This window comes from Paenibacillus urinalis, from assembly GCF_028747985.1.
Classification (GTDB): domain Bacteria; phylum Bacillota; class Bacilli; order Paenibacillales; family Paenibacillaceae; genus Paenibacillus; species Paenibacillus urinalis.
Genome location: NZ_CP118108.1, coordinates 3,917,101 through 3,974,771, shown reverse-complemented (window position 1 = coordinate 3,974,771; position 57,671 = coordinate 3,917,101). Strand labels below are relative to the sequence as shown.

The following is a 57,671-nucleotide window of genomic DNA, read 5'->3' as shown; positions in this document are numbered from 1 at the left end:
AGTTACCGATTTCGCCGGACGTTTTGTTAAGGATTGCGATCTGGATATTGTGAAGCATCTGTCCGAGCAGGGACTGCTGTACAGCAAGGAAAAAATCGAGCACAGCTATCCATTCTGCTGGCGCTGTAAATCTCCTCTTCTGTACTATGCTATGGACAGCTGGTTTATTGAAACGACGGCAGTGAAGGATCAACTGATCGCCAACAACAATACGGTGGACTGGTATCCAGGACACGTACGTGAAGGACGTTTTGGTAAGTTCCTTGAGGATTTGGTGGATTGGAACATCAGTCGTAACCGTTACTGGGGTACTCCGCTGAACGTGTGGGTATGTCAGGATTGCGGAGGGCAGTTCGCTCCTCACAGCCACGAAGAGCTGCGCAAACATGCGACCTCTGAGGTAAGTCCGGAGCTTGAGCTCCATAAGCCTTACGTTGATGAAGTGAAGGTACATTGTACACACTGTGAGAATGGAGTTATGGAACGGACCTCAGAAGTGATCGATGTGTGGTTTGACAGCGGGTCGATGCCGTACGCACAGCATCATTATCCGTTTGAGAACAAAGAGACGTTCGAACAGCAATATCCTGCGGACATGATCTGTGAAGGAATTGATCAGACCCGCGGCTGGTTCTACAGCCTGCTGGCTGTTTCTACCTTGTTCACAGGTAAAGCACCTTATAAGGCTGTTATGGCAACAGGTCATATTTTGGATGAGAACGGACAGAAGATGTCCAAATCCAAAGGAAATGTAATTGATCCTTGGGAAATCATTGAGGAGTATGGTACGGATGCATTCCGCTGGGCGCTCCTTGCAGACAGTGCTCCATGGAACAGCAAGCGTTTCTCCAAGGGCATCGTCGGAGAAGCCAAATCCAAAGTAATTGACACGATTGTTAATACCCATGCCTTCCTTGCGCTCTATGCTGACATCGATGGATATGATCCAGAGAAGCATCCATTCGAAGGATCTGAGAATAAGCTGGATCGCTGGGTGCTGTCACGTCTGAATTCCCTCATTGCAAAAGTAAGCAAGGGACTTCAGGTGAATGACTTCCTGAATGCGGCTAAAGCGATTGAAGTATTTGTCGACGAATTGAGTAACTGGTATATCCGCCGTTCCCGTGATCGGTTCTGGGGCAGCGGTCTGACTGAGGATAAGCTTGCAGCGTATGGAACACTGACAGAGGTACTCTTAACGTTGTCTAAGCTGATGGCGCCATTTACACCGATGCTGTCCGAAGATGTCTACGGTAACCTTGGAGGAAAGGGAAGCGTGCATCTGACCGATTATCCGGTAGCGAATGAAGCTCTGATTGATGAGAAGCTGGAGCAGGATATGGAAACGGCACGTAACATTGTTGAGCTTGCTCGGAATGTTCGTAACGAGACAGGGATTAAGACCCGTCAGCCGTTGTCGGCCCTCATTGTATCGCTCAGTCATGAGTTTGATCTCCCTGGCTATGAAGAAATCATCAAGGATGAGATTAACGTGAAGAGTATTGAGGTGGAGACGAGCGACAGTGGATTTGTTGACTTTACACTTAAGCTTAATCTGAAAGTAGCAGGTAAGAAATACGGCAAGAATGTAGGCTTCCTGCAAAATCATTTTAAAGCGATGAGTGCAGAAGATACTCGTTCAGTTGTTGAAGCTGGCCAGTTCAATATCGTTTCACCGGACGGAGCAGAGCTGGAAGTGACAAGCGAAGAGCTGTTGATTGAGAAAAAAGCAAAAGAAGGCTTTGCGGCAGCTTCCGGCTATGGACTGACCGTTGCATTGAATACGGAGATTACGCCTGAGCTTGAACAGGAAGGTCTAGTTCGTGAGGTGGTCCGTGCGGTACAGGATACGCGTAAGAAGCTTGATCTTCCGATTGAGAAGCGTGTGAACCTGACTCTGGATGTGGATCATGAGCTGAGAGCTGCAATTGAAGCTTTTGAATCCGTCCTTCGCGAGAACGTATTGGTTACAGATTTGACGTTTGGTGCATCGGATGATATGGAACGGGTTGAAGCCGGTTCGAGAACGATTGGCGTTAAGATTCACTAGAAAAAATAAGGAAGCTTTTCCGGCTAAAATGCCGGCAAAGCGGACATAATAGCAAAGAATTGCATGTGAAAGCGAGCCGCTAATGCCGAAGGATAACTCCCTCGTCTTACGGCTCGTTTCATATTTACTGAAATAATTGAAGGAATGAGGCCTTTTTCGTTATGAACAATATTCGGCGAAGATCACGCATTCGTCAGCATTATTCCGCAGAAGTGAAGCAAATGGACGAACAGATGGATGAGATGCATAGTGTTCTTCAGAAGCTCGCTCTTGATCTGGAGAAATCAAGGATTGCAGATTATACGAGACTGCTGCACAAGCCTCTGCGACTGATCTGGCTTAATTTGTTATCCGGAACAGCAAGAGGGGTCGGGATTGCGATCGGATTCACCTTTTTTGCTGCGACAATTGTGTATGTTCTTCAGCTGCTTGGCGCGCTGAATTTACCGATTGTCGGGGATTACATTGCCGATATTGTACGCATCGTACAGAGACAATTGGAGCTGGATACATATTAGAGCGCTTAAGCATTAGATGGAATTCGCTTTAGGAAGACGAACTATAGTTCATCTTCAATAACATCCGGCTCCAAAATGCTCATGCCCTCGTGATTCTCCAAATATCTTCTGTACTGCTTGTTGCGTACAACGGATACGTTTTGGCCGTATATGTCTGTCGCGAGAAAGCTCTCATACGCTTCAACACAGCCATCAATCTCCTCGGCAGCCTCCATGTACATGGCATCATAATCATCGTTATTGTTGCCTTCCTGAAGAGCGGGCGTGTTGGAATTCCCGTAATTTTCGAGAATCTGCCAGGTATCTTCACCATCGAATCCATTCTGGGTATCCTTTTCATCCAGGCTTGTTCTGCCGAATGGAGGACTTAGGAATTCCTCCTCAATCGGACGGTCCTCCGATACCGAGGTTTCAGGAGCATGCTCTCTGCAATAAATGGTATACGGTACTGCATTAAGGCGTTCATAAGGAATAGGCTTGCTGCATACGGCGCAAATACCGTAATCGCCCTCTTCCATATGATTCAGCGCGCTTTTGATTCGTTCAAGCATAAATTCATCGTGCTCGTTTAGCGAAATATCTTTTTCACGTTCATACATTTCTGTTGCAACATCACCTGGGTGATTATCAAAAGTCGTTAACTCTCCGGCTTCATAACGTGTTGATCCACTAAGCCCGTAATGATCGGATTCCTTCTCGCGCTGCTCGATATCGTGTTGCTGCTCAAGAAGCTGCTTCTTCAAGCTGTTCCATTCCTGCTTCGTCAGATGCGTCATGGCGGTCTACTCCTTTAGTTGAACTTATCCTTCATCGGTTTGTCTGTATAGAGTGTGCTGATTTGTTCAATTTTAGAGAAGGAGGATTTTGCAAAAATGATTCACCATGGCCGTCCATTCCCAGGAGCCAGCTTAAAATAGACGCTGTTCGTGACCTTGTGCTACAATATACGAGGCATTACCCATGGAATGGTAAAAGAGAAGGATCGGAGTGACAAAAAAAGGTGATATATTATGTCATTGCACTAATTGTTTTTCTAGTGGACCAGGGTACAAAATGGCTTGTTGCAACTCGGATGACCATTGGGGAGGAAATATCCGTAATTGGCGATTTCTTCTTGATCACTTCCCATCGGAATCGTGGAGCGGCCTTCGGCATTTTGCAGGGTCAGACGTGGTTCTTTATTGTGGTAACAACGATTGTAGCTGTAGCCTTGATCTGGTATATCTACAAGGTGAAATCACAGCCGGATAAAATATTACCTGTAGCTCTTGCTATGGTGCTTGGCGGTGCACTGGGCAACTTTATCGATCGACTGCTGATGGGCGAGGTTGTCGATTTCTTTAAATTTAATTTTGGAAGCTACACCTTTCCGATCTTTAACATCGCCGATTCTGCGATTGTCGTCGGTGTAGGCTTGATTATATTGGACACACTGCTTGAAACAAGACGTGAGAAGCAGGCGGCACAGAGCCAAGAGGAAGGGAAGGAATAAATCTATGACAGATCGGTCCGATCAGGAATCAGGCCAGGACATCCAAGAATGGACCGTTGAGGCGGATTTCGCTAAGGAACGAATTGATAAATATATTGCTGACAGTATGGAGGGCGTATCGCGTTCCCAGGTTCAAATCTGGATTGGTGATGGTCAGGTGACCGTTAACGGCAGCCAAGTAAAGTCGAACTATAAACTGGCAGCAGGAGACAAGATTGAGCTTGTTGTCCCCGAGGTTGCCGCGGTTGAAATACTGCCCGAGAATATCCCGCTTGAAGTGGTTTATGAAGATTCGAGTGTCATTGTGGTAAATAAGCAGAGAGGTCTCGTTGTACATCCCGCACCAGGCCATGCCTCGGGTACGCTAGTAAATGCGCTGATGTATCATTGCCATGACCTGTCTGGCATCAACGGAGAACTGCGTCCTGGCATCGTGCACAGAATTGATAAGGATACGTCAGGACTTCTGATGGCTGCGAAGAATGATAAAGCCCATGCATCGCTTGCGGCGCAGCTTAAAGACCATAGTGTCAATAGACGTTATATTGCATTGGTCCATGGACATGTTCAGCATGATCAGGGGACCATTGATGCGCCTATTGGCCGTGATGCACACGATCGGAAGATGTTTACCGTAACGGAGCGTAACAGCAAGCATGCAGTGACTCATTTTTCCGTGATGGAGCGGCTTGGGGACTACACCTTGTTAGAGCTCAAGCTGGAGACGGGCAGAACCCATCAAATTCGGGTGCACATGAAGTTTATTGGTCATTCGCTAGTCGGAGATCCGATGTATGGACGAAGCAAGGGTGTGAAGATGAACGGACAAGCACTGCATGCAGCAACGCTGGGCTTCGTTCATCCGGATTCAGGCGAAACACTGGAATTTAACGCCCCTCTGCCTCAAGATATGGAAGATGTACTCGCTTCACTCCGAAGCAGATAAGCTGTTCATTTATATGTTCGAGTCTTATATAGAAACTGAAAGGGCCGCAGTGATGTGCGGCTCTTTCTTTATGATTTTTTGAGAAGAGAAACTTACAGAATGCCTGAATATTTCATGGTGATTGAATGCAAACTGGTGGAAAACCTCAATCCAATGGGTAATAAGTGTGACAGGCATTTTCCGAAATGCAAACTGGTTACAAGGGAGGATGGACACTCATGAGCATTGACAAATACCAAGAAACGTATATTCAGAATTGCTTTGCTGATCGTATCGGCGGTCCGAACTATGGTAAATCGCCAAACAACAATAAATTGGATAAAATCAAACGCGCAATTACAGCGGCGAATAAAAATTTTCCCGACATTGAACTGATAAACCTGGGAGCTTACGAGCCAAATGAAATGATGGATACCGGAATCGCTGCGACACTAGCTGCAGAGGCTGCGAAGCCGGAAAATCGCGGGTATGCAAATAATGGAGTTCCAGAATTTAAAGAAGCGGCTGCAGCATATCTTGCAGAGGTATTCAGTGTAGAAGATATCGATCCTGTGACTGAGGTCGTTTATTCCTCCGGCTCCAAGTCCGCTCTGGCCATCATCCCTTCTGCATTTATCAATCCAGGTGATGTTGCCGTTCTGACTGTACCGGGTTACCCTGTTATGGGTACGCATACGAAGTATCTGGGCGGAGAAGTTTACAATGTTCAATTGACCAAAGAGAACCATTTCCTGCCTGACCTCACTTCGATTCCAGAAGAGATTGCTCTTCGTGCGAAGCTGATTTATTTGAATTATCCGAACAATCCAACAGGTGCTAGCGCAACAGCTGAATTCTTCACTGAAGTGATCGAATGGGCTAAGAAGTACAATGTGATGGTAGTGCATGATGCCACTTATGCAGCTCTTACGTATGATGGCGTCAAGCCATTCAGCTTCTTGTCTGTGCCAGGTGCCAAAGATGTGGGCGTAGAGCTCCATTCCCTCTCCAAATCGTTCAATATGACAGGCTGGAGCATGGGGTTCGCTGCGGGGAATCCGCTTGTTATAAAGGCGTTCAGCGAAATAAAAGACAATCATGATTCAGGGCAATCTACGGCTATTCAAAAAGCAGCTGCCTATGGACTTGCACATCCAGAAATTACGTTAAAAATGACAGAGAAGTACTCCCGTCGTCATGATTTGCTGGTCCAGGCATTGAATGAGCTGGGCTTCCGAGTAGAGAAGCCAAAAGGCTCCGTCTACTTGTACGTTGAAGCTCCATCTGGAATTGCGGGGGGGCGACGTTTTGAATCCGGTGAAGATTTCTCTCAGTTTCTCATTCGTGAGAAGCTGATCTCTTCTGTACCGTGGGACGATGCCGGTCATTTTGTCCGTTTCTCTGTTACATTTGAAGCAAACGGTGAAGAAGAGGAGCAGCGTGTAATCGGTGAAATAAAACGCCGGCTAAGTGATGTTCAGTTCGAATTCTAATCCTAATCTTAATCCAAATATATCCAAGTGGTATCTTTCATAGTTTTGTCACGGATTGATTAATAAAAGTCCTCCGAATTGAGGTAGACTAGATCTATAAGAAATCCATGAAGGAGGCATAATTTTATGGAATTTATCGCAATGATCGCAGTTATTATGGTCTTGGGCGGAATCGGTATTACAGCTATGTTCCGCAGACTTGCCAAGGATGACCATTAATTATTAAATACGTACGGTAAGAGACCCTTTGCTGAGGGTCTCTTTTTTTGTGTGCATTGCCAAAGTTCTTTAAACTCGGATCGCTTCTAAGGTCACACTATGCCGATCCCAAGCTTCAAAAAAGAACAGTGGATAAATATACGGAGTTATTGTATAATTATTAAAAATAATGAATGTTTAATGTATATTCCTCTGATAATTTTGTATAAATCTCATCGCTGTGTAACGTTTATTACTTCACTTGGTGCTTCTTTTTGGTTAAGGTGTTGACAGAGGATAAGCTTTCTGTCATAATTCATGTCGATGAAAAATTGCCTAGGAATGTGAGTAATCCAGAGAGGTTACACGCCTGCGCAATAACATGAATAGCACCTTTAAATCAGTCCCGTGAGACTGGCAAGGTAACGTGATTGGACCCGGATCTGTAGCTGCGGCTGCTGCTTCCGTATGTCCTTTAGAGCTTAGTGACCCGGCGTGCGTAGCCGCGGTTTTGAGACTCCTTGCCCAAGTTTTATCGGCAGGGAGTTTTTTTTATCTCGTCACGGGACCATAAGAAAGCAAGGAAACCCAGGAGGAGGTTAAACACATGAGCGGTGAAGCACACGTCATCATGGATGAGATTGCAATTCGCAGAGCACTCACTCGGATTGCACATGAGATTTTGGAGAAGAACAAAGGAATCGAAGGCTGTATTCTTGTCGGCATCCGCACACGCGGTGTATATCTCGCAGAACGCATTGCAGCAAAGATTGAGGAAATTGAAGGGAAAAAGGTTCCCTGCATTGACCTCGATGTCACCCCTTATCGGGATGACCGGAATGTGGAGGCAGATGTAAGACGAAGCATGAAGCAGCAGCTGGACATTGACATTCACAATAAAAAAGTAATTCTGTTCGACGATGTCCTCTACACAGGCAGAACCATTCGTGCTGCAATGGATGCTTTGATGGATATCGGCCGTCCCCAAATGATACAGCTTGCCGTACTTGCAGACCGCGGTCATCGCGAGCTGCCGGTTAGACCTGATTTTATCGGGAAGAATGTCCCTTCCTCAAGATCGGAATCGATCGAGGTTGCTCTGATCGAAGTTGATGGTAAAGACGAAGTCACCATTAATCAGAACCGGGGGAATGAAGCATGATACTAACCGCGAAAAGTATTAGAGAGCGCAGCCTGCTGGGACTGAAGGATCTGGCAGCAAGTGAGATCGAGTCGATTCTGGATCGGGCGGCACACTGGGATAAACAAGAGGAGAAGCTAGTGCCGGTTCTTGCGTCCAGATTCGTTGCAAACATGTTTTTTGAGAACAGCACGCGAACGAGATTTTCTTTTGAGATGGCAGAGAAACGACTGTGTGCTGAGGTATTGAATTTCGCTGCGGCGGCTTCCAGTGTAGCCAAGGGAGAATCAATCTACGATACGGTACGCACACTTGAATCAATGGGAATTGATGCTGGAGTGATTCGATTGAAGCCGGAAGGTGTACTTGCACAGCTTGCTGAGAAAGTGAAGGTACCTCTGGTTAACGCAGGAGACGGAAACAACGAGCATCCAACCCAGGCGCTGCTGGATCTGTACACGATGCGTCAAACCTTCGGCAGTCTCAAGGGACTGAATGTCTCCATCATCGGCGATATCAAGCACAGCCGGGTAGCGCGCTCCAATCTGTGGGCATTGCAAAAACTCGGAGCGAACGTAAAGTTCTGTGCTCCAGACATGATGAAGGCTCCTGAGCTTGAAGCACACGCGCCTTATATCAGCATTAATGAAGCTCTCAAGGCGGATGTAGTCATGATGCTGAGAGTCCAGCTGGAAAGACATGATAAAGGCATTGATATGAAGGCAGAGGAGTATCGTGAGCAGTTCGGACTTACAGAAGAGCGTGCCGCGAAGCTGAATCCAAGCACAATTATTATGCACCCTGCTCCGGTAAACCGGAATGTTGAAATTGATGACGCGGTCGTAGAGAGTCCGGCTTCCCGGATCTTCCCGCAAATGTCGAACGGAGTTCCAATCCGGATGGCGGTTATGGAACGCGCATTGCTTCTATAAATAGGCATGAAGTAGAAGACAAGACAGAGAAAAATATCAGCTACCAACATTAAACAGGTACAAACATCTTGAATAACGTAGATGGGTGACCGGAGCGGAGGATATAAATGAAAGCTTATTTTATAAAGAATGCAAACGTGCTGAATCAAGAAGGGGAACTTGAACGGAAAAGCATTATGATAGCGGATGGCAAAATTCTTGACATCATGGATGAAAATGCAGGCTACTTCGCTTCAGAAGATACAGATGTAGAAGTGATTGATGCGGCAGGCAAGCTGGTTGTCCCAGGGCTGATCGACATGCATGTACATCTTAGGGAGCCGGGATTTGAGCATAAAGAGACGATCGAAACCGGCAGCCGTTCTGCTGTAAAAGGCGGGTTTACCACCATCGCCTGCATGCCGAATACGAGACCTGTCACAGATGATCCGGAAACGGTGCAGATGGTGCTGAAAAAAGCACAGGAAGCAAATCTGGCAAAAGTACTGCCCTATGCAGCTATTACGATCAATGAACTGGGCCGTGAGCTGACCAACTTTGAAGCACTTAAATCAGCAGGTGCGATCGGCTACACAGATGACGGTGTTGGTGTGCAGAGCGCGCAGATGATGAAGGATGCGATGGCCTTAGCGGCTTCGCTGGATATGCCGGTTATTGCTCACTGTGAAGATAACTCTCTGGTAGAAGGCGCATGTGTAGCCGAAGGAGAGTTCGCAAGGAAGCATGGGCTCAAAGGGATTCCAAACGAGTCTGAGGCAATCCATGTAGGACGCGACATTCTGCTGGCAGAAGCCACAGGCGTGCACTACCATGTCTGCCACGTAAGTACAGAGCAATCCGTAAGACTGATCCGCCAAGCGAAAGAAATCGGAATTAAAGTAACGGCTGAGGTATGTCCGCACCATCTGATACTGGCAGATGAAGACATTCCGGGTCTGGATGCGAATTGGAAGATGAATCCTCCCCTTCGTTCCCGCCGTGATGTAGAAGCCTGCATCAAGGGGCTTGAGGACGGAACGCTCGATATGATCGTCACAGACCATGCACCTCACAGCGCGGAGGAGAAAGCCAAAGGGATGGAGCTCGCTCCGTTCGGAATTGTCGGGTTTGAGACCGCATTTCCGCTGCTCTATACCAAGTTCGTGGAGACAGGAAAATGGACGCTCAAGTTTCTTGTTGACAAAATGACAGCTGAGCCTGCTCGGGTATTCAGACTGGATACAGGTCGTCTTGAGAAGGATGCCATCGCGGATGTCACCATCATTGATCTTGAAGGACTTCGCGCGGTTGATCCGAACGAGTTTGCGACCAAAGGACGCAATACTCCATTCACAGGCTGGGAGCTCAAAGGCTGGCCGGTTATGACTTTTGTAGACGGCAAGAAGGTATATTCTGATCCAACATTAAGCTAAACAAGTAATCAATATGGTTTACGCACTATTATCTTATCAATTCATTATGTAAGCACATTTTAAATATGAAACAGATACAACGAAGGAGTGAGTTGGATGCAGGCACAAGCAAGATTATTACTAGAAGACGGCACATTGTTCACAGGCAGAGCATTCGGGGCTGAAGGTGAGCAAACAGGTGAGGTCGTTTTTAATACAGGAATTACGGGCTACCAAGAGGTGCTCTCTGATCCTTCTTACTGCGGACAAATTGTAACAATGACCTATCCGCTGATCGGAAACTACGGAATTACCCGGGATGACTTTGAATCCATCCGTCCATACGTGCATGGTTTCGTAACTCGCCGTTACGAACCGGTGCCAAGCAACTGGCGCGCTGAATACAGCATTGACATGCTGCTCAAAGAACATGGGATTATCGGTATCAGTGATATCGACACACGGATGCTGACACGCCGCATTCGTCACCAAGGAACGATGAAGGGGATTCTAACAACAGGCTCCAAGCCGGTTGAAGAGCTTCTGGAAATGATGGGTGATACGACGATTGATGAGCTTCGCAACCAGGTGCCAATGACTTCTACGAAACATGTATATAACAGCCCTGGCATCGGTGAAAAAATCGTACTTGTTGACTACGGTGCGAAAACAGGGATTTTGCGTGAGCTGAACAAGCGCGGCTGTGACATTGTGGTCGTACCTCATGACACGACGGCAGAAGAGATCCGTAGATTGAATCCGGACGGAATTCAGCTCTCTAACGGCCCTGGGGATCCAAAAGACGTGCCTCATGCAGTCAAGATGGTATCTGAGCTTCTGGGTGAATATCCGATCTTCGGGATCTGTCTGGGACATCAGCTGTTCGCTCTGGCAGCAGGTGCAAATACGGAAAAACTGAAATTCGGACACCGCGGCGGTAACCATCCGGTGAAGGAGCTTGAAACAGGACGCTGCTATATTACTTCCCAGAATCACGGCTATACGGTTAACGAAGAATCCATTAAAGGAACAGATCTGGAAGTTACACACATCAACAACAATGACAAAACGATTGAAGGGTTGAAGCATACCAAATACCCTGCTTTCTCAGTGCAGTATCATCCAGAAGCAGCACCAGGTCCACAGGATAATTCCTATCTGTTCGACCGCTTCCTTGATATGATTCGTGAACATAAACAAAACAACCCGCAGAAGCCGCGCCAAGCCGTTCTTGCCGCAGCAGGGAAAGGAGCACGCTAACATGCCTATTAATAAAGACCTCAAGAAAATTCTTGTCATCGGGTCCGGCCCGATTGTCATCGGTCAGGCTGCAGAGTTTGACTATGCCGGGACCCAAGCGTGCCAAGCGCTCAAAGAAGAAGGCGTGGAAGTTGTTCTTATAAACAGCAACCCAGCTACGATTATGACAGACACCAATATGGCAGACAAAGTATATATCGAACCCATCACGCTCGACTTTGTCACCCAAATCATTCGTCAGGAGCGTCCGGATGGACTTCTTCCAACGCTTGGCGGCCAAACGGGCCTTAACATGGCCGTGGAGCTGGCTCGTGCCGGCGTACTGGAAAGTGAAAATGTAAAATTGCTCGGAACTCAGCTTACTTCGATTGAGAAAGCGGAAGATCGTGATCTGTTCCGTGAACTGATGCGTGAGCTGGAACAGCCGGTACCAGAAAGCACGATTGTAACAACAGTAGAAGAAGCAGTAAAATTCGCTAATGAGATTGGATACCCAATCATTGTTCGACCTGCTTATACGCTGGGTGGAACGGGAGGCGGTATCTGTGCAGATGAAGAAGAGCTTCTTGAGACTGTAGCTTCGGGTCTTCGTTACAGCCCGATTACACAGTGCCTCGTTGAGAAGAGTATCGCGGGAATGAAGGAAGTCGAATATGAAGTCATGCGGGATGCTAACGATAACTGTATCGTTGTCTGCAACATGGAGAACTTTGACCCGGTAGGCGTGCATACAGGCGATAGTATCGTTGTGGCTCCAAGCCAAACGCTGTCCGACCGTGAATATCAAATGCTTCGCTCGGCATCGCTTAAAATTATCCGCGCCTTGAACATTGAGGGTGGATGTAACGTGCAATTTGCGCTGGATCCGCAAAGCTTCCAATACTATGTTATCGAGGTTAATCCGCGTGTCAGCCGCTCTTCTGCTCTGGCTTCCAAAGCAACGGGATATCCGATTGCTAAGATGGCGGCCAAGATCGCACTCGGCTATACACTGGATGAGATCATTAACCCGGTAACAGGTCAAACCTATGCATTCTTTGAGCCAACGCTTGATTATATCGTAAGTAAAATTCCACGCTGGCCATTTGATAAATTTACATCCGCTAACCGTAAGCTGGGTACTCAGATGAAAGCAACCGGCGAGGTTATGGCGATCGGGCGTACTTTTGAAGAGTCCATTCATAAGGCTGTCCGCTCTCTCGAGATTGGTGTGAACCGCATCTATCTAAAAGAAGCGGCAACACTCGAAGATGAGGTACTTAGAAACCGCCTTGCTAAACCGGACGATGAGCGAATGTTCTTAGTCGCTGAAGCATTCCGTCGTGGATACACGCTCCAAGAAATTCAGGATATTACGAAGATTGACTGGTGGTTCCTGGATAAGATTGAAGCCATCGTCAAATTCGAAGACCAGATTCGGTCAGAGAAAGAACTGACTGCGGAAACATTGTATCAAGCGAAACGCATGGGCTTTACAGACCGTTCTATTGCCGAGCTTCGTGCTGAAGGTCAACCAGGGACAGCTCATACGAAGGAAAGTGAAGTCCGTGAATTGCGTGAGGCTCAAAACCTGCGTCCTGTCTACAAAATGGTAGATACCTGCGCAGCAGAGTTCGAAGCAACCACACCATACTACTACTCAAGCTATGAAACCGAGAATGAGGTTCTTCCTTCCGACAAGGAGAAGATTGTGGTACTCGGTTCGGGTCCGATTCGGATCGGCCAAGGTATCGAATTCGACTATTCAACAGTACACGCGGTATGGGCGATTCAAAAGGCGGGATACGAAGCGGTTATTATCAATAATAACCCTGAAACAGTATCCACGGATTTCAATACGTCTGACCGACTCTACTTTGAACCATTGTTCTTCGAAGATGTAATGAACGTAATTGAGCAGGAGAACCCGATCGGCGTCATCGTGCAGTTCGGTGGACAAACCGCGATCAACCTGGCTGCACCGCTTGCCGCAGCAGGAGTGAAGATACTGGGTACAGATCTTGCGAGCATTGACGAAGCCGAAGACCGCAAGAAATTTGAAGCACTGCTGTCCCGATTGTCAATTGCACAGCCGCAAGGCAGCACAGTTACTTCTGTTGATGAGGCCGTTGGCACTGCACAAGGTTTGGGCTATCCGGTACTGGTGCGTCCTTCCTACGTACTTGGCGGACGCGCGATGGAGATTGTATACTCCGACAGCGAGCTGCTCAGCTACATGGAGCAGGCAGTGAAGATTAATCCTGAGCACCCGGTGCTGATTGACCGCTATATGCTGGGTAAAGAGGTTGAAGTCGATGCGATCTGTGACGGTGAAACGGTTCTGATCCCGGGAATTATGGAGCATGTTGAACGGGCAGGTGTTCACTCCGGTGACTCCATTGCAGTATATCCTCCGCAGCACCTGGAAGCACATTTGAAAGAAAAAATTGTAGATATCACGATTAAAATTGCGAAGGAACTCAAGACGATCGGGCTCGTGAACATTCAGTTCGTTATCTATCAAGATGATGTGTATGTTATCGAGGTTAACCCTAGATCTTCAAGAACCGTTCCATTCCTGAGCAAAGTAACCGGCATTCCAATGGCGAATCTGGCGACCCAGGCGATTCTTGGCAACAAGCTTGCGGATCAAGGCTATGTGGATGGTCTATGGCCGGAGAGTGATCATGTATCGGTGAAAGTGCCGGTCTTCTCCTTTGCGAAGCTGCGCCGTGTAGAACCTACGCTGGGACCTGAAATGAAATCTACGGGTGAAGTTATGGGTCGTGATGTGCTATACGCGAAGGCGCTGTACAAAGGACTGATCGGAGCCGGCATGAAGATTCCTTCTTCCGGCGCGATTATCGCCACTGTAGCAGATAAAGACAAGGACGAGGCTGTATCTCTGCTCGGCGGCTTCTACAAGCTTGGCTACAAGATCATTGCAACGGGCGGTACTGCGGATGCACTCGCTAAGGCGGGAATTCCGGTTCAAACCGTCAACAAGCTCAGCGAAGGAACACCGAACATTCTGGATATGATTCGTACAGGTGAAGCGAACTTCGTATTCAATACGCTGACAAAAGGTAAAACACCGCAGCGTGACGGGTTCCGTATTCGCCGGGAAGCTGTTGAGAACGGGGTTGTATGTATGACGTCTCTGGATACGGTACGCGCACTTCTGCAAATGCTGGAGACCATTAACTTCTCCTCCGAATCCATGCCAGCGTTCAGCCGCTGATTCGCATAGACAATATCTTAGAGGACATCGATAAAGCTCTGAATCAGCGGGCTTTATCCGATGTCCTTTATAACGAATAAAAGAAATGGATGGAGGAGAGCGGCAGATGCAATTATCTTCTGAATATAAAGAAATGGCTGGACGCCTGATGGTAGCGTTGGACTATCCTGATGCAGACGGTGCGAGACAGCTGATTGACCGTCTTGAGGGAATACCTTGCTACATGAAAGTCGGAATGCAGCTGTTCTATTCGGCAGGTCCGTCCTTTGTGAAAGAGCTTAAGGAGAAAGGGTATTCTGTATTTCTGGATGTGAAAATGCATGATATCCCCAATACAGTGAAGGGTGGCTCACATAGCGTTACCCGGCTGGGTGTGGATATGTTCAACGTTCATGCCGCTGGGGGCAGAGAGATGATGTCCGCTGCACTGGCGGGAGCCAAACAGGCAGCGGAAGAGGAGGGACTTAGAGTTCCGACGATTATCGCAGTAACTCAGCTGACAAGTACGAATCAGGCGACGATGAACGATGAAATTGGCATTCCAGGCGATGTAGAGACGGCTGTTGTACGCTATGCCTCGCTCGCCAAGGAAGCGGGACTTCAAGGTGTAGTTGCATCACCGCTAGAGGTAGCTGCAATCAGAGAAGCATGTGGAGATCAATTTTATACGGTTACACCGGGGATTCGCCCTGCGGGAAGCGCGGTAGGCGACCAGTCCCGAATTCTTACACCTGGACAAGCCATCGCTGGAGGCAGCAGCTACATCGTTGTGGGCCGGCCTATAACTGCCAGTGAGAACCCAAGAGCGGCAGCAGAGCAAATTATTGAGGAGATGATGAATCAATGACAACATTAACGCAAATTCCAGAACAGCTGGCATCCAAATTGCTACAGATTAAGGCAGTGGCACTGCGTCCGAATCAGCCTTTTACCTGGACCTCCGGCATTAAATCTCCGATCTATTGTGACAATCGGCTCACGATGTCCTATCCCGAAATTCGAGATCTAATCGCTGAATCGTTCGCAGCAGTTATCCGCGAGCAGTATCCGGAAACAGAAGTCATCGCTGGAACTGCAACCGCCGGTATCCCTCACGCTGCATTCGTTGCGCAGAAGCTGGGACTTCCGATGATTTACATTCGTGACAAGGCCAAAGGGCACGGGAAAGAAAACCTGATCGAGGGACTTGTTCGCGAAGGTCAAAAAGTCATCGTCATTGAAGATTTGATCTCCACAGGAGGAAGCTCTTTGAAGGCTGCAAAGGCGGTACAGGAAGCTGGAGCAGAGGCACTTGCCGTACTGGCAATCTTCAGCTATCAGCTGGATCGGGCATCGAAGGCTTTTGAAGAAGCGGGAATTCCACTGCAAAGCTTGTCCAATTATACAGCGCTGACTGAGGTGGCTCTGCGTGAAGGAGCTATTGCCGAAACGGACCTGGAATTGCTTCGCTCCTGGCGTGAAGATCCAAATTCATTTGGATTGTAATATAAAAGTTTCTATAGATAGGCGGCCCTGCGGAGGGCCGTTTTTTTGTTGTTGTGAGCAAATGAAAATTATCTTTAAAAGGTTGTAACTTATTCCTGTTTTATGTCGTTTATAATGCAGATAGAAATATTTGTAATTATATTCTAGTTATTTCCTTGTGATGTTTGGGGGCTGGTTGTTATACGAATACCATTTCGCAGCAGAAAAACGCAGGATGAGGACAAGAGTTCTTCTATATTTGCTCAGGAGAAGGATGATGCACTGCCGCCAGAGAGAGCACCTGTACTTGAGATCATCAGCAAGGAAGAGGAGAGCGAGGTTATCGGGCGCTCGGATTCGGATTCATCCCGATTGGAGGCCGGTGAGACTGTTCTTAAGGTGTGCAATGTTCATCGCAGCTTTGAGACGGGAGGCAAGGCCATTCATGTACTGAAAGGTATCGATCTGGAGGTCCATGCGGAGCAGCTTGTTATGCTGAAAGGAAGGTCAGGCTCGGGAAAGACGACTTTGCTAAATATGCTGGGAGGTCTTGATCAGCCAACCAGTGGTGAGATTTATTTTGATGGCAGGGCTCTGCATGATACAGGAGACGGGAGTCGAACCAAGCTCAGACGGCAGGATATTGGTTTTATTTTTCAGGCGTATGCTCTGATGCCCTTACTGTCTGCATGGGAGAATGTAGAGCTGTCCCTTCGGATGGCAAATGTTCCAAGGAGTGAATGGAAGGAGAGGGTGGCTTATTGCCTTGAGATGGTGGGCCTTACCAAACGGGCGAAGCACCGGCCCTTTGAGCTGTCAGGCGGAGAGCAGCAGAGAGTCGCAATAGCCAAGGCCATAGCACATCGTCCGAAGCTTCTGCTCGCGGATGAACCAACGGCAGAGCTTGACTCCAAGATGGGAGCACAAGTGATGGCGGTTTTTCGAAATATGATTGCAACAGAGCAAGTAACGATCTGCATGACGACACATGATCCTACGATTTTGGAGGTTGCAGACCATGTTCATGAGATGGTGGACGGTAAATTTATTACATAACGAATCCTATACCAGCTGGAAGAGACGCCTTCGGAGCATTGCACTAGTTGGTGCAGCAGGTCTTATGCTCAGCGGCTGTTCCTTACTGCCGGCAGAACCAGAAGAGGAGGTACTACCCCCAATCACACCGCCGACCATATCCAAGAAGCCGGAATATGAAGTTCGTACAGAAACGATTGAAACCAAGGTTTCGGGTTCCGGCAAGCTGATGAGTCAGAGAGAGGAGAAGGTTTATTTTACACTTGATGGCATGCACGTCAAGGAATTGTTCGTCAAACCGGGAGATAAGGTGAAGGCTGGACAGCAAATTGCTGTGCTGGATGTGGAGGAGCTGGAGAAGCAAATTCGCCAGAAGAAGCTGCAGATTCGAAAAGCGGAAGTGCAGATGAAGGAGACACTCCGCAAAAAAGACGAGATGGACCCAGTCGAATATGAAGAAGCTGTAATTACGTTTGAAGAGCAAAGACAAGAGTTAGCGGATCTGGAGGAGCAGGTAGGCAAATCAACGCTGTCAGCCCCTTTTGCAGGCACCGTGCTGAGTGTTCAGGTGGAAAAAGGAGCTGCTGTGAAGGCATACGATCCGATTGCGACCATTGCTGACACATCTAATCTCGTCGTTGCCGCTACTTTTGCCAAGAAGGATCTGGAAGTGATTGCACAAGGAATGAAGGCTGATGTGGATATTAACGCGGCTGGAACGCATACAGGTACCATTCAGGTAATGCCTATGGAATTAGCCGAAGAAACGGGCTCTGGAGGAGATGGCGGAGCAGGGACACCTCCTGCTCAGGAATCACTGGACCAATATGTCATTGTTGAGCTGGATGATTGGCCGGAAGGGCTGAATCGCGGTACTCCTCTTACCGTATCAATTGTAACTCAGCGCAAAGAGAATGCCGTGTTAATACCGATCTCTACACTTCGATCCATTGGATCCAGAACGTATGTACAAGTTGTAGAGGCGGATGGTAGCAAGAGGGAGGTTGACGTTGAGGTAGGTCAGCAGACATCGACGGATGTTGAAATCCTCAAAGGTCTGACGCCCGGACAGAAGGTGGTCGGAAGGTAATGAAAGGAATGCCCTTGTTGCGCCTCTTGGCTCGAAAAATGTGGAATACCCGATGGCTCACGCTAAGTACCTTGCTTGGTCTTATTGTGGCTGTAGGTTTCACCGTCAGCATCCCTATGTATGCAGATGGAGCGTTAAAGCGTGTCGTTGCTCAGTCTTTGGAGGAAGAGAGCAGCGGTATGCCTGCAGGTTCTCTGCTCATGAGCTATCAGGCGGCAGGAGGAACGAAGACAGACCTTGCCTCGCTGAACGAAGTTGATCGATATATTAGGGAAGATGTTTCGAGCAGCATCGGCTTCGATCACAATACTTATCTTAACGTCCGTACGATCCGCAGCACGGAAGTTAGTCCTGAAGATCCTACCAAAGTTGACGCCAGCAGAATCAGGACCATGACCGCTGGCGCAATGACTGATCTAGAAGATCATGTAACAGTGACTCAAGGTGTTATACCAGGGAATCAGGTGCGGGATAACGTGATTGAGGCAGCGATGCTCGAGGAAGGTATGTATCGAAACGATCTGCATGTCGGTGACATCCTGGAATATCCCGTATACAGCGGGCTGGATCTGACGCTGAGGGTCAAGATTACAGGTGTCTTTACTCCAGATGATCTGACTGATCCTTATTGGTTCCAAGGATTTGAAGGAATGATGAATGGACTGTATGTCGATCCAGAAGTGATGAATACTTATTTGCTGGGAGAAAAAGGCGTTCCGCTTCAGACTTCGAGATGGTATTACGCCTTTGACTTGGGTGAGATTCAAACGAGCCAGCTGCCAGGGCTGGGAAGAACACTCGAACGATTGGACATCGAGCTGTATCAACGATTAAAGGATACTAAGGTCGACATCTCTTTCGGTGATTTGCTTGCTAACTTTAGAGCCCAGAGCCTGCAGCTGCAGACCATGCTCTTCACACTTGCGGTTCCGATGATTGCCATGGTCTTCTATTTTATCGTCATGAACGCAAGACAATCGCTTCAGAAGCAGGAGAGTGATATTGCTGTTCTGCGGAGCCGGGGAGCATCAGCCAGACAGATTATTTTGTTGTATTTGCTGGAGGGTTTGATTCTCGGCGCAGCAGCAATGATGGCAGGTCCGTTTCTTGGCTGGTTTATGGCGAAGAGCATAGGCTCTGCTAGCGGATTCCTGGAATTCGTCGATCGCAAAGCGATACCTGTAGGAGTAACGCAGGATGCACTCTGGCTGGGGCTTGTTGCGGTAATTGCGTCTATGATCGCTTCCGTTATTCCGGCAATTAATTATGCAAGAGCGACAATTGTGGATGCCAAGCGCCGGCAGGCGAGAAGTGATCGTAAGCCGATATGGCAGCGGTGGTATCTCGATATTTTATTGCTCGGTATTTCTGGCTACGGCTACTATCTGTTCTACGAACGCCAGATGCTGACCTTTCAAACAGGAATGACAACCGATCAATTGCAGGTGCAGCCTTTTTTATTTTTTGTACCCGCCATCGCGATATTTGCTATGGGTCTGTTCTTTCTGAGGTTATTCCCGTTGATTCTCAAACTGATCCAGTTGATCGGCCGCAAAATTTTTCCGGTTCCGCTCTATCTGACGTTGACTCAGCTCTCTCGGTCTTCATCTTCTTACTACCCGCTTATGATCCTGCTGGTTTTGACTCTGGGACTGGGCGTGTACAATGCATCTGCTGCAAGAACCATTGATCTGAATTCCACAGAACGTACGCTGTATGAATATGGTACGGATGTTGTTATGCAGACCGTATGGGAGGGTTCACCTGAATTGACTCCAGTCAGCGGTGGAAACGCGGGCGGAGGTGGTAATCCGAATGAGCCCGGAGGCAGCGCTGGGGGCGGAGGAAATAACAATGGTGGAAATACAGGCGGTAATCCCGGAGGAAATCCAGGAGGCGGGGGCAATCCTGGCGGTGGAGGAAATCCAGGCATGGGCGGAGGCGGTACAGCGCCCGGAAGAATGATTTACTCTGAACCGCCGTTTGAAGTATTCAGGCAGCTGCCTGGCGTAGAACACGCTGCCAGGGTCCTGCAAACCAAAGGCAATGTCATTGTCTCAGGTAAATCAGCAGGTCAGGGAATGATTGTAGGCATTGATAATGTAGATTTTGCCGAGGTGGCCTGGTTCCGTAATGATCTATTTCCAGCTCATCCGAATCGTTATCTTGATCTGCTCGGTCATTATGAAGGGGCCGTCATAATTCCTTCTAATCTTGCGGAGAAATATCAGCTGGAAAGTGGAGACATCATATCCATTGCTCTGCAGGAGCAGATGATCGAATTTGTTGTATTTGGTATTCTGCCATACTGGCCGGCACAATACCCTGATCAGACACCGTTCTTCATCACCAATCTGGATTATATTTACGACCAGGTGCCGATGATTCCGTACGAGGTGTGGCTCAAGATGGAGCCTGATGCCTTAGTTGCTCCTCTGATGACGGAATTAGCCAATGCAGGGATTGAATTGTCCTCTGTCAAGGATGTCCGTACCGAGCTTGTAGCAGAGAGCAAGCATCCATCGCGAGGCGGAGTCTTTGGCATATTAAGCCTTGGATTTCTTGTTTCCATTATTATTTCATTAATTGGTTATGTACTGTATTGGTTCTTTAATCTGTCAGGCAGAGTCGTTCAGTTCGGTGTGCTGAGGGCGATGGGACTCTCCAGAGGTCAGCTGAGCGGGATGCTGCTGCTTGAACAGGTATTTACGGCGGGGTTATCCATCGCACTAGGGATCGGTATAGGTCAGCTGGCGAGCAGATTGTTTCTTCCATTCCTGCAAACGACGGATAATGTAGAGACTCAGGTGCCTCCGTTCCGGATCGTGTTCGAAGCCAGTGATACGAATCAGCTGTATATCGTAACCGGAGTCATGCTCTTCATTGGAGCAGTGATGCTGTTATGGCAAATTCGCAGACTCAGAGTACATCAGGCTGTGAAGATGGGAGAGGAGCGCTGATATGATTCACTGCGAAGGCTTGGTCAAGATTTATAAAACCAGCGAGGTTGAAGTCGTAGCTCTTCAAGGTCTGAACCTGACTGTCGAAGAGGGTGAGATGATGGCAATTATCGGCAACAGCGGCAGCGGTAAGTCAACACTGCTCAACATCCTTGGGGGTCTAGACCGCCCCTCTGCTGGAACAGCTGTCGTAGGGGATTGGGATCTGCTCAAGATGACGGAAGCACAGCTTGTGGAATACAAGAGACACACCGTCGGCTTTATTTGGCAGAACAACGGCCGGAATTTGCTTCCCTACATGACAGCTCTCGAAAATGTGGAAACACCGATGATGCTTGGCGGGAAATATGATCGGAGCTATGCAAAACAGCTGCTTGAATGGGTAGGGCTTGAGCACCGAATGCACAGCAGACTGCACCAATTATCAGGGGGAGAGCAGCAGCGGGTCGCCATTGCGATTTCTCTGGCCAATCGGCCTCGTTTGCTGCTTGCTGATGAACCTACAGGTTCTGTTGACAGCGAGACAAGTGACCGGATCATGGATATTTTTCGGAAGCTGAATCGGGAACTGGCCGTCAGTGTTGTCATCGTCACCCACGATATGGCACTAGCGAATAAGGTAGACCGAATTGTTGCTATTCGTGACGGGCTTACCAGCACTGAATTTGTTAAACGCAACGCCAATTTGGACACAGAGGTTGTCCCAGGCAGGAGCGAGGTGCATGAAGCATTTGTCATTATTGATCGAGCTGGCCGTCTTCAGGTGCCGAGAGAGTATTTAGAAGCGCTGTCTATTGATAATCGGGCTACTCTTGAGTTTGATGGTGAGCGTATCGTCATTACGCAGCCGAAGTAACCATAGAAAGGGAGAATGGGAATGATAAAGAAATCTGTATTTCGTCGACCGGTCATCGCGATGCTGACATGTATGACTTTGCTGACTCCACTTCTTGCAGCATGTACTTCTAATGAACCATCTGATGATCAAGAGGAAAGAGTGCTTCGAATTGGTACCTTGTATGGAAGTAATGATGATACCTATTTTAGACAGCAGTATACGGATATTTTTGAGGTGCTGAATGACAATATAACGATTGAAATTGTACCTGCAGTGGACCAGGATCAGTATCAATATTTCGACTACACCAAGAATGAACAGCCAGAGCAGCCAGATACCCTCGAAGCGGTCAAGAAGCTGATGACGGGTGACAATCCGGTGGATGTTATTGTCGGAGACACCTCTGTATTTAAGTCGCTTATTCAGGAAAATATGCTGACACAGCTTGATCCTCTAATTGCCGAGGATGAGTTTGATACGACGGATATTGTCCCGACCGTGCTGGACGGGATCAAGGATATGGGAGATAACAATCTGTATGCCCTGACACCTACTTTCTCATCATCTGCATTGTTTTATAACAAAGCGATTTTTCAAAAGGCAGGGGTGGAACCGCCAGCAGATGGAGCGACATGGGAAGATATATTTGATCTTGCAAGACGGGTAACGAGCGGTGAAGGTGAGGATCGCGTGTATGGCTTTTCCTTCAATCAATACGGCGGCGATACTTATTACAATGTTCAAACATATGCATCACCATTGCAGCTGCGAATCTTTGATGACAAAGCCGAAACGATGACCGTCAATAACGAATCCTGGGAGAGAGTATGGGATACCGTAGCTACGCTGACTCGGGACAAAATTGTGCCTGGTCAGGAGGTTTATGAATATCAGACAGATCAGACCGAATTTAATCCTTTCCAAGGCAATATGTTTATGGAAGGAAAGCTCGCTATGGTTGTTTCGGACTACAGCTATGTCACCAGGCTGATTAATGATAACAAGTATGCTGAGACGGATGATAAGTTTGACCCGATTGATTGGGATGTTGTTACCCCTCCTGTACATCAGGAGAAGCCGGGCATTGGCGGGAATGTATATCTAAGCAGCCTGATGGCTATTAATAGTAACGCTCAAAATCCAGACGATGCCTGGGAATTCATCAAGTTCCTGAACGGTGAAGAATGGGCCAAAGTCAAGGCAAGAAGCAGCTATGAGATGGTGTCACGTAAGAGCTACATCCAGCCAAAGGAAGGATTGGATTATAATATTGCTGCTTTCTACACATTAAAGCCGATCCCGCCGACAAGCACGGATATGAACACACTGTACCAGAAGATGCCGAATTTATGGCAGGTGGACTCCGTAGGCCAGAAATACTTCAATGAAGTTGTAGAGAATAAGAAGACACCGAAGGAAGCGCTGGAAGCCTGGGAGCAGGATGGAAATGAAATGCTGCAGAAGCTGAAGACAGATCCGAAGGCGAGCTTCGAGGATAAATTAGCCGCAAACTAAATAAGCTTAATTCAATAGCCGCTTGATTAAATTTCATCTCGCGGCTATTTTTTGTGCTTTTGGGTATCCTAATAGTAGAAAGGAAACAGCATCCATTATGGAGTCAAAGGAAGATGAACAAGAGTGAAATGGGTATATTATTCAAGATTATACGGTAGTAAGTTTCAGGCAGGTTGCTTCGCGAAGCGGATGGAGCAGGACGGATGGATCTATGGGCATGATGAACCGCAGCAGGTAGAGGTATACAAATCACGCAAGGGGCGCTATGGTGTCCGTTTCATTCCATAAGGAGCAGTCTTCGTTTCTCCAAAAAAAGTGCCTTGACAATTCTATTACACATCATGTATATTATTAGATGTCGCTGTTTTAAGTTTTATTGACGCGGGGTGGAGCAGCTCGGTAGCTCGTTGGGCTCATAACCCGAAGGTCGCAGGTTCAAATCCTGCCCCCGCAATAGTTACATACAGCGCACTAATATGTGTAATAGAATATTGATTCAGGGCCCTTAGCTCAGTTGGTTAGAGCGGTCGGCTCATAACCGATTGGTCGGGGGTTCGAGTCCCTCAGGGCCCATACCTGAACAGCCTTTGCGTAATACGCAAAGGCTTTTTTATTTGTAGTTTCCTGAACTATTTTTATAATGATATGAAACTGATTCTCTTCTCTTACAATATTGTAAGTAACGTGGGATTCAACTGCATAGCAGAGAGCAGAGAATCAAGTGCGTTTATGCATAGCGAGTCCTAATGTTGGTTTAAAATAGGGCAAGTTTTGTTTAAATGATCCATATATCGTTTATATAAATTAGACTTTTCAATATATTGTAGAAGAAATGAGTTTTATGCATTCTTAATAAATTCATATACTGGACTATATCAAGGTACGATAACCGTACCTTTTGTATAAGAAGTGAGGTATCTGCAGCGACTATAAATCTGCAACCATGACGTTGAACTGGATGGTCAGCAATCAATCATGATATACTTGTAGGAATATTACGGAGGGGAGGTGGACACATTGGGAAGGCGTTACTGTATTTTGAACCGCAGACGGAATTAAACGAACGGAAAATATTCAAGCGGGCTGATCATGATGGCATGAACAAGGTTCTTCTCATGAACACCGCCCCTCATCGGCCGAAGTTGTTATGTATACTTTATTCGAATTATAAATTTTAATACAGTAATTCATTAGAGATGCTGTAAATATTCCTGGAGGTGAATCCCTCTTAAGAGGGAAATTATTGGACATTATCACGATTACCAATTTAATATTACTTGTCATACTACTTGCGCTTACCGCGTTTTTCGTTGCTGCGGAGTTTGCTGTAGTTAAGATCCGGATGTCACGTATCGATCAGCTTATCGCTGAAGGAAACAAGAAAGCAGTGGTTGCCAAAAAAGTAGCTTCAGATCTCGATTATTACCTGTCTGCTTGTCAGCTCGGTATTACGGTTACTGCACTTGGTCTGGGGGCGCTGGGTAAACCGGCTGTTGAGAGTCTGCTGTATCCAGTGTTTAACTACTTTGAATTGTCCGAAGCTGTTTCATCTGTGGCTTCTTATGCGATTGCGTTTATCTTAGTTACCTTCTTGCATGTGGTCGTAGGTGAAATGGCACCGAAAACATTGGCGATCCAATTTGCGGAGAAGATGACTCTGCTGCTCGCAGCACCTCTCTATTGGTTCGGTAAGATCATGTCTCCATTCATTTGGGCACTAAACGGTTCTTCCCGGGTTATGCTGCGTGCGTTCGGTGTTAAGCCGGCAGGACACGAACAGGCGTATTCCGAGGATGAGATCAAGATCATTATGAATCAGAGCTACGAAGGCGGCGAGATCAATCAGACAAAGCTTTCTTATATGGAAAATGTTTTTTCCTTTGATGAGCGGGACGCAAAAGATATCATGGTTCCGCGTGTGGATCTGGTAACGCTCGATATAGACATGGTTTATGCGGATATTGTTCCTATTTTTGACGAGTATAATTATTCACGTTATCCGGTTGTTGAAGCTGGAGATAAGGATAAAATTATCGGTGTGGTTAACGTGAAGAAGATGCTTCCTCATATTGTGGACGGAAGTGAGCATCGCCTTGAAGAATTTGTACGTGAGCTGCCGTATGTCTCGGAAATTACACCGATTCAGGAAGCGATGATCAAGATGCAGCAGCAGAGGGTGCATATGGCAGTCGTTATTGATGAATACGGTGGTACGTCCGGGATTATAACGATGGAGGATATCCTAGAGGAGATCGTTGGTGAGATTCGCGATGAATTTGACAGCGATGAGAAGGCTGATATTCAGCAGCTCGGGGACAACGAGTATCTAATCAGCGGGCGAGTCTTATTGGATGAGCTGGAGAAGCAGTTTGGCTTCATATTTGACGGTGCGGATGAGGTAGATACAATCGCCGGCTGGATTCAGTCCAAACGAGGGGCATCTCTCGAGGAAGGCGATATCGTTGAACAGGATGAGCAGATGTGGAAGGTCAAGGAAATGGATAATTTTCAAATCAAGCAAGTCGTGTTACGTAAAATTCAACAATAATATTGTTCTTTGTGGATCTTAAATATATAAAATACTATAGGACTCTGGAGGTGAATCCCTCTTAAAGAGGGAAATCATTGGACGGAATAATTGCATTAAATTTGTTTTTAGTAGCTGTATTCATTGGACTGACAGCATTCTTCGTCGGAGCTGAATTTGCGATTCTCAAGGTGAGGATGTCACGGATCGACCAATTGATTGCGGAAGGCAACAAGAAGGCTGTTCTGGCCAAAAAGGTCGCACATGAACTGGATTATTATCTGTCGGCGTGTCAGCTGGGAATCACGATTACGGCACTCGTGCTGGGAGCATTGGGTGAACCAACTGTTGAGAAAATGCTTCATCCGGTATTTGACAGCTGGAATCTGCCGGCTGCCCTATCGACGGTATTGTCCTATGTCATTGCCTTGTCGGTTGTTTCCTTCCTGCACGTTGTTATTGGTGAGCTTGCTCCCAAGACACTGGCTATTCAGTTCTCAGAGAGAATGACTCTGCTGCTGGCAGGTCCGCTGTATTGGTTCGGTAAGATTATGTATCCTGTAATCACTGCACTGAACAATTCAGCTCGCCTGTTGTTGAAGATTTTTGGTGTGAAGCCTGCCGGTCATGATACCGTGTATTCAGAGGAAGAGCTGAAGCTGATTGTTAACAACAGCTATGAAAGTGGAGAAATTAATCAGACAGAGCTTGATTATTTGAAGAACATTTTTGATTTTGATGAGCGCATCTTGAAGGAGATTATGATTCCGAAAGGGAAAATAGCTACTTTTAGCAGTGATATGTCTCTTGAGAGCATGCTTGAAGTCATTCATCAATATGAGTACACCCGTTACCCTGTTATTCATAAAGGGAATAAAGAGCAATATCTCGGCTTTATTAACACGAAAGAAATGCTGACAAGCATTGCTGCCGGCAGAGAATGGGATCTGAGCGGGTTTATTCATCCGATGCCAAGTCTTAAGGAGACCTCCCCTATTAAGGATGTTCTTACTAAAATGCAGCAGAATCGGGTTCATATTGCACTTGTAACTGATGCTAGCGGCCAAGTTACAGGGCTCGTTACGATGGAAGACATATTGGAAGAGATCGTAGGAGATATTCATGACGAATATGATGATATTGCAGTGAACAGTGTACCTGCTCTTTAAAGGACGATCCGTTACGTGAAAGTTTATATAAATCTCATATCGTTGGACAAAGACCCTTGCATATTCGTATGTAAGGGTCTCTTTGCGGTACGAACAAGTCTAGTGCATCTTAATCAAAGAACTGAATTCTTAAGGTGGAGCAGCCAAATTTTACAGTTGATAAAAGAACATATGTTCCTATATAATATATACAAACAAATGTTCTTATTGGGGTGAGCTTATGCCGCGTAAATATATTGGCAAGGTTGTAGAAATTGTTTATCTGGATCGAGCAGGGCAGGTTAGTCAACGTAATATTGAAATTCATCGAATAGTAAATGGCAGAATCTATTCTACATGTCTTCATACAGGGGCTCCGAGAACCTTTAACGAGGAGAATGTGCTGGCTTGGCGACCTGTTAGAGCAATAATAACAGCTTAGGGAGTGATGAGGATGATGCCTGATTTTGAACGCAAACTGCTGAGGATTCTATACAATTTTTGTGGGCAGCGGAGACGCATGCCTCAAATGATGGAACTGGAAGTCAAGACCGGGAGAACAGAAAGTGGTATTCGGAAAGCTCTAAGAGAGTTAGAAAGACAAGGATTTATCAAGTGGCAGGACCAATCGTCGACAGAACACATTGTGATTCTAGAGGGCTGGGAGCCAGAGGAGCAAACGTCAGTGCGTTCGATGCCAGCTTTATCAGATGGGATGGATTATTGGACGAAATACTAGCTGCTGCTTATTTCATAAAGTGACGGATAATCCAGGAGATCAGCGTAAGGATAAGACTGATCACGATACAAGTAACAATGGGGAAATAGAATTTAAAGTTCCCTCGATCTACATAAATATCTCCTGGCAATTTACCAAGTTGTATAAATCTTCCGAGTACCATCCAGATCAATCCGACAATAATCAGTGCAACCCCAGCAAATATGAGAAGCTTAGGCATATTGTTCATGATTAGCTCACCCCCGTTAAATAATAAAATAGCCAGAGCCATGTGCCAAGCCCCAGCTAATTCATATCTATGATTTACATCTAATTATAAATTTATGAACAGTACATTGTAAGATCACTTTAAAGGGAACAGTATGTTATGGTAAATAGAGCAACTTAAGATAAAGCTAATTTTCTGGAGCGGTTAATACTAATGATCCGGGTAATTTGCTCTACTTCCTCATAAGGAATCCAAACCGGACCAAAGGTGGTTCTTAATACAAGCTTTGATGAATGATCTGTAGGAACAGGATACCCGGTTAAGGTCTCTCCATCTTTGCTTCTTACCATGATCTGCTGATTACGTTTCATCGCAATAATCGCTTCTTTATTCATAAGCCTATTCTCCCTATGCCAGTAATTGATGTAAAGAATAAGAATCAGGTCTAATTACATTGCAAACTGGTTGTTTTATCACATGCTTTTCACTTTCATGTCTACGAATAGTCTATCAGAACTAGTTCTAAATTTCTACAATAATCCAGAAATAAATATCTTAAAGTTAAATAAACCAATTCGGGTGAAGCTTAAACATTCGTTGGATCACATGAGGAAATGAGTGAGCAAGTTTAATGTAGCAGATAATATGGGTATAACTATCATAGGAGGAATGCACAATGAATATTCATGGATGGTATATCGTTATATTTGCTGTAATTATTGCTGCGGGTGTTGGCGGCGTTGCTTGGTGGATGAGAATGGCGAGCAGAAAGAAAGGGTACAAGGAAGAATAGGAAGAATAATCCGAAGATATAAGCTAAATATAGGTAGCTCGTCTGCTTTCTATTTCAGGATGCGTGATTAACTTCTCAGAGGGAGCAGAAATATGATGAATGTATTAAAATTCGGGATCGTAATGATATGCTTATTATTTCCTGTTGCTTGCGACACGGACTCTGCTGAGCGGGAAGAATTATCCGCAGATATAGCACGAACGGAGAACAACGATCCTTTTGTTACATGGTCCGGTGGAATTCCATATAAGGTGATTACCGAGGAAGCTCTTCCTGATAAGTTAGCAAGCAAAGAGCTGGGTGAAGTAACGATGGAAGTAACTTCATCGGAATTAACAGAGGATATTCAGCTAATAGGTCAAGATGGCTTAAGCAATTATTTGAAAGCGGGATCGCTGATATTTCAGTTAAAAGATGCGAACACGAATGAGGTTATTCTTGTCGAACATGAAGGCAAGATGTACAAAGCCGTGCGATTAGATCAAGAAGAATAAACCGTTCTTCAGGGCGATGCAAATGTTAAGGAGTCCATCTCAGAGAGGTGGACTTTATTGCGCTGTTAAGCTTGATTAGAAATTGATCTATAAAAGTACACGCAGAGCTTGTCAAATCGTGGCTGTTCATATATAATAAGAGATACCGGATTTTTGAGCATATTTGCTGGGAAAATTCGAAAGTGGTTGTGGATTGTTCATTAACTTTACCAGTGAGTTTGGTTAAACAGTCTATACACATACGCCGGGGTGGCGGAATTGGCAGACGCACAGGACTTAAAATCCTGCGATGGGTGACCATCGTACGGGTTCGACCCCCGTCCTCGGCATACATTTATATGAAATAGGCTGGCTCCTAACAGGAGTCCAGCTTATTTTTTTAGATACCTATATGTTGTATAAAGGGATTGGAAACGAGGAGAGCCGATATATGTTTAATAATGACTGGGACGCACTGCTGCAGGACGAGATGAATAAAGATTATATGCAGGAGCTTCGATTGAAGCTGGCTGCTGAATATAAGACGCAAACGATATATCCTCCGAAGGACGACATATTCAATGCGTTGAAATTAACCTCGTATGCGAATACAAAGGTCGTGATCATTGGTCAAGATCCATATCATGGAGCAGGTCAGGCAGAAGGGCTAAGTTTTTCTGTCAAAAAAGGGGTTAGAATCCCTCCATCTTTGCGAAATATATATAAAGAATTACATAGTGATCTAGGAGTATCCATTCCTGCACATGGGTCTCTTCAGGATTGGGCGGAAGAAGGAGTTTTGTTATTAAATAACGTATTAACTGTGAGAGAGGGAGAACCTGCTTCACATCGCCATATCGGATGGGAGCGGTTTACTGACGCGGTAATCGAGAAATTAAATGTTCGGGAGCAGCCTATGGTGTTTATGCTCTGGGGAAGTCACGCACAGAAGAAGGGGGCGTTCATAGATCGTTCCCGTCATCTGGTTATAGAATCGGCTCATCCAAGTCCGCTTGCAGCTCGGAATGGTTTTTTTGGAAGCCATCCGTTTTCTCGAGCGAACGCCTTCTTGGAAGCAGAAGGAATCAAACAAGTAAACTGGACAATCTCGGACAATTAACAAGAAGACACGGAGGTGAACGGGAGAATGAAACATTGGGTAGGCCAAAGAGTGCTGGTGGAACGAGCAGGTGGTCGTAAAGATCCCGTTCAAGGGATATTGCTGAAGTGGGATGCAGATGCCGAAATCATCGTCGTTGGAGCGAAGAGAGTCAAGATTCCGTTTAGTCAAATTATACGAATTCATCCCTTGGCGGAGGATGCCTATGGAAAAGGCAAGAAAAGAGCAAGGTCCTCAATTCATACGGTCGGATATGTGATGCGCCAATCGATTCAATTTGATAACGCAATTTACTTCAAATCTGCGGTAACGGTATGGAAAGGGGCTAAGCTTATTAAGTACCGGACGACGATCAGCTCACATGACAACCATAATGTGGTGCTGGAGGACGGGACCGTTCTTGATAAGGAATTGTATACGTTTGTTGTGAGATCAAGACGCGGATAGGATCTCATTATTATGTTTAATTGAAATTTTATGTTTGTATCATGCTGCGTTAATAATTATGCGGTAATCTGTACTCGTAACCCTTCAAGAGATGATTGGTATATATGTAAACTCACCGGCTGCAAACGGTGGGTTTTTTGCTGTACATAAAAATTAGGATTTGCCCCATTTTTCTCCCACACTTAGGCTTGTATAACTTTAATTTTGGAAGGGGATTATACAAGCGACAGGCCAAAACAATAATCAGTGGGGTGAATGAAGATGAAAAAGCAATGGGCAGCCACTTTAGCAGCTGCAAGTATTTCTATGGTAATTGCTGTTCCGGCAATGGCTGAAACGAACACAAACCATATGAACGATAATCCGGTTAAGAATTCGGTTAATCGTTTGGAAAAAAACTTGGGCATTGATGGAAAAGACAACGGCACTACGGACATGAATCGTACGCGCACGATGAACAACATGAACAATAACATGTACGATGGCAGAGGTACTGGTACCGGTACTTACAATACCAATGCTTATAACAATGGTACTTATGGTACCAATAACGTTCGCGCCAATGCTACGACAGATCGTGGAAATGGCTGGGGATGGCTTGGCTTGTTAGGACTGTTTGGTCTTGCTGGACTTCGCAAAGAGAAGCATGAGGGAACACCTCATCACGCGAAATAATTGCTTTGCACTAACTAGGATTATTGGAGATGAATTACAAAAAAAGTTTGGAAAATCAGGATACCCGCCCTGTCATCTAATCTAGGTATTCATATACTATCTCATACCTTAGAGCTAAGGAGGAGAGCAGCATGAGTGAAGTATCTAGATCTGGATATTGTGGAGGATACAATGGTTGGTCTTCCATCGGCGCAATCCTTGTTCTTTTCATTCTACTTGTCATCATCTCCAAAACCATCCTCTACTAATCATCAGAAATAAAGGATCCCAGGGTATCTGCGGGTCCTTTATTTTTTTGTTATAATCTCTTCAAGTATCTCAATATCGAAAATGGGAGAAAGAAATGCATGGATATCAACTTACATTCCGCAGCAGATATGTTGCTCGAGCTTGATGTAGAACCATTTTGGTTAGGATTTCGAAAGGTCGCCTACGCAATATATAACTCAAGCGAAGTCCTTCTATTCCATCATCCCAAGTTTCAATCACATACATTTCATCAATTGAAATGGGACAAGCGATTCGTCGGCAATACGTTAATTATGTATGAGGACTATCCAACAGCAATCGTCAGCATCGAAGGAATTGAGTATATGGCAGAGCTCAAGTCACTTCTTGTGCATGAGTTGTTTCATGGATTCCAGTATCTTTGCGAGGAGAAAAGGTTCCCAGATGAGCTATTGGGTTTAACGTACCCTCTAGTTGAGGAGAACGTGGAGCTAAGAAGTTGGGAAAGGCAGTGTCTTTCTCATGCGCTGGAGGCAAGTGATACACAAATAAGGGATGCCCATTTATCCCATTTTTTTCAGATTCGAAGTAGGAGAAAAGAGCTGCTGGGTACATATTTTACATATGAGACAAGGGTGGAGACGATAGAGGGGCCTGCTTATTATGTGGAACTGAAGGCGTATGCCGAAGAGTCAGCACAATCATTGCGAGCTATACTGAATCCGTTTAGACAAGAATTGATAAATTCTAATGCCGCTGTACTTCATTTAAGAAAAAGCTGCTACTACTCGGGCTTGTGGATGTGCTTACTACTCGATGAGTTCTCGGAACGATGGCAGGAGGATTTTTCACATTCGGAGGATGATTTGTACGAATTTCTAAGATCTCATGTCCATCCGGTAGAGAAAAGTGAAATAAAGGAAGTTAAAGTAAGTGAAGAGACGGAGGCAACTATAGAAAATGTTAAAGCACACAGAAAGGCTGCCTTCGAGCTGTTTGAAGAGAATATAGGATTCCATGTAATTATTGAAGGAGATCTAGCCGTGAGGAGCATTGATCCGCAAAATATAGATGCACTGCCTGGCAGGCTTCTTCATCATAATTATATTAAAGTTGCATTTGGCACCGACGAATTTTTGATACAGCAGCCTATTGTTTCTTATTACGAGACCGATCTCTGGCAGGCATCAAAACTCTATGTGATTGTAGAAGCAAGACCTGTAATCTGCGAGGATAAAGTAATACTGGATGGAATCGGTGAGATCAAGGGAGTACATAAATGTAAAGAAGAGGGCAATATTTTTCAATTGCACGTGTAAACGAAATTGATGACACGAGTCAAGGGTTCTATAGTTCGTATGAGAAAAAAGAAGAAAACCCTTGATATTCAAGGGTTTTCAGTGATGATCTGTAGTGGGCTCGAACCACTGACCCCTACCCTGTCAAGATAGTGCTCTCCCAGCTGAGCTAACAGATCATGGAATATCTATAAAAAAGGAATAAATTTATATTATCAGGCTTAATAAGCAATGTCAATCCCTGTCCTATGTTTAATTTTCCCTGAAATGAGCAACCTGAATAGGATGAAAATTACAACAAGAGGATGGGGTTCCATGAACAGAAGAGTGACTCGTAGTATAGCCATACTTACGATCTGCGGATTTATATTAACCAACATAACAGGATGCACCTTAACTCCTTCACAAGAAACAATTAACCTGCAGCTGATCGAGCCAGCTGAATCCGATCTGCCCGTAATAGATGAGGTATATCGAAGATCTGTAGGGGATGAGGTTTATTCCAAGCCATCAAATGAAGAAACATTTTTACCGTAGGATAGGTACACATGCTTGCTTTAATTATCCATATCGAATACAGACTATACGATCACTGCTGCTGTAGTGTATAATGGTTTGGATTTTTGCATTTTTGGATAGTAAGAGGGGGAGACGTATGCCAGCCGAGATTATTAATGTTACAACACAAGAACAGCTTGAAGCTGGGCTGAACATTCGCAAAACGGTGTTCGTAGAGGAACAGAACGTTCCAGTAGAAGAGGAAATAGACCAATATGATGTTCTGAGTCCGGATGCACACCATATTTTAATTCAGGATGGACAAGAGATGGTGGCTACCGGCCGCTTGATTTATTATAAAAAAGATACTGCCAAGCTGCAAAGAATTGCTGTCCTGAAGCCTTATCGGGTTAACGGATATGGTCGTGTGCTGATTATGGCGCTTGAAGAAAGAGCAAAAGACCTGGGATTAGCCTACTCATTATTAGATGCACAATGTCAGGCAGAAGGCTTCTATAAGAAACTCGGATATGAAGTAATCTCGGACGAGCCTTTCTATGATGCAGGTATACTGCACGTACGGATGCAGAAAAAGCTCTAAGTGAAAATGTTATCTTTCATAAGAAGTCAACTTATTGGGCACAATCATAGTGTCGGAGATCAGGTCATCCTGAGTCCGAACAGGTTACAAACTATGGCTGCAAAAAAGGAGTGTATGTTCTTATGGAAAATAACACACGCGAGCAATTTGTTGCCGTTCAGAAAAACGGAGACGGGGATTTAACCGCATTTAAGACATCAACGGGCCGAGTGCTTGATTATAATCAAGCGTTGAATGAGATTCAAACCGGCTCCATCGCAGGAGTTAATGTATTCAAAGCAAAAGATGGCTCCCTTCGTATTCGCGGAGATGCCGATGGAGATCCGACGAATAATTTGGATCAACTGCCTATCTTTCAATAAAAATCCTGATCGTTTGTTATATCTGAATTGTCAAAGGGAAGCCCAATTGCTGGGCTTCCCTTTTTGTTTGCTTTTTAAAATTGACTATGTTTATTCGCGAACATAGTCTGGCCCTTACCACTCCAGCGGAATTTTTTGGATCCCGAACGACTTTTGCGAAGCAACCGGAGAGAGGGAGCCAAAAAATGGAGCGCCTGAGAGGGAGCCAAAAAATGGCGCCAAAATGGGCGTCAAATCACTCTCTTATGCACCTTCTCCGCAAATCCCCATACAATGCATTACCAGGCACGAAGCTGCAGATGAACATGCCTTAAACACCTACGAAAGAAGGGAAAGCACCCATGGCAAAGGGGAAGGGCAGTAAAGGCGGGTCAAGCAAGGAAAAGGTGCGGACAAGTATGAAGCTGGTGACGTCCGAGGTGTGTGAAGTCTGTAAAACACCGTGTGAACGCGGAATGGCATACGCTGAGCGCATGCGGGAACCGGGAGCTGTAGGGAAGGGCGTCCCTTGTATCTTGACCAAGCCTAAAGTTTAGGCCCAAATGCCATGCACCGGGCCCTTTCAAGGAACGGTGCATGGTAAACCGAGCATAGAAGAAGTCGACAAATACATATTTCGTAATTTTTTCTGAAAAATTTTCCAAACGTACCGCAACTTGTTCTCAAGGATGAAGTATAAATAGACATACTATATTCTCATTGCTGGAGGGGAACAAGAGCTTATGAAGTGGAAAAGAACGCTTGCCCTTGCGATTGTGTTCTCGCTCTTGGGCAGCGGATCCATGTTGTTTGCTGACTCAGTTACCGAACGAATTCGTGTCATTATTAATGGGCAAGAGGTAAGCGGTGGTGGTTATTTTATAAATGGAACGACATATGCTCCTGTCCGCGAGATTAGTGGGCTTGCTTCATGGGACTCAGGAAATGGCAAGGTTACAATCACCAAGCCAAACGTGCACATCACTTTGTTCAAAGGTGAGACGGTGTTCGGGAATGTCAATGTAGGTAAATTAAAGTTTAACGTGTTAAGTCAGGTTGATAGTCTGGATGGTAAAATTTCCGAGGTTAAAGTTGCCATTACCGCCCCCTCCGGAAATGTGAAGAATATACAATCCGAGAAGCTGGGCAGCGGCTCAAAGGATAATTTTTGGTTCAGAACGAATGATTTTACTTATGATTTTAAAAAAAGCGGGAATTATAAAGTAGGGTTCTATATGAAACCGTCAGGCAGTAATTCGTTCTTCCTTGTTTCGGAAAAAGTGATTACAGCATTGGATTAGAGTTTCATTGATTTTGTCCCGTAATAGTGTTACGATACGTCCGTATGATTACAAGTGCGACCGTAGTATGATGTTACAAATGCCTATCGTATGATTACAATATAAATATAAAAGTGAGGTATTCTCATGAGCGATCACAATCATGTTCACGATGAACATTGCAACCATGACCACGATCATGAACACGAAATGGCTGTTCTTACCCTGACAGACGAGAATGGTGCAGAGGTCGAAATGATCCTGGCGCAAACTTTTGATGTAGACGGCAAAGAGTATGCGGTACTGCTCGAGCGGGATAACCCTGAAGCGGACGGATTGATTCTTCGTCTTGAAGAAGAGAACGAAGAAGTTGCACTGTATCAAATCGAAGATGAAGAAGAGTGGAACCGCGTTGAAGCAGCTTTCAACGAAATGGTCGAGAACGAGTAATCGACGCCATCTTCTCAACAGACGAAAAGACCAGACAAGTTGTCTGGTCTTTTCTGTTGCGCTAAAGCGGCATGTATTAAAAAATAGGCTCTGCTTCGACGATCACTTTGACATTCTGAATCGTCCGGTCCTCGGGTCCCTTAACAGGTAGACCGACCTCGACATGCTCAACGATGTAGTCGATATTATCCTGAGAAATGACCTCACCCGGAAGCAGAATCGGTATACCTGGTGGATACACATAAATAAATTCGGCAATAATGCGACCCTCCGATTCCTTGAATGGAATCACCTCGGTGTCACCATAGAAAGCCTCGCGCGGTGTCAGCATCAGCTGCGGAATTTCCGGAATCTTGACGACAAGCTCATTAGCTTGATTCACATTATAATAGGTGTTCGACAGCTCCTGAAGTGCACTAAGCAGTGTATTGACAGTGTCATCATTATCGCCTGGTGTGATCAGGCAGAGAATGTTGTACATATCACTCATTTCCACTTCAATGTTGAAATGCTTGCGAAGCCAGTTCTCTGTATCATAGCCGGTGAGCCCCAGATGGCGAACATGAATGGTAACCTTGGTTGGGTCGTAGCTATAGGTTGCTTCTCCGCCCAGTATTTCTTCGCCGAAGCAGTACAGCCCTTCGATATCATTAATTGCCCGGCGGGCATACTCTGCAAGGTCAATGGCTTTCTGAGCCATGCTGTGTCCATGGAGTGCAAGATTACGTCTTGCTGTATCCAGTGAAGACAACAAAATATAAGATGTAGAAGTTGTAGTCAGCATACTGATAATCGTCTGTACCCGCTCTGGATTAACGAATCCGTTCTTGGTATTCAGGTTCAGGACCGAGCTTTGCGTCATCGAACCGCCTAATTTGTGTACACTCGTAGAGGCTAGATCTGCACCAGCTTCCATAGCAGACATAGGAAGATCCTCATGGAAATGAATCAGTACACCATGCGCCTCATCCACAAGAACGGGCACTTGGTAACTGTGAGCCAGCTCTACAATCTCCTTCAAATTCGCACAAACACCGAAATACGTTGGATTAATGACGAGCACACCCTTCGCATCAGGATGGCGTTCCAGTGCGCGGCGTACCGAACCAACTGTAATTCCGTGATCAATACCGAGATTTTCGTCACTGACCGGAGAGATAAAGATAGGTTTGGCTCCGGAGAAGATGATGGCAGACATGACCGATTTATGCACATTCCGCGGCACGATAATCTTCTCGCCAGGTCCGCATACGGACAAGATCATGGTCATAATCGCACTGCTTGTCCCCTGTACACTAAAGTAGGTATAGTCTGCCCCGAAAGCATCGGCAGCCAGCATTTGTGCTTCTCTAATTACTCCAGTCGGTTGATGCAAATCGTCAAGTGGCGCGATATTGATCAAATCTATGGAAAGGGCATTATCCCCAATGAATTCGCGAAACTCTGAGTCCGTTCCAAGTCCTTTTTTGTGACCAGGGATGTGAAACTGTACCGGATTGTTAGCCGCGTGGTTCTTAAGTGCTGTAAAGAGCGGCGTACGACGGTGATCCATGGATGCTGTCACAACCTTTCATTATTAAGAATAATCAAACCTAGATGAGTATAGCAAAATGAAAAGGGAATGAAAATGGATTTTTTATGATCTGGCATTTTATTTGTAAATTATGGCATTTTTAAGATTTAAAATGACATTTTGTACAAGGGCAGCAGGGCTGTGAAAGTCTCTTCTATGGTCTTGCCAAACTTCTGGCCGTCCAAGAGGATCGGATCATTCTTGTCGATACGAAGTCCGCATAAAACCTCGGATTTCTTCACATTTTTGAGTCGCTCCGCCATACGCTGGAAATCTTCCTTCGTCATGTCTTCGTGATGGGTTCCTTCCGGGATCATATGGTCGGTAGACCAATAGAAATGTTTGGGTATATTCTGCGCTACTTCTTCAAACTGACGGGACAAAGCTTCAGCGAACACTTCTTTATTGCTGCTCTCATATATGATGGCGAAGATCACAAACGCGTGTGTCCCGAACATTCCAACTTGGAAATGGGGGTATACCTTATATCCTCTTTTATTGTTGGCTATTGCAACCCAGGTATCGTTCGGTGGATTCACCTTTCGACGGGCATGCTTCGCAACGTGGACAAACATATCTTCACCGCACAGTTCGCGGAGGAATGGTGCTGAGGCCGCCCCAATGACCTCAAGCTTCGGCCGAACCCGTTCAATCAGCAGCTCCATGCGCGGCTCCAATCCGGGTACTTCAAATACTTCAAAATCCGCTTCATTTAATGAGGGATATGTGAGTTGTGACATTATAAGTAATCCTCCTTATTAGGTAAGCATGAACCTAAACACTATCCAATATAATAGTATACACAATATTACGCGACTCATTATAACACAGGAGTACCCGCTTCCCCTCGCTTGAAGTTTGTACATTTGCTGGATAGTTGATGAAGATTATCGGGTGAAAAAATAGTCAAACGACTAAGTACGCTTCCCTTGAAGTCAGTATAAAATAGGGTAAGCCGACTTATGGTGGAGCGAAGAATGGCAAGGATACCAAGGCGGCAAGTCTCATTTCTAAATAAGTAAGATTCGGATCACATGATCGTAAAAGAATGGAGGAGGAAGTGCCATGAACAAGAGCTATGAAGTGGAATACTGCAATTTAGAGCTCCGGTTTAGCCGCCTTCGTATCCAACAGCTCATTAAGGATCTCATTCAGGAAGGGTATTCGCTATATTGGAGCGAGGATGAGGATTACTTTATTTTGTCCATACGTACAGGCCGCAAATTGGTAAAACTGAAATTTCAGCAAATGAGAACTGGTGATTATAAGTTGATTGGTGACTATATCATCAAGGATGCAAAGCTTGCAGAATATATGGAGAAATTGATCGGAGACACGAGAGGGCATGCTGTCGTTCGCAGATTCAAGGATCATATTATCGTTATAGAAAATATTTTGTTCGGTGAGGTCATTAGGCTCGTCGAAGTGTCAGGCTTCAAGCAGAAGGTGATCTATCAGAAGGGACCGGCGCCAACGCTCGAGGAAATGGAAGAGATGTTCACCTCGACGGAGGGGGAATTGAGACTTACCCTGCTGCGGATGGAGATTGACGATGAGCTGGAACGGCTGTATGAGGCCATCGGTGCTAGTGATACAACAAAGGCAGACAAATGCCGCGCCAAGCTTCATCAAATGCAGGATCGAATGCTGATGCTTGAATGGTAAGGCTGCCACAACTATATAAGGTAAGAGCAGAGAGTTTGAGCATTTAATGAACACCTCGTGAACAGAGGTGTTTTACCCTTGTTTTGAAGGCCCCGCCATTTTACTTCCAAAACTAAACACGATAGAATAGGGGTATTGTTGAAGCGCCCTTCATTTTATTACATAGATAAAGGACTGCAGACGTCATGCTTCCTCTTGAAGGCGATCGACAGTGGAGTCAAAAAAAACGAAGCAAAGGATGGAGATAGAGTGGCAAAACAACAAATTGGTGTTATCGGCCTCGCCGTTATGGGCAAGAATCTGGCCTTGAATATTGAAAGTAAAGGCTTCTCAGTTTCTGTATTCAATCGTTCCCCGGAGAAAACGCAAGATCTTCTAAAAGAAGCTGACGGCAAAAACTTAGTAGGAACGTTCTCTATAGAAGAATTCGTACAATCTTTGGAATCTCCTCGTAAAATATTGATTATGGTACAAGCTGGTCCTGCGACAGACGCGACCATTGAGCAGCTGGTTCCGCATCTGGACCAAGGCGATATTATTATCGACGGAGGAAATGCTTACTTCCCTGATACACAACGCCGCAGCAAGGAGCTTGAAGAAAAAGGCTTCCGCTTCATCGGTGCAGGGGTTTCCGGTGGTGAAGAGGGCGCTCTGAAAGGTCCATCCATTATGCCTGGTGGACAAGAAAGTGCTTATGAGCTTGTGAAACCGATTCTGACTTCGATTGCAGCTCAAGTGAACGGCGAGCCTTGCACAACTTACATCGGTCCTGACGGTGCAGGACATTATGTGAAAATGGTGCATAACGGTATCGAGTACGGCGATATGCAGCTGATCGGTGAAGCTTACCATCTGCTCAAGGATGTGCTTGGACTGAACGCTGAACAATTCCACGAAATATTCAGCGAGTGGAACAAAGGGGAGCTCGACAGCTACCTGATCGAAATTACAGCAGATATCTTCTCGAAATATGATGAAGAGACAGGCAAGCCTATGGTAGATGTGATTCTCGATGCTGCGGGTCAAAAAGGTACAGGTAAATGGACAAGCCAAAGTGCCCTGGATCTTGGCGTGCCTCTGTCCATGATTACAGAATCCGTATTCTCCCGTTTCCTGTCTGCGATGAAGGAAGAGCGTATTGCTGCAAGCAAAGTGCTGAGTGGTCCGAAGACAGAAGCATTCACAGGCGACAAAGCGGAGTTTATTGAGAATGTTCGCAAAGCCCTGTTTGCAAGTAAAATCGTATCCTATGCCCAAGGCTTCGCCCAAATGCGTGCTGCTTCTGACGAGTACGGCTGGAACCTGAAATACGGCAATATCGCAATGATCTTCCGCGGTGGCTGCATTATTCGTTCCCAGTTCCTGCAGAACATTAAAGATGCTTATGACAAGGATGGCGAGCTGAAGAATCTGCTCCTCGATCCATATTTCAAAAATGTGGTTGAATCCTATCAGGATGCATGGCGTAAAGTCATCTCCGTAGCTGTTGCTAATGGTATTCCGGTACCTGGTTTTGCAAGCGCCCTGTCTTATTATGACAGCTATCGTACGGAAAGACTCCCAGCCAACCTCCTGCAAGCACAGCGTGACTATTTCGGTGCTCACACCTTCAAGCGAGTGGATAAAGAAGGTACATTCCATTACAACTGGATGGGGAACTAAGAATCCTTCCGTATTAATCAGGTAAAGAGTCCTGAGCGGTTTTGGTGATATAGGTTATGAACTGTGTTCTTCATAGAGGCCGAACAGTGCTTCCTTAAGACACTTCTTTAACCTCTCCTGTGTGCAGTGATGGGAAGCATGCTCATCCAGCAGCAGCAGGGAAGCTTCACTGAAATACTGGAAGCTCTGGATAAGACGTGGCTTTGGAAGATCTACGAGAAGTGGATCCTCCGAAGCCACTTTTTGTTGTACATAATGAAGCACGAACAGCACATCATCTCTACAGATGACATGACCTGTCTGGAAAATCCGAGCGATTCGGCTGGGCGAGGGCTTTTTGACAGCTACTTCGAGGCTTGTTGTAATTTGGATGGTGTTCACACTCCCTACAGGTATGCTATAGACAACTCATTACTATCATGAGTACGTGATAGGATGTCCTTTTATGACTTCTTGGCGGATGATTTTATCTGTGATATGTTTAAATGAAAAATAGCGACTGATAGTTCTATTAAAGGGGTGGCAAAGGTCTTTGAGCAGGAGTAATAAAAATATCGTCCTTATCGGGATGATGGGTACAGGTAAAACAACAGTATCTAGTCTGTTGGCGGATAGGCTGGGGTATAAGCTTGTTGATATTGATGCAGAAATAGAGGCACAGGAAGAATGCCCGATCCCGGTGCTGTTTGAACAAAAGGGAGAAGCGTATTTTCGTGAGGTAGAAACAAGCGTATTGCTACGCGTTCTTGACGAATCTTCACAGATTATCTCCACAGGCGGTGGTTCCGTGCTGAAGCCGCTCAATTGTGACGCAATGAAGAAGGCAGGGTGGGTGGTTGCTCTTACTGCGAGCGCAGAAGCGATTATAAGACGGGTTTCTGCCAATCGTGATCGTCCGTTATTAGCAGGAAATGTGGAAGAGCGTGTACATCAGATCATGCAGGAGCGCGAGTCGAAGTATTCTTTTGCAGATCTAACAGTGGATACATCAGAGATGGAACCGGAAGAGGTTGTTCATTATATTTTAGTGCATCACCGCGTTTAAGCTGTTGTGCTTTTAAGGTCTGTTGTTGTATGATAAGTAAAAAAAAGGACAGGCATGAATGCCTGCCCCTTCGTTGATTAGCCTTCTTGTTCGTTCCAGGCAATCATTCCGCCGACCAGGTTAGTGCAGCCATTATAGCCTTGCTGAGCCAAATACTCACAGGCTCTTTCACTGCGATAGCCGCTGCGGCAGATGAAGATAATTTCGCCCGTATTCTCAATCTCAGAGAGTCGGTCCGGAATCTGACCGAGAGGAATATGCTTAGCTCCGGAGATCATGCCGGCTGCGACCTCTTCGTCTTCACGGACATCAATCATCTGTAGAGCTTCACCGGATTGAAGCCGGGCTTGCAGCTCGGAAGGTGTAATTTCAGGTACTTGGTTCATAAGGTAGAAACCTCTCTTCTATATAATTTAACGATAGGCAAGTTCATGAATGTACAACAATTCAATGATAACGAAGACAGATGGAGCATGTCAATTTGTTGATGGATTCCACACTCGATATATTCTTTCATAAAAAAGGAGCTATGACACGATGGACGTTCTAGTAAACAACACCCCTTCACTCGCCGGAGAGATTAATGCACTTTCCTCCAAAAACTATACGACCCGCTATTTGCTGGTAGGTGCGCTTGCAGAAGGAACCAGCACGATTTACTATCCGGCTCACAGTGAGGACAGTGATGCGATGCGCCGCTGTATACAGGAGCTGGGGGCTGAGCTGATTGAGGATGAGGAGAAAATAACGATCACTGGCTTTGGTGCCTCCCCAAGGCAGGTTTCTGAGCTTAATGTAGGCAACGCAGGGGCAGTTCTGAGGTTCCTTATGGGTATCGCAGCACTTGGTGAAGAAATTCATTTTGTGAATACATACCCCGAATCACTAGGGAAACGTCCGCATCAGGATTTAATTGATGCACTTGAGCAGCTTGGCGTGGAAGTGGAGCACCAGGATGGAAGACTGCCGATCACGATTCGCGGAGGGAAGCCTCAAGGCGGAGCCATTCGGGTATCAGGTTCTGTAAGCTCCCAATATTTGAGTGCATTACTGTTCCTGACACCGCTATTGCCTAAGGACAGCACGATTGAAGTTCTGGGAGATTTGAAGTCCAAGGTCGTTGTTGGACAGACGCTGGAGGTTCTCGAGCAGGCAGGCATCACCATTCATGCAGATGAGGATTATATGCACTTCACAGTGCCTGGCGGACAAAAGTACAAGCCTGCTGAGTACACGGTGCAGGGAGATTATCCGGGTTCGGCCGCCATACTGGCTGCTGCAGCAGTTACGAATTCTGAGGTTACGGTAACAAGATTAATGGAAGAGAGTAAACAGGGAGAGCGCGCGATTGTTGATGTGCTTCGTATGATGGAGGTTCCCCTCACGCATGAGAACAATATCGTCACCATCAAGGGCAATGGCAGATTGAAGGCCGTGGAGTTTGATGGCGATGCTGCAACCGATGCCGTGCTTGCTATGGTTGCCGCTGCTGTATTTGCAGAAGGAACATCCCGCTTCTATAATGTTGAAAATTTAAGATATAAGGAATGTGACCGGATTACAGATTATTTGACTGAGCTGGCCAAAACCGGAGCGAAGGTAGAAGAGAAACAAGCCGAGATTATTGTACATGGAAGACCGGAAGGTGTAGAGGGCGGAGTAGAAATCAATGCCCATTATGATCATCGGGTTATTATGGCCCTAACGATTGTTGGGCTTCGCGCTAAGCAGCCGATTCGCATTAAGGATGCTCATCATGTAGCCAAATCCTATCCGGGTTATTTTGACCATTTGCAGACGCTTGGCGCTAACGTAGAATGGGTATAATATAGAATCAATTTCATAATACCTTTGGCTACCTATGAAATTGATTCACGATAGAAATGTAATGAATGAATCTGTTTTTACGAGAGGAGCGAATGCTCAAATGACTTTTACTAATCCTTCACGTGAAGAGATCAAAGAAATTTTGGCTTCTGCTGGCAATATCGCGGTCGTTGGCTTGTCTGACAAACCGGACCGCACCTCTTATATGGTGTCGCAGGCGATGCAATCCAGAGGTTATCGAATCATACCCGTAAATCCTGGAGCGGATACCATCTTGGGAGAGAAAAGCTACCCTGATTTGAAGAGTGTTCCTGAGCCTGTCGATATCGTCAATGTGTTCCGCCGCAGTGAATACTGTGCGGATGTGGCAAGAGAGGCGGCAGAGATCGGGGCCAAGGTATTGTGGCTGCAATTAGGCATTGTTAACGAAGAAGCAGCGCAGATCGGCGAAGAGCATGGAATGATAGTGATTATGGACCGCTGCATTAAAGTAGAGGATTCCATTCTGCAGCCCAGAACTATATAAGTGAATTCGAAATAAGGCTGTTACCACAAACAAGACTGTGGGGACAGCCTTTTTCATATACATTATTCAAGTGTTGAATCCATTCAAAGAGTCTTGCAGGTTATGAAATCGATTCAAGTTTATTCTCATTTTGACAAAAGGACGCCTAACGCTTACCATCAATGATAGAAAGGAGAGGATCGCCATGAATTGGCTCGGTTCCTTGCAGCAGCTTGGAAGAGCTGTCATGCTTCCGACGATGGTACTGCCTGCAGCGGCGATTCTGCTAAGCATAGGCAGTCTTCCTTGGGAATCATGGGGATTTGAAAGTATAAGCGGTATAGCTACCGTCGCAGGACAGAGCCTGTTTTATTTTTTACCTTATCTGTTTGCTGTCGGTGTCGCGCTCGGACTGTCCAATCAGGCGGGTCAAGCAGGACTTGCAGCACTTGCAGGCATGATTATTTATGACCAAGTCGTAAGCCATTTCGGTAACGGGGCTGTTCAGCCCGCATCTCTGATCGGAATTATACTCGGCGCAATCGCCGGGTTTACTCATAACCGTTTCAAAAGCATCAAACTACCGGAAATATTGCAGTTTTTTGGTGGATCCCGATTTGTTCTACTGATTGTGGGATTGTTCTCCGCCTTGTTCTCCTGCATTATGCTCGGCTTAGCTCCTCTATTGCAGCAGCTGTTGGATTTGATTGCTTCCATGGAATACAGCCTCGGCGGTTTCGGGCTGTTCTTGTACGGTATTCTCTATCGGGTGCTTGTCGCATTCGGGCTGCATCATCTGCTTAATAATGTGTTCTGGTTTCAGCTGGGGTCATACGAGACACCGGAAGGACAGATTATGACTGGAGATTTGCCGCGGTTTTTTGCCGGGGATCCTTCAGCAGGCTATTTTATGTCGGGATTGTTCCCGATAATGATGTTCGCCATTCCTGCTATTGCATTTGCCATTATTCAGGAAGCACGGGAAGATTTGAAGCCCAAGATACATAAGACCTTCATGACTTCTGCGCTCGTTTGTTTTCTAACAGGGGTGTCGGAGCAGATCGAGTTTGCCTTTTTGTTTGCAGCTCCCTATCTGTTTTTTGTACACGCCGTTCTGTCAGGGCTCGCCTTATGGATCAGCTATGTACTTGAAATAAGACATGGGTTTTCTTATTCGGCAGGTGTTATTGATTACATACTGAATTTCCATTTGTCTGAAAATGCACTCTTATTGATTCCAATCGGGATCATATATGGCCTGGTATATTACTTTTTATTCCGGTGGGCCATCCGCAGATTCCAGATCCCGACCCCGGGACGCGAGGAAGGCTCTGTGCTTGAGGACTGGGCAGGCAGTATACCATATCAAGCACCGCTTATTGTGGAGGCGCTTGGAGGGAAGGCCAATATTGTTCAGGTTGAGGCATGTATTACACGACTTCGGCTGACTGTGCATAATGACCGTCTTATCGACAGCAGCGCGATGAAGGCACTTGGCTCAGCCGGTCTTATTAAGCTCGGCGCAGGCAACGTGCAGGTCGTCTTCGGCACCTACTCTGAGTTAATTCGTGAAGAAATTGCCAAGCTGCTGGAGCGTGATTTGCCGCAAGTGCTGTTTAGCAGTCCTGTACAAGGGAAGATGCTCCCCATTGAAGAGGTGCCTGACAAAATATTTGCAGGCAAGCTGGTAGGGGACGGTGTCGCTTTTGAGCCGGAGAATGGAGAATTGCTGTCACCGGTGTACGGGACGGTCATGCATTTATATCCGACTATGCATGCAATTGGAATTCAAACCCCGGAGGGACTTGAGGTTCTGCTTCATATCGGCATTGATACCTCACAGCTTAAGGGGAATTTTGAAGCTGTTGTCAGCGAAGGAGATACGGTAGAGCCAGGTCAGCTGCTCATTCGCTTTAACTATGCTGCCTTACTCAAGGAAGCGCCGTCTCTCGTTACTCCGATGGTCATTACCAACCCGGATCGTGTGAAGTCATGGAGTTATGCACCGTTTAAGCACGTTAGAAAAGGCCAGGCATCTGTCATGTCGGTCGTACTATATGAAGATAGGAACGTTGGAGGGGTAGAAGCATGATACAAGGCATCTCAGGAGCGGCTGGTGTAGCCATCGGCAAAGCATTTGTTCTTCCAAGCTGGGAGTGGGATTTACCGGATCAGAAGATGGACGCTGTAGACCTGGCTCGGGAGTTCGAACGGCTGTACGAGGGGATTAAAACATCCCGTGATGAGATTCAGCATATTAAGCAGGAATTCAATGAAGTGGTGGGTCCCGAGGAATCGAGCATTTTTGATGCTCACTTGGCCATATTAGAAGACCCGGTGTTCATGAATGAGATTCAGGGGATTATTGAACGCCAATATAAAGCGGCCGAGGTCGCTGTAAAGGAAGCGATTGACCACTTTGTCACGATGTTTGACCTCTTGGATGATGAATATATGAAGGAACGGGCACTGGACATCAAGGATGTAGGAAACCGTCTCTTGAAGCATTTATTGGGTGCTCCAGAGATTACACTTCCTCTGGATACACAGCCCTATATTCTGGTAGCGAACGAGCTGTCTCCATCCCAATTGGCGCACTTGAATCCCAATTATGTGCTTGGTATCGTGACGCTGATCGGCGGCAAGACCTCGCATTCCGCAATTATGGCTAGAGCTCTCGGAATCCCCATGGTATCAGGCCTTGAGAATAGTGTTAATCTTCCGGTTCAAACAGGGGATGTTCTCGTTATTAATGGCGATGAAGGAATAGTGTATGTTAATCCGGATCCACTTATTATCGAGAAATATACGGAAATCCGTGATCAGCAGCTGCGGAAGAAGGAGCAGCTTCAAGTTCTGGCGGAGGTGGATGCTGTCACCAAGGACGGAACACAGCTGAATCTGGCCGCCAACATCAGCTCTGTCAAAGAGCTGGACATGTCGCTTCGATCCGGGGCTAAGGGGGTCGGCCTATTCCGTACGGAGTTCTTATATATGGATCGTCATTCATTCCCTAGTGAAGAGGAGCAATATGAAGTATACCGGCATGTAGTGGAGAAGACAGGCGGGAATGCTGTAGTTATACGTACACTGGATATTGGCGGGGATAAACAGCTTGATTATTTCCCTCTTCCCGAGGAAGACAATCCTTTCCTTGGATACCGGGCGATCCGAATCAGCCTGGAGCTCAAGGATCTGTTCAAGACGCAGCTGACGGCTATTTTGCGGGCAAGCGTACATGGCAAAGTGAAGATCATGTATCCAATGATTTCATCACTCGATGAGATTAGGGAAGCGAATCAGATCTTGAATGAAGTAAAGGCAAGCCTGTCGGAGCGAGGAATCTCTTATGACCCCAACATTGAAGTAGGGATTATGATTGAAGTGCCGGCTGCCGTAGTTATCGCCGATCTGCTGGCCAGAGAGGTGGATTTCTTCAGCATTGGAACTAATGATCTTGTACAGTATGTTCTGGCTGTTGATCGCATGAATGAACAAATTGCCCACTTATATCAACCGTTCCACCCTTCTGTATTAAGACTTCTACGTATGACGGCAGAGGCTGCGCATGCAGCAGGAATTAGTGTCAGTGTCTGTGGAGAACTGGCCGGTGATGAAAGGGCGGTTCCGATCTGGCTGGCGCTGGGCATTCACAATTTGAGCATGTCTCCTCAATCTCTACTGAGAGTGAAGCACCGTGTGCTGAATACGGAAGCAGCGAAGGCTGTAACCGTGGCGAAATCTTGTCTAACCATGTCGACCGGTAAAGAAATTGAGGCAGAGCTGGAGAAGTATAAACGGAATTCGACACAAAGCACTTCATTGTCTTAATTTGACAGACAAGCTTCTGTAATACATGACAATGCAATATAAATAAGCATTAATCTGTACCAAAAAGAGGATGAACCGAGGCGGGCTGCCTGAATTCATCCTCTTTGTCATTCATATAAATATCAGGATTCATCTGCGAGCAGATCACAGAAGGCTTTGCCGTATGGCGGCAAGTCAGGTGGTCTGCGAGCGGAAACAATGTTTCCATCAATGACCACAGGCTCGTCCTTCCAGATCGCACCTGCATTCTCCATATCATCACGGATTCCTGGTGTTGAAGTGACCGTCACACCCTGCAATATCTTGGCAGAGATCAATACCCAGCCGGCATGACAGATCTGACCAATGATCTTGTGATCCCGATGCATTTCCTGAATAAGCTCTATGACCTTAGGATATCTCCGCAGCTTATCCGGTGCCCAGCCGCCGGGAACGAGTATACCGTCGTAGTCTTGACTATTCAGCTCGTCGAAACTGTATTCAGCCTTGGCCGGGACACCGTACTTGCCTACATAGGTCTTGTCTTTTACTTCTCCGGCAAGATGAACCTCGGCGCCTTCTTCACGCACCCGATGAACAGGGTACCATAATTCCAAATCTTCAAACTCTTCATCCACCAGTGCAATGACTTTTTTACCTGCTAATCTCATGTATTTGTAACACTCCTTCCTAACCGTATACAGTGCCATTGTAACTGAAATGACACGTGAATCCAAATTCGCTGTAGGCTAAGAGAAATAGTTACGCTATGGAAAATAGTACATCCCTCATAGGGAAGGATTTATGCTACATTAGTCGAAGTAAAGTAGTAAAAAAGATGAGATGAAGTCGAAAAAACTTGAATATTGAGATTGGAACAGATAGGTGGGGTTAGGGTTATGCGCAGATGGTGCAAATGTAAATTGACAATGAACTTGGAGCTCCGAAGCGTAATCTATGCTAAGAGAGTAGAGATTAGAGATGTCCCCGTATTTTCCTGCATGACATGTTCAACTTATGAAGTCCTTAAGCCTGTTAAACCCGATTTGGTTCAGCTGATCGGCAGCTTAACTCCCGGAAGTGAATATGCCTCCGTTTCCTTTGCAGATTCGAATGAAGTTGCCAAGCTGATTACAGAACTATTAGAGCATCATCCTGATATCGACATTGATGCCATGGGCAAAGAGATTGAACAAGCCAAGCAGGAGAGGATCAACCTGCTATTAGATTTGTATCAGTATGCGCTGAGTGCCGGCGATGAACATTGGATGAATGATGTGGAGCGAAGACTTGAACAGCTCTCTCAATTTCGGTGGGAGGAGCATTTTTCAGAGGCAGGCTGATGATACAGTACCAAATCTTATGAAAATTGGCTTTTCGACTCGTTTTTTGTTAATATATTGGGAGTGTAAGTTTTTCTGAAAAGAATGAAAACGAAAAACGGAAGTGACAAAGGGGGATGTATAGGCAATGAAAACGATGACAAGACTGACTAGTATAGAACAGCTTGAAGAAGCAGTTACACAGTCTTCAGAGACTCCGCTTCTGCTATTTAAACATAGTACTCGTTGTCCCATCAGTGCACATGCATATGAAGAGGTACAAGCCTACCTGGAAGCCGCACCTAATGAACAGATTAATTACTCCATTGTATTGGTCATTGAGGACCGGGCCGTATCTACAGCCGCAGCAGAGCGTTTGGGAGTTCGGCATGAGTCTCCACAGACGATTCTGGTGAAGAATGGGCATCCAGTCTGGCATACTTCCCACTCCGGAATCACTTCAAGAGACCTTAGTTCGGTTTTGAGCTCGACTTAAAGCCTGTTTATGTTTATTGCAAGTCGCAATAATATGTCGTATCATAATTTTTAACATGAAAATGGGAATGAAAATTTATTGCAAATGGAGAGAAGGAATGTGACGGTAACCATTTACGACGTAGCACGTGAAGCCGGAGTATCTATGGCAACGGTTTCGCGGGTTGTGAACAACAACCCTAACGTTAAGCCACAAACGCGTAAAAAAGTATATGAAGCCATAGAAAGACTCGGGTATCGTCCGAATGCAGTAGCAAGGGGGCTTGCTAGTAAGAAGACGACAACGGTCGGAGTCGTTATTCCGGATATCTCGAATTCGATTTTTGCCGAAATTGCTCGGGGAATTGAAGATATCGCGAATATGTACCATTATAACATCATCCTATGTAACGCCGATAAGAAGAAGGAAAAGGAAATTCGTGTTATTAACACCCTTCTGGAAAAACAAGTGGACGGGCTTCTGTTCATGGGCGGTACAGTGACCGATGAGCATATTCAAGCTTTTCAAACAGCGGCAGTGCCGATTGTTCTTTGTGCGACGAGTGACGAGAAAGGAACGTTCCCTTCCGTCGATATCGATCACGAAGCAGCCGCTTTTGATGCGGTAAGCACACTGGTACGCCATGGTCACCGTGAAATTGCGATGATTAGCGGGACACTCCAAGACCCAGCGAATGGTTATGCAAGATTCCAGGGCTACAAGCGTGCGCTTGAAACAGCCGGGATCGAGTACCAGGAAGATTTGGTACGCATCGGCAACTATCGTTATGAGTCTGGTGTGGAAGCAATGAAGTACTTCCTTGGATTGAAGAAAAAACCAACCGCAATATTCAGTGCAACCGATGAGATGGCGATTGGTGCGATCCACAGCATTCAGGATGAGGGGCTCAAAGTTCCAGACGACTTCTCGATCATCAGTGTCGATAATATTCGAATGGCTTCTATGGTTCGTCCACAGCTGACGACTGTAGCTCAGCCGATGTATGATCTTGGCGCGGTAGCGATGCGTCTGCTCACCAAGCTGATGAAAAAAGAGAACGTGGAGAATCCGCGTGTTATTTTGCCGCACGAAACGATTCTGCGTTTGTCAGTTAGTCATGTGTAATTAGCAACCGTATAGGTTAACTGGTAGAAAGCTCCGTTTTTGCGGAGCTTTTTTGCTGAACAAAGGATGTGCTGATTCATAAACCAAGCCGAGCCAAAGGAGATGAATATGAAGTTATGGCACAAACAATTGGACTCATTGGAGCGATGGATGAAGAGATTGAGCTGTTGCTGTCGGATATGGAGAATATCGTACGCACCGATTTTGCAGGCATAACGTATACCGAAGGAGATGTCTATGGCAAGCATGTGGTCGTATGCAAATCAGGGGTAGGAAAAGTGAATGCGGCTGTAACGACTCAAATTTTGATTGAGAAATTCAGCGTGTCTCATATTATTTTTACAGGGGTAGCTGGTGCTGTACACCCGGATTTGGAGATTGGAGATATCGTCATCTCGACGGCATGTATCCATCACGATATAGATGTTACCCCTCTAGGCTACAAGCGGGGTGAAATTCCTTACCAGGAAACGTCGGCTTTTCCGGCGGATGCCGAATTGATCAAACGGGCGGCAGAAGCATGTGAGGAGTTGTCAGCGAGATATATTAGCGGGATTGTGCTGTCTGGTGATCAGTTTATTGCAAGCAAAGAGGTCGTGAGCAGTCTGCGGGATGAGTTCGAAGGAGCGTGTGCCGAGATGGAGGGGGCTGCAGTCGCACAGGTCAGCTTCATGAATAAAATTCCTTATGTTATTTTGCGTGCCATGTCGGATAAGGCAGATGGCTCAGCCCATGTGAATTTTGCTGAATTTACAGTGGAATCCGCTCAGAAATCCCATCGGATCGTAGAACACATGCTGGCAAATATGTAAGCAGGCAGCTCAGATGATTAACCGATAAAAGACAGGAAGCAGCCCGGGTGTCACCGGGACCAGGCTCCTGTCTTATTTAGTACATATAGCGTTGTTTAAACCGTACGTGATCGAATTGTTCTTTGGAGGCAAGGGGGACCTTGCTGCCGATTCTCACCATGAGACAATTGGCTGGATGTGCACAAATTTCAGGGTCATCCGTAGCGTACCAGACCATATCCACCGTCTTCATTAATCGCTCCATCATTTTACGGTAGTCCCATACGGATAGTCCGCTTCCTTTCAAATCCCAATGCCAGTAATATTCCGTCGTAAAGACGATATATTCCTCCATTTGTTCATGTTCAAAAGCGTGCTGAATGAGTGCGCGGCCGATCCCGTAAGAGCGGTAATCATTTGCAACCTCAATCGCTCCCAGCTCAATCAAATCCTTCATATTCCCTTCAGACCAACGCTCCATCTCATCAGGATAATGAAAAGTCACATACCCGATAATCGTGTCTTGTTCTCTGGCAATGATAATTCTTCCTTCCGGAAGCTCAGATATTTGAATGAGAGCCTCTTGCTGCTCATGAGGTCTTCGGAACGCATCAAGATCCGGATGCATGACTAGATCCTGCAGCAATGCAGCAGGAACAGGGCCTTCAACAACAATTTCCCTGCTGTTCTTAACAAGTGAGTGAGCGTGGTGATGTTTGGTATGGTTCATTGTTCATCAGTGCTCCTTCTGGAGTGTCATAGCGTGTTCTCTCTACTTATAACAAATAACCAAAAAAATGAAAAGGAAATATTAACACAATCTCAAACTATGCTATAATATTCCAGACATAAAGTTTTCACATTTCTAGCAATAGCCGCAGTAACTCGGATACGTCGGTAAGTTGAATCAAATTTTGCATGAAAGTGAGTTATGAATTTGATTCAGGTCATCACAAATTTGTAAGCGCTAACTAACCTGTACATTGTGAAAATGTAACTGAGGAGGCTCTGAAGGCAATGAGTCATGATCAAAATGAATTTATCGCGACTGTCGTAGAGCGTAGTAATCTGGGAGATTACACACAGGCTCGTGAGCAATTTAGCTGGGAAGAAGTGAAGAAGCACTTTACGTGGTATGAAACAGGCAAAGTAAATATGGCATATGAAGCGATTGATCGTCATGTGGACGAAGGTAATGGGGCACGTACAGCGCTCCTCTACAGTGATGCGGTCAGAGAGGAAGCGTACAGCTTCCTGGATCTTAGTGAAGGCTCTAATCGATTTGGTAATGTACTCCGTAAGTACGGAATATCCAAAGGTGATCGGGTCTTTATTTTTATGCCAAGAAGCCCTGAGCTGTACTTGAGTCTGCTAGGTACATTGAAGGTCGGAGCTATAGTGGGTCCGTTATTTGAAGCCTTCATGGAAACGGCAGTGAAGGATCGTCTGCTTGATAGTGAAGCGGTAGCACTGATCACCGTTCCGCAGCTGCTGCCGCGTATCAATCGTGACGAACTGCCTCAGCTGAAGCATATTTTCGTCGTGGGCGGCGGAGCACAGGAGCAAGAGGGCTTTATTGACTACGATGCAGAGATGGCAGCGGCTTCAGATGAGCTGGAGCTGGAGTGGCTTAGTCTGGAAGACGGTATGATTCTGCACTATACCTCCGGATCGACTGGCAAGCCCAAAGGGGTCTATCACGTTCACAACGCAATGATTCAGCATTACTATACAGGGAAGGTCGTCCTGGATTTACGAGAGGATGATATTTATTGGTGTACCGCGGATCCTGGATGGGTGACGGGTACGTCTTATGGTATTTTTGCGCCTTGGTTGAATGGAGTCACGAACGTGATCAGAGGCGGCAGATTCAGTCCACAGGATTGGTATCAAACGATTGTCAATAATAAAGTTACGGTGTGGTACAGTGCTCCTACAGCATTTCGAATGCTGATGAGTGCAGGGGATGAGGTCATTAAGCAATTTGATTTGTCTACTCTGCGTCATGTACTCTCCGTAGGCGAGCCTTTGAATCCTGAGGTGGTCAGATGGGGAACCAAAGCCTACAATCAGCGCATTCATGATACCTGGTGGATGACGGAGACCGGAGCTCAGCTTATCTGTAACTATCCAGGTATGGTGATTAAGCCGGGCTCAATGGGTAAACCGCTCCCGGGTATTGAGGCTGCAATTATTAATGATCAAGGGGAGGAGCTTCCTCCGTATTCCATGGGTAATCTGGCAATTAAGACACCGTGGCCTTCCATGATGAGACAGGTGTGGAACAATCAGCCCAAATACGACGAATATTTTCGTATTCCTGGCTGGTATGTATCCGGGGATTCAGCTTATATGGATGAGGACGGGTATTTTTGGTTCCAAGGCAGAATTGACGATGTCATCAACTCTTCTGGCGAACGAATCGGTCCTTTTGAAGTAGAGAGCAAGCTCGTAGAGCATCCAGCAGTTGCAGAAGCGGGCGTAATTGGTAAACCGGATCTCGTTCGAGGTGAGATTATTAAGGCCTTTGTCTCCTTACGAGAAGGCTATGAACCTACACAGGAATTGAAGGACGATATTTACCGTTTTGTAAAAGAGGGCTTATCGGCTCATGCAGCACCTCGCGAAATAGAGTTTAAGGATAAATTACCGAAGACTCGATCAGGGAAGATTATGCGAAGAGTGCTTAAAGCGTGGGAGCTTGATTTACCTGCTGGCGATTTGTCCACGATTGAAGATTAGGATGATCGTCCGTGTTAATATTATGACTTAATCAAAAAACTCGAATATATAACAAAAAAGCTAACGTAAGTTTAAGACTTACGTTAGCTTTTTTTACTTCTATAGCCAATGTTTAAGGACTTACTGGTGCTGACGGACTGGATTCTCCAGCCGCGTTAACCGCGGTTACTCTGAATGCACCCTTGGCTTCCGCATTATTGTAAGTGAATGCCGTGAAACCAGCAGTTCCAACATGCTGGAAAGGCTCCTGCCCCGTTTCACTATAGTAAACATTGAATCCTGTTACGCCTTCCTGTTCCGCCCAAGTGATAACAATGCCTTGCTCTGTAATCTGGGCTGAAACGCCGCTAGGGGCTGCAGGCGCACCTGACGCATCGGTATTGCTGTTCGCTCCAGTGTCACCGTCCGGGTTCGCATCTGGATCGACGACCGTACCTGGAACCTCAATAGGAGTGTCAGGTGTCTCTTCCACTGGAGGAGGAGCCTGACCGCCGCTGCTGACAATTGCACTAGGTGCTGATTCTCTGCCAGCCACATCGACGGCAACGATGTAGAACTGTACGCTGCTGCCGGCATAGCTGCTAAATGAAGTCGGATTGCCTGCAAGCACAACTTTACCCTGATTCTGGAACGGACCACCGTTCATGCTCCGATATAGTCTGTATCCGACGACATCGCCAGCTGCGCTTGGATTAAAGGTGATGACTGCATTTCCGTTGTTCACCGTCATTCTGACATTACCAGGAGCATCTGGATTCGCTCCATCGTCCTTACGAGGGTCAACCTCCTTAGGCATGTCTTCATCGGCATCGTCCGGCAAGTAGTAAGATAATGGCTCATGCTCAGCCATAACTTTAAATGCTTCCTGGAGCTGCTTAATCAGCTCAGAGATTGGACGTTCACGCTTCACGACGGTTTGCTCCTTCAGCATATCTGAAGGTGTCTCGTCTCTAGGAATATAATTCACACCGTTGTAAGTAATGTACTTCGATTTAGCGACCGCATCGTCGCTTTCGGTCGGTACATATTTCGTGTTGAAGATATCCGTTACGAATTTGTCGGTAAGTGAAGTCGGGAGCTTACCGCTGTATGCGGATACCGTCTTGGTTGTAATATTCTCAGGCTTCGTAAAGGTCTTGGTAGGGAACAGGTCAGGCTCAGCCTCGTTGACTTCGTTTAATATTTTAGCCCAGAGTCTGCGGGCCCGTTCTCTTTCAGCACCTTTAGCGAGTGTGGATAGAGTCTCCTTGTTGTTATAGCCCACCCATACGCCGAGAGTCACATCCGGTGTATATCCTTGGAACCATACATCTGCATAGTTCTGCGTCGTTCCTGTCTTGCCGGCAATTTCAATTTCACCATACTTATTGAAATTGTCTCTGACGAGCTTACCTGTACCGTCCGAAATAACCGTGCTTAACATGTCTGTCATCAAATAAGCTGTTTCCTTAGAGAAAACTTCCTTCGGTGCTGCTTCATGGGAGTATACGATGTTCCCTTGTGAATCAACAATTTTCTCAATCATGTAGGCATCATTAAAGACACCATTGTTCGCAATTGCACCATATGCATTCGTCAGCTCTTCTACGGATACACCGTAAGTGAGACCTCCGAGTACACCGGTAGTTGCATTCGTATAATCTACATCCGTCAAGGTAGTGATACCTAAACTCTTCGCGAAATCCCAAGCCTTCTGAAGACCCAGCTCTTCATTAAAGATTTTGAGGGCTGGAATGTTAAGAGATTGGTTCAACGCGTATCTTGCTGTCACAAGCCCATTATAATTTCCGTTTGAGTTCTTCGGAATATGATAGCCCTTCTGACCATCCTTCAAAATGATCGGCGAATCATCAAGAATGGAGGCTGGTTGTATAATTCCTTCTTCAAGCGCCGGAAGAAATGCGGCAATCGGCTTCATGGCTGAACCCGGCTGTCTCACCATCTGCGTGGCAAAGTTCAAATTCTCAGTATTAAAATCGCGGCCTTCGATCATGCCGAGAATTTTTCCGGTCTTGTGATCAATCATCATGGCAGCCGTCTGCTCTAAGCCTTTGCTCTCGTTATACGCTGAGAAGTTGCTATCATCCTCGGCGATGGCACGCATCGTCTTATAGACATTTTTATTAATTGTCGTATAGACGCGATATCCGCCGGTACGAAGCTTCTGCAGCGCTTCCTCTGTCAGCTCACTGTCCGATTTATCCGGAGCTTCTCCTTCAGGATAGAGCACATCTATGAGCACCTTGGCAGCCTGTCTTTCGGTTTCAAGCATAAGGTAAGGATACGTATTGTATGCCTTGGCCACTCTTGGTGCAAGCGATGACTTCAGATCAAACGCTAATGCCTCATCATGTTCATCCTGTGTTATCTTGCCCAAAGCAAGCATACGTCCGAGCACACGCTCCTGACGCTCAATGGCATTGTCGAAATTGTCCTCATTGAACTCACCTTTACCGTTAAAAGCGGAGTAGGCGGAAGGAAGCTGAGGCAGACCCGCCAAATAGGCAGCCTGTGCAATGTTCAGATCATTTAGATCGTTCACATTAAAAATACCTTTGGCTGCAGCTTTGATCCCGTATACGTTGTATCCGCTGGAGCCATTCCCGAAAGGAACCTTATTTAAATAAGCTGTAATGATTTCATCCTTGGTCAAAAACCGTTCTAAACGCAAGGATAGTAAAATTTCCTTCACTTTCCGATCTTCCGTCTTGTCCAGACTCAGGAAGACCCGTCTTGCCAGCTGCTGAGTTAATGTGCTCCCGCCTGTTTGTACAGGCTCGT

At 46.1% G+C, this 57,671-nt stretch carries 54 protein-coding genes and 4 tRNA genes (2 of these 58 only partly in view); 47 read left to right on the top strand and 11 right to left on the bottom strand.

Translation table 11 applies throughout. The annotated features are described in order from the left end of the window. Positions 1–2,050: the 3' portion of an isoleucine--tRNA ligase gene (ileS, locus tag PUW25_RS18400; protein WP_274337356.1), read on the top strand. 1,040 nt of this gene lie to the left of the window's left edge; only the last 2,050 of its 3,090 coding nucleotides appear in the window; its start codon lies beyond the left edge, outside the window; its stop codon occupies positions 2,048–2,050. Between the two features lie 233 nt (positions 2,051–2,283). Beyond that, positions 2,284–2,568, top strand: coding sequence for a DUF5665 domain-containing protein (locus tag PUW25_RS18395; RefSeq protein ID WP_370510325.1), 285 nt, complete (start codon positions 2,284–2,286; stop codon positions 2,566–2,568). Between the two features lie 41 nt (positions 2,569–2,609). Here PUW25_RS18395 and PUW25_RS18390 read toward each other — a convergent pair whose 3' ends face one another. Then, complete coding sequence (locus tag PUW25_RS18390; RefSeq protein WP_047910884.1) at positions 2,610–3,344, bottom strand: TraR/DksA C4-type zinc finger protein; 735 nt, start codon at positions 3,342–3,344, stop codon at positions 2,610–2,612. 224 nt (positions 3,345–3,568) lie between these two features. Between PUW25_RS18390 and lspA the strand changes: the two genes are divergently transcribed. The 21 genes from lspA to PUW25_RS18280 all read left to right on the top strand — a co-directional run bounded on the left by lspA (position 3,569) and on the right by PUW25_RS18280 (position 27,936). Beyond that, entirely contained in the window at positions 3,569–4,060 is a 492-nt protein-coding gene (lspA, locus tag PUW25_RS18385) for a signal peptidase II (protein ID WP_047910885.1), read from the top strand. Positions 4,061–4,064: 4 nt separating this feature from the next. Then, positions 4,065–5,006 (top strand): RluA family pseudouridine synthase, encoded by a 942-nt coding sequence (locus PUW25_RS18380; RefSeq protein ID WP_047910886.1) that lies wholly within the window; start codon positions 4,065–4,067, stop codon positions 5,004–5,006. A 218-nt stretch (positions 5,007–5,224) separates the two neighbouring features. Beyond that, positions 5,225–6,478: an LL-diaminopimelate aminotransferase gene (locus PUW25_RS18375; protein WP_047910887.1), complete on the top strand. Its 1,254-nt coding sequence runs from the start codon at positions 5,225–5,227 to the stop codon at positions 6,476–6,478. Positions 6,479–7,283: 805 nt separating this feature from the next. Next, on the top strand, positions 7,284–7,838 hold the full coding sequence (gene pyrR / locus PUW25_RS18370; RefSeq protein ID WP_047910888.1) for a bifunctional pyr operon transcriptional regulator/uracil phosphoribosyltransferase PyrR: 555 nt from the start codon (positions 7,284–7,286) through the stop codon (positions 7,836–7,838). Beyond that, positions 7,835–8,749, top strand: a complete 915-nt coding sequence (locus PUW25_RS18365) for an aspartate carbamoyltransferase catalytic subunit (protein WP_274337355.1) — start codon at positions 7,835–7,837, stop codon at positions 8,747–8,749. Before pyrR ends, PUW25_RS18365 begins: the two co-directional genes overlap by 4 nt. Before the next feature lie 107 nt (positions 8,750–8,856). Beyond that, complete coding sequence (locus tag PUW25_RS18360; protein WP_047910890.1) at positions 8,857–10,161, top strand: dihydroorotase; 1,305 nt, start codon at positions 8,857–8,859, stop codon at positions 10,159–10,161. Positions 10,162–10,257: 96 nt separating this feature from the next. Continuing rightward, positions 10,258–11,400 (top strand): glutamine-hydrolyzing carbamoyl-phosphate synthase small subunit, encoded by a 1,143-nt coding sequence (carA, locus tag PUW25_RS18355; RefSeq protein WP_047910891.1) that lies wholly within the window; start codon positions 10,258–10,260, stop codon positions 11,398–11,400. 1 nt (position 11,401) lies between these two features. Further along, positions 11,402–14,620, top strand: coding sequence for a carbamoyl-phosphate synthase large subunit (gene carB / locus PUW25_RS18350; protein ID WP_047910892.1), 3,219 nt, complete (start codon positions 11,402–11,404; stop codon positions 14,618–14,620). A gap of 106 nt (positions 14,621–14,726) precedes the next feature. After that, positions 14,727–15,467 carry an orotidine-5'-phosphate decarboxylase gene (pyrF, locus tag PUW25_RS18345; RefSeq protein WP_047910893.1) on the top strand — a complete coding sequence of 247 codons (741 nt, stop codon included), beginning with the start codon at positions 14,727–14,729 and terminating at the stop codon, positions 15,465–15,467. Next, the gene (pyrE, locus tag PUW25_RS18340) at positions 15,464–16,105 is read left to right on the top strand and encodes an orotate phosphoribosyltransferase (RefSeq protein WP_047910894.1); all 642 of its coding nucleotides are present in this window, start codon (positions 15,464–15,466) and stop codon (positions 16,103–16,105) included. Before pyrF ends, pyrE begins: the two co-directional genes overlap by 4 nt. Before the next feature lie 261 nt (positions 16,106–16,366). Beyond that, entirely contained in the window at positions 16,367–17,140 is a 774-nt protein-coding gene (locus PUW25_RS18335) for an ABC transporter ATP-binding protein (RefSeq protein ID WP_152557676.1), read from the top strand. Then, a complete protein-coding gene (locus PUW25_RS18330; RefSeq protein WP_047910896.1) occupies positions 17,103–18,209 on the top strand; it encodes an efflux RND transporter periplasmic adaptor subunit in 1,107 nt (368 codons plus the stop codon). Before PUW25_RS18335 ends, PUW25_RS18330 begins: the two co-directional genes overlap by 38 nt. After that, the gene (locus tag PUW25_RS18325) at positions 18,209–21,169 is read left to right on the top strand and encodes an ABC transporter permease (RefSeq protein WP_047910897.1); all 2,961 of its coding nucleotides are present in this window, start codon (positions 18,209–18,211) and stop codon (positions 21,167–21,169) included. Before PUW25_RS18330 ends, PUW25_RS18325 begins: the two co-directional genes overlap by 1 nt. Position 21,170: 1 nt before the next feature. Continuing rightward, the gene (locus PUW25_RS18320; RefSeq protein WP_047910898.1) at positions 21,171–22,025 is read left to right on the top strand and encodes an ABC transporter ATP-binding protein; all 855 of its coding nucleotides are present in this window, start codon (positions 21,171–21,173) and stop codon (positions 22,023–22,025) included. A gap of 21 nt (positions 22,026–22,046) precedes the next feature. Next, positions 22,047–23,522, top strand: coding sequence for an ABC transporter substrate-binding protein (locus tag PUW25_RS18315; protein ID WP_047910899.1), 1,476 nt, complete (start codon positions 22,047–22,049; stop codon positions 23,520–23,522). 123 nt (positions 23,523–23,645) lie between these two features. After that, complete coding sequence (locus tag PUW25_RS18310; RefSeq protein WP_170862441.1) at positions 23,646–23,810, top strand: hypothetical protein; 165 nt, start codon at positions 23,646–23,648, stop codon at positions 23,808–23,810. Between the two features lie 92 nt (positions 23,811–23,902). Then, positions 23,903–23,976 (top strand) — tRNA-Met (locus tag PUW25_RS18305). A gap of 45 nt (positions 23,977–24,021) precedes the next feature. Next, positions 24,022–24,095 (top strand) — tRNA-Ile (locus tag PUW25_RS18300). A 670-nt stretch (positions 24,096–24,765) separates the two neighbouring features. Further along, positions 24,766–26,070 carry a hemolysin family protein gene (locus PUW25_RS18295; protein WP_047910900.1) on the top strand — a complete coding sequence of 435 codons (1,305 nt, stop codon included), beginning with the start codon at positions 24,766–24,768 and terminating at the stop codon, positions 26,068–26,070. A 77-nt stretch (positions 26,071–26,147) separates the two neighbouring features. Then, positions 26,148–27,218 carry a hemolysin family protein gene (locus PUW25_RS18290; protein WP_047910901.1) on the top strand — a complete coding sequence of 357 codons (1,071 nt, stop codon included), beginning with the start codon at positions 26,148–26,150 and terminating at the stop codon, positions 27,216–27,218. 433 nt (positions 27,219–27,651) lie between these two features. Continuing rightward, positions 27,652–27,936, top strand: coding sequence for a helix-turn-helix domain-containing protein (locus PUW25_RS18280; protein ID WP_047910902.1), 285 nt, complete (start codon positions 27,652–27,654; stop codon positions 27,934–27,936). A 7-nt stretch (positions 27,937–27,943) separates the two neighbouring features. Here PUW25_RS18280 and PUW25_RS18275 read toward each other — a convergent pair whose 3' ends face one another. Both PUW25_RS18275 and PUW25_RS18270 read right to left on the bottom strand, forming a co-directional pair. Then, positions 27,944–28,165 (bottom strand): DUF2905 domain-containing protein, encoded by a 222-nt coding sequence (locus PUW25_RS18275; RefSeq protein ID WP_047911221.1) that lies wholly within the window; start codon positions 28,163–28,165, stop codon positions 27,944–27,946. A 155-nt stretch (positions 28,166–28,320) separates the two neighbouring features. After that, positions 28,321–28,539, bottom strand: a complete 219-nt coding sequence (locus PUW25_RS18270; protein ID WP_047910903.1) for a hypothetical protein — start codon at positions 28,537–28,539, stop codon at positions 28,321–28,323. Positions 28,540–29,029: 490 nt separating this feature from the next. Between PUW25_RS18270 and PUW25_RS18265 the strand changes: the two genes are divergently transcribed. The 6 genes from PUW25_RS18265 (at position 29,030) to PUW25_RS18240 (ending at position 33,199) form a co-directional block, all read left to right on the top strand. Continuing rightward, positions 29,030–29,431 carry a hypothetical protein gene (locus PUW25_RS18265; protein WP_047910904.1) on the top strand — a complete coding sequence of 134 codons (402 nt, stop codon included), beginning with the start codon at positions 29,030–29,032 and terminating at the stop codon, positions 29,429–29,431. Positions 29,432–29,674: 243 nt separating this feature from the next. Continuing rightward, positions 29,675–29,760, top strand: a tRNA-Leu gene (locus PUW25_RS18260). Between the two features lie 101 nt (positions 29,761–29,861). Beyond that, positions 29,862–30,530: a uracil-DNA glycosylase gene (locus PUW25_RS18255; protein WP_047910905.1), complete on the top strand. Its 669-nt coding sequence runs from the start codon at positions 29,862–29,864 to the stop codon at positions 30,528–30,530. A 27-nt stretch (positions 30,531–30,557) separates the two neighbouring features. Beyond that, positions 30,558–30,977 (top strand): hypothetical protein, encoded by a 420-nt coding sequence (locus tag PUW25_RS18250; protein ID WP_047910906.1) that lies wholly within the window; start codon positions 30,558–30,560, stop codon positions 30,975–30,977. Positions 30,978–31,238: 261 nt separating this feature from the next. Next, the gene (locus PUW25_RS18245) at positions 31,239–31,652 is read left to right on the top strand and encodes a WGxxGxxG family protein (RefSeq protein ID WP_052511808.1); all 414 of its coding nucleotides are present in this window, start codon (positions 31,239–31,241) and stop codon (positions 31,650–31,652) included. Between the two features lie 593 nt (positions 31,653–32,245). Then, positions 32,246–33,199, top strand: a complete 954-nt coding sequence (locus PUW25_RS18240) for a hypothetical protein (protein WP_205052600.1) — start codon at positions 32,246–32,248, stop codon at positions 33,197–33,199. 85 nt (positions 33,200–33,284) lie between these two features. Here the strand turns inward: PUW25_RS18240 and PUW25_RS18235 are convergent. Further along, positions 33,285–33,357, bottom strand: a tRNA-Val gene (locus PUW25_RS18235). Between the two features lie 136 nt (positions 33,358–33,493). Between PUW25_RS18235 and PUW25_RS18230 the strand changes: the two genes are divergently transcribed. The 6 genes from PUW25_RS18230 to PUW25_RS18205 all read left to right on the top strand — a co-directional run bounded on the left by PUW25_RS18230 (position 33,494) and on the right by PUW25_RS18205 (position 36,348). Then, positions 33,494–33,715, top strand: coding sequence for a hypothetical protein (locus tag PUW25_RS18230; RefSeq protein ID WP_047910908.1), 222 nt, complete (start codon positions 33,494–33,496; stop codon positions 33,713–33,715). A 118-nt stretch (positions 33,716–33,833) separates the two neighbouring features. Continuing rightward, a complete protein-coding gene (locus PUW25_RS18225) occupies positions 33,834–34,277 on the top strand; it encodes a GNAT family N-acetyltransferase (RefSeq protein WP_205052601.1) in 444 nt (147 codons plus the stop codon). Positions 34,278–34,399: 122 nt separating this feature from the next. After that, positions 34,400–34,639, top strand: coding sequence for a DUF3892 domain-containing protein (locus tag PUW25_RS18220; protein WP_047910910.1), 240 nt, complete (start codon positions 34,400–34,402; stop codon positions 34,637–34,639). Between the two features lie 341 nt (positions 34,640–34,980). After that, complete coding sequence (locus PUW25_RS18215; protein ID WP_047910912.1) at positions 34,981–35,175, top strand: hypothetical protein; 195 nt, start codon at positions 34,981–34,983, stop codon at positions 35,173–35,175. Positions 35,176–35,361: 186 nt separating this feature from the next. Beyond that, a complete protein-coding gene (locus PUW25_RS18210) occupies positions 35,362–35,919 on the top strand; it encodes a stalk domain-containing protein (protein ID WP_047910913.1) in 558 nt (185 codons plus the stop codon). A gap of 126 nt (positions 35,920–36,045) precedes the next feature. After that, the gene (locus tag PUW25_RS18205) at positions 36,046–36,348 is read left to right on the top strand and encodes a DUF1292 domain-containing protein (RefSeq protein ID WP_047910914.1); all 303 of its coding nucleotides are present in this window, start codon (positions 36,046–36,048) and stop codon (positions 36,346–36,348) included. Positions 36,349–36,424: 76 nt separating this feature from the next. Here the strand turns inward: PUW25_RS18205 and PUW25_RS18200 are convergent, their stop codons facing one another. Continuing rightward, positions 36,425–37,900 (bottom strand): aminotransferase class I/II-fold pyridoxal phosphate-dependent enzyme, encoded by a 1,476-nt coding sequence (locus PUW25_RS18200; protein WP_047910915.1) that lies wholly within the window; start codon positions 37,898–37,900, stop codon positions 36,425–36,427. 128 nt (positions 37,901–38,028) lie between these two features. After that, positions 38,029–38,661 carry a YktB family protein gene (locus PUW25_RS18195; protein WP_047910916.1) on the bottom strand — a complete coding sequence of 211 codons (633 nt, stop codon included), beginning with the start codon at positions 38,659–38,661 and terminating at the stop codon, positions 38,029–38,031. 325 nt (positions 38,662–38,986) lie between these two features. Here PUW25_RS18195 and PUW25_RS18190 point away from each other — a divergent pair, with 325 nt between their 5' ends. Together PUW25_RS18190 and gndA are read left to right on the top strand one after the other, a co-directional pair. Then, complete coding sequence (locus tag PUW25_RS18190; protein ID WP_047910917.1) at positions 38,987–39,586, top strand: hypothetical protein; 600 nt, start codon at positions 38,987–38,989, stop codon at positions 39,584–39,586. A 249-nt stretch (positions 39,587–39,835) separates the two neighbouring features. After that, the gene (gene gndA / locus PUW25_RS18185; RefSeq protein WP_205052602.1) at positions 39,836–41,248 is read left to right on the top strand and encodes an NADP-dependent phosphogluconate dehydrogenase; all 1,413 of its coding nucleotides are present in this window, start codon (positions 39,836–39,838) and stop codon (positions 41,246–41,248) included. A 54-nt stretch (positions 41,249–41,302) separates the two neighbouring features. On the opposite strand, the gene PUW25_RS18180 is transcribed toward gndA, so the two are convergent. Beyond that, a complete protein-coding gene (locus PUW25_RS18180) occupies positions 41,303–41,629 on the bottom strand; it encodes a hypothetical protein (RefSeq protein WP_205052603.1) in 327 nt (108 codons plus the stop codon). A 151-nt stretch (positions 41,630–41,780) separates the two neighbouring features. Between PUW25_RS18180 and PUW25_RS18175 the strand changes: the two genes are divergently transcribed. Continuing rightward, complete coding sequence (locus PUW25_RS18175; protein ID WP_274337354.1) at positions 41,781–42,293, top strand: shikimate kinase; 513 nt, start codon at positions 41,781–41,783, stop codon at positions 42,291–42,293. A gap of 77 nt (positions 42,294–42,370) precedes the next feature. Here PUW25_RS18175 and PUW25_RS18170 read toward each other — a convergent pair whose 3' ends face one another. Continuing rightward, positions 42,371–42,679, bottom strand: a complete 309-nt coding sequence (locus tag PUW25_RS18170; protein WP_047910919.1) for a rhodanese-like domain-containing protein — start codon at positions 42,677–42,679, stop codon at positions 42,371–42,373. Positions 42,680–42,830: 151 nt separating this feature from the next. On the opposite strand from PUW25_RS18170, the gene aroA reads away from it, so the two are divergent. The 4 genes from aroA (at position 42,831) to ptsP (ending at position 48,456) form a co-directional block, all read left to right on the top strand. Then, a complete protein-coding gene (aroA, locus tag PUW25_RS18165; protein ID WP_205052604.1) occupies positions 42,831–44,120 on the top strand; it encodes a 3-phosphoshikimate 1-carboxyvinyltransferase in 1,290 nt (429 codons plus the stop codon). Positions 44,121–44,220: 100 nt separating this feature from the next. After that, positions 44,221–44,646, top strand: a complete 426-nt coding sequence (locus tag PUW25_RS18160; RefSeq protein WP_205052605.1) for a CoA-binding protein — start codon at positions 44,221–44,223, stop codon at positions 44,644–44,646. 184 nt (positions 44,647–44,830) lie between these two features. After that, positions 44,831–46,717 carry a glucose PTS transporter subunit IIA gene (locus PUW25_RS18155; protein ID WP_047910922.1) on the top strand — a complete coding sequence of 629 codons (1,887 nt, stop codon included), beginning with the start codon at positions 44,831–44,833 and terminating at the stop codon, positions 46,715–46,717. Beyond that, positions 46,714–48,456 (top strand): phosphoenolpyruvate--protein phosphotransferase, encoded by a 1,743-nt coding sequence (gene ptsP, locus PUW25_RS18150; protein ID WP_274337353.1) that lies wholly within the window; start codon positions 46,714–46,716, stop codon positions 48,454–48,456. The genes PUW25_RS18155 and ptsP overlap by 4 nt, the downstream gene beginning before the upstream one ends. A 122-nt stretch (positions 48,457–48,578) precedes the next feature. Here ptsP and PUW25_RS18145 read toward each other — a convergent pair whose 3' ends face one another. After that, positions 48,579–49,106 carry a type 1 glutamine amidotransferase domain-containing protein gene (locus PUW25_RS18145; protein WP_047910924.1) on the bottom strand — a complete coding sequence of 176 codons (528 nt, stop codon included), beginning with the start codon at positions 49,104–49,106 and terminating at the stop codon, positions 48,579–48,581. A gap of 228 nt (positions 49,107–49,334) precedes the next feature. On the opposite strand from PUW25_RS18145, the gene PUW25_RS18140 reads away from it, so the two are divergent. The 4 genes from PUW25_RS18140 to PUW25_RS18125 all read left to right on the top strand — a co-directional run bounded on the left by PUW25_RS18140 (position 49,335) and on the right by PUW25_RS18125 (position 52,169). Further along, positions 49,335–49,778, top strand: coding sequence for a hypothetical protein (locus PUW25_RS18140; RefSeq protein ID WP_047910925.1), 444 nt, complete (start codon positions 49,335–49,337; stop codon positions 49,776–49,778). A gap of 127 nt (positions 49,779–49,905) precedes the next feature. Next, entirely contained in the window at positions 49,906–50,253 is a 348-nt protein-coding gene (gene ytxJ / locus PUW25_RS18135; protein ID WP_047910926.1) for a bacillithiol system redox-active protein YtxJ, read from the top strand. A gap of 99 nt (positions 50,254–50,352) precedes the next feature. Further along, entirely contained in the window at positions 50,353–51,357 is a 1,005-nt protein-coding gene (gene ccpA, locus PUW25_RS18130; protein WP_047910927.1) for a catabolite control protein A, read from the top strand. A 116-nt stretch (positions 51,358–51,473) separates the two neighbouring features. After that, positions 51,474–52,169 carry a 5'-methylthioadenosine/adenosylhomocysteine nucleosidase gene (locus PUW25_RS18125; RefSeq protein WP_047910928.1) on the top strand — a complete coding sequence of 232 codons (696 nt, stop codon included), beginning with the start codon at positions 51,474–51,476 and terminating at the stop codon, positions 52,167–52,169. A 76-nt stretch (positions 52,170–52,245) separates the two neighbouring features. Here PUW25_RS18125 and PUW25_RS18120 read toward each other — a convergent pair whose 3' ends face one another. Further along, a complete protein-coding gene (locus PUW25_RS18120; protein ID WP_047910929.1) occupies positions 52,246–52,878 on the bottom strand; it encodes a GNAT family N-acetyltransferase in 633 nt (210 codons plus the stop codon). Positions 52,879–53,165: 287 nt separating this feature from the next. Here PUW25_RS18120 and acsA point away from each other — a divergent pair, with 287 nt between their 5' ends. Continuing rightward, positions 53,166–54,890 (top strand): acetate--CoA ligase, encoded by a 1,725-nt coding sequence (gene acsA / locus PUW25_RS18115; RefSeq protein ID WP_047910930.1) that lies wholly within the window; start codon positions 53,166–53,168, stop codon positions 54,888–54,890. Positions 54,891–55,002: 112 nt separating this feature from the next. Here the strand turns inward: acsA and PUW25_RS18110 are convergent, their stop codons facing one another. Then, positions 55,003–57,671, bottom strand: partial view of a transglycosylase domain-containing protein gene (locus PUW25_RS18110; protein WP_047910931.1) — the 3' portion only. Its footprint extends 415 nt past the window's final position; the window shows 2,669 of its 3,084 coding nt (coding positions 416–3,084); the start codon falls outside the window, past its right edge; it ends in the stop codon at positions 55,003–55,005.

What these genes read in the sequence shown, in the direction of transcription:
- PUW25_RS18395 (WP_370510325.1), top strand. Translation starts at nt 2,284, where the DNA reads ATGGATGAGATGCATAGTGTTCTTCAGAAGCTCGCTCTTGATCTGGAG.
- PUW25_RS18390 (WP_047910884.1), bottom strand. Translation starts at nt 3,344, where the DNA reads ATGACGCATCTGACGAAGCAGGAATGGAACAGCTTGAAGAAGCAGCTT.
- PUW25_RS18380 (WP_047910886.1), top strand. Translation starts at nt 4,065, where the DNA reads ATGACAGATCGGTCCGATCAGGAATCAGGCCAGGACATCCAAGAATGG.
- PUW25_RS18375 (WP_047910887.1), top strand. Translation starts at nt 5,225, where the DNA reads ATGAGCATTGACAAATACCAAGAAACGTATATTCAGAATTGCTTTGCT.
- pyrR (WP_047910888.1), top strand. Translation starts at nt 7,284, where the DNA reads ATGAGCGGTGAAGCACACGTCATCATGGATGAGATTGCAATTCGCAGA.
- PUW25_RS18365 (WP_274337355.1), top strand. Translation starts at nt 7,835, where the DNA reads ATGATACTAACCGCGAAAAGTATTAGAGAGCGCAGCCTGCTGGGACTG.
- PUW25_RS18360 (WP_047910890.1), top strand. Translation starts at nt 8,857, where the DNA reads ATGAAAGCTTATTTTATAAAGAATGCAAACGTGCTGAATCAAGAAGGG.
- carA (WP_047910891.1), top strand. Translation starts at nt 10,258, where the DNA reads ATGCAGGCACAAGCAAGATTATTACTAGAAGACGGCACATTGTTCACA.
- carB (WP_047910892.1), top strand. Translation starts at nt 11,402, where the DNA reads ATGCCTATTAATAAAGACCTCAAGAAAATTCTTGTCATCGGGTCCGGC.
- pyrF (WP_047910893.1), top strand. Translation starts at nt 14,727, where the DNA reads ATGCAATTATCTTCTGAATATAAAGAAATGGCTGGACGCCTGATGGTA.
- pyrE (WP_047910894.1), top strand. Translation starts at nt 15,464, where the DNA reads ATGACAACATTAACGCAAATTCCAGAACAGCTGGCATCCAAATTGCTA.
- PUW25_RS18330 (WP_047910896.1), top strand. Translation starts at nt 17,103, where the DNA reads ATGTTCATGAGATGGTGGACGGTAAATTTATTACATAACGAATCCTAT.
- PUW25_RS18325 (WP_047910897.1), top strand. Translation starts at nt 18,209, where the DNA reads ATGAAAGGAATGCCCTTGTTGCGCCTCTTGGCTCGAAAAATGTGGAAT.
- PUW25_RS18320 (WP_047910898.1), top strand. Translation starts at nt 21,171, where the DNA reads ATGATTCACTGCGAAGGCTTGGTCAAGATTTATAAAACCAGCGAGGTT.
- PUW25_RS18315 (WP_047910899.1), top strand. Translation starts at nt 22,047, where the DNA reads ATGATAAAGAAATCTGTATTTCGTCGACCGGTCATCGCGATGCTGACA.
- PUW25_RS18280 (WP_047910902.1), top strand. Translation starts at nt 27,652, where the DNA reads ATGATGCCTGATTTTGAACGCAAACTGCTGAGGATTCTATACAATTTT.
- PUW25_RS18275 (WP_047911221.1), bottom strand. Translation starts at nt 28,165, where the DNA reads ATGAACAATATGCCTAAGCTTCTCATATTTGCTGGGGTTGCACTGATT.
- PUW25_RS18270 (WP_047910903.1), bottom strand. Translation starts at nt 28,539, where the DNA reads ATGAATAAAGAAGCGATTATTGCGATGAAACGTAATCAGCAGATCATG.
- PUW25_RS18265 (WP_047910904.1), top strand. Translation starts at nt 29,030, where the DNA reads ATGATGAATGTATTAAAATTCGGGATCGTAATGATATGCTTATTATTT.
- PUW25_RS18255 (WP_047910905.1), top strand. Translation starts at nt 29,862, where the DNA reads ATGTTTAATAATGACTGGGACGCACTGCTGCAGGACGAGATGAATAAA.
- PUW25_RS18250 (WP_047910906.1), top strand. Translation starts at nt 30,558, where the DNA reads ATGAAACATTGGGTAGGCCAAAGAGTGCTGGTGGAACGAGCAGGTGGT.
- PUW25_RS18245 (WP_052511808.1), top strand. Translation starts at nt 31,239, where the DNA reads ATGAAAAAGCAATGGGCAGCCACTTTAGCAGCTGCAAGTATTTCTATG.
- PUW25_RS18240 (WP_205052600.1), top strand. Translation starts at nt 32,246, where the DNA reads ATGGCAGAGCTCAAGTCACTTCTTGTGCATGAGTTGTTTCATGGATTC.
- PUW25_RS18230 (WP_047910908.1), top strand. Translation starts at nt 33,494, where the DNA reads ATGAACAGAAGAGTGACTCGTAGTATAGCCATACTTACGATCTGCGGA.
- PUW25_RS18225 (WP_205052601.1), top strand. Translation starts at nt 33,834, where the DNA reads ATGCCAGCCGAGATTATTAATGTTACAACACAAGAACAGCTTGAAGCT.
- PUW25_RS18220 (WP_047910910.1), top strand. Translation starts at nt 34,400, where the DNA reads ATGGAAAATAACACACGCGAGCAATTTGTTGCCGTTCAGAAAAACGGA.
- PUW25_RS18215 (WP_047910912.1), top strand. Translation starts at nt 34,981, where the DNA reads ATGGCAAAGGGGAAGGGCAGTAAAGGCGGGTCAAGCAAGGAAAAGGTG.
- PUW25_RS18210 (WP_047910913.1), top strand. Translation starts at nt 35,362, where the DNA reads ATGAAGTGGAAAAGAACGCTTGCCCTTGCGATTGTGTTCTCGCTCTTG.
- PUW25_RS18205 (WP_047910914.1), top strand. Translation starts at nt 36,046, where the DNA reads ATGAGCGATCACAATCATGTTCACGATGAACATTGCAACCATGACCAC.
- PUW25_RS18200 (WP_047910915.1), bottom strand. Translation starts at nt 37,900, where the DNA reads ATGGATCACCGTCGTACGCCGCTCTTTACAGCACTTAAGAACCACGCG.
- PUW25_RS18195 (WP_047910916.1), bottom strand. Translation starts at nt 38,661, where the DNA reads ATGTCACAACTCACATATCCCTCATTAAATGAAGCGGATTTTGAAGTA.
- PUW25_RS18190 (WP_047910917.1), top strand. Translation starts at nt 38,987, where the DNA reads ATGAACAAGAGCTATGAAGTGGAATACTGCAATTTAGAGCTCCGGTTT.
- PUW25_RS18170 (WP_047910919.1), bottom strand. Translation starts at nt 42,679, where the DNA reads ATGAACCAAGTACCTGAAATTACACCTTCCGAGCTGCAAGCCCGGCTT.
- aroA (WP_205052604.1), top strand. Translation starts at nt 42,831, where the DNA reads ATGGACGTTCTAGTAAACAACACCCCTTCACTCGCCGGAGAGATTAAT.
- PUW25_RS18160 (WP_205052605.1), top strand. Translation starts at nt 44,221, where the DNA reads ATGACTTTTACTAATCCTTCACGTGAAGAGATCAAAGAAATTTTGGCT.
- PUW25_RS18155 (WP_047910922.1), top strand. Translation starts at nt 44,831, where the DNA reads ATGAATTGGCTCGGTTCCTTGCAGCAGCTTGGAAGAGCTGTCATGCTT.
- ptsP (WP_274337353.1), top strand. Translation starts at nt 46,714, where the DNA reads ATGATACAAGGCATCTCAGGAGCGGCTGGTGTAGCCATCGGCAAAGCA.
- PUW25_RS18145 (WP_047910924.1), bottom strand. Translation starts at nt 49,106, where the DNA reads ATGAGATTAGCAGGTAAAAAAGTCATTGCACTGGTGGATGAAGAGTTT.
- PUW25_RS18140 (WP_047910925.1), top strand. Translation starts at nt 49,335, where the DNA reads ATGCGCAGATGGTGCAAATGTAAATTGACAATGAACTTGGAGCTCCGA.
- ytxJ (WP_047910926.1), top strand. Translation starts at nt 49,906, where the DNA reads ATGAAAACGATGACAAGACTGACTAGTATAGAACAGCTTGAAGAAGCA.
- PUW25_RS18125 (WP_047910928.1), top strand. Translation starts at nt 51,474, where the DNA reads ATGGCACAAACAATTGGACTCATTGGAGCGATGGATGAAGAGATTGAG.
- PUW25_RS18120 (WP_047910929.1), bottom strand. Translation starts at nt 52,878, where the DNA reads ATGAACCATACCAAACATCACCACGCTCACTCACTTGTTAAGAACAGC.
- acsA (WP_047910930.1), top strand. Translation starts at nt 53,166, where the DNA reads ATGAGTCATGATCAAAATGAATTTATCGCGACTGTCGTAGAGCGTAGT.